Here is a 47,659-nt window from a genome sequence, read left to right as displayed (position 1 = left end):
GCAACCAAGGGAAACTCCGTCAAGCAATAGAAAAGGCGTTCTCTTCTCAGCGATCTAATGTGGTTGCTGACATCTCTCCCGAGCAAGGACACGGTCGTATAGAGTCTCGCCAATGCTATGTTTTTGACAGTACGAAACTTGAAGGTAACTTCTCTCGCTGGAAAGGCTTGCAGAGCATTGTTATGGTTGAAAACTTTCGTCTTGATAAAGACAAATCTGTCGCTCTAGAGTACCGTTATTACATCAGTTCTAAAAAGCTTAGTAGAGAGCAAGCTGCGATGGCAGTCAGAGAACATTGGGGTATAGAATCAATGCACTGGGTGCTTGATGTCACCATGAATGAAGACGCGTGCCAGATATACAAAGATCACGGTGCAGAGAATCTATCATGCCTACGTCATATGAGTTTGAACATGCTCCGAGAAGAACCAACCAAGCTAAGCATTGTTGGCAAGCAAAAGCGCTGCATGATGAATACATCGATGCTAGAGGCAGTATTAAGTGCTGGTTTTAATAATGTGGTGAAAATATAGACACTCATGCGGTCACCCTGATGTCTATATAACCTATCCAAATATTATTTATAGCCAATATCACGTCATTGAAAACTTTATCAACAAACCCTAAATTATCATATATTAATTTTACTTTTATTAATTTAGTCTTGACTTATTTAGTTATTGCCTATCTATTAATTCTCATCGTTATCATTTAACTTAGCCACACATCAACATCTCATAATTAACATAAATCCAGTGGAAAAATATAAATATCGATAAATATTAAATCGTGATCTTGGTTTGATATTTATTTAAATATCATTATGAAAACTGAATTTAAATTAGTTTAATTACTCTACTTTTTAATCTGTAGTGTGTAAGGTAATAACTATCCCCTCTTGCATTCTTGATTGAATGTAATATCAACGTCTCCCACATCCAAAAAGCAATAAAATACTTATATAACAACAACTAATGTCTCATCAACTTTATCAATCATAGGAAAGTGAGCTTTAAAAAACCGTCTAAAATAGTGACAAATCTAGCAACTAAATCATTGATAAAACAAATACATACATCGATACCAGGTTTCTAAGAACAATAATGATTATAAAAAACCGAACCATAATCACGTTATGCGCATTGATAAATGAATATTGATTCAAACAATAGTGCTTATAAAGTTCTTCACAAAAATATAATTATCATGATAGAAAATATTACAAACACAACGATTAACAAAATGAATGTATTTTAACTAGTGTTTATTAGCTCTTAGGAGATAAAGAAAATTCAGTACAAAACTAAAAAACATATACGTTATTGAATAAAAACAACCATTATTGAGGGGCTTAATATGCCAAATAAATCCACCATCATGATCAGGGTACTAACCCTGTTACCTTCACTGTTTGCTGGTCACGCTTTTTCTGATATTCAGTTGCTGGGTAGTGGAAGTGACATATCACAGTTAGTCGCAGAGCACTATCAGCAACCAGTGCGTGTCTATGACGGAAACCTATCAGAAAGAGATGCGCTGTACATCAATGTCGGCTCAGCATCTAGCCAAGACATTGACATCGCGAAGTTGCACGTCGTTAATGGAGAAATTGTCATTGTCGACCTTAGACTACTCACAAACGACGAAGACAAAATAGAGCAAAGCCAAAAAATAACCGGACTTGGAAGCGATGCACCTGTTGTTATCACTGGCATTTATCAAGGCGATAACATCATTAATTCAATCGTTGCCGATGTTCGAAATGAAAATGGTGACTCAATCATGAATTCATCTGCTGAACTGGAAAGCCTCAATCAATCGTTGGTTCACGCTCTTGAACGACTAAATTTTGGCGGTGAGTAATATGAAAACGTCTACCATGTTTACCCTTTCGCTACTCGCTGTTTCTGTCAATGCTTTCGCCGAAGATTATGTGCCGATCGTTGAAAAAGTTTATTATATTACTAGCTCGAAACTGACATGTAATCTATACCAGAGTGCTGACTTTGAGACTAAGCGAGACTGGTGTGATGCAGGCGCGTCAGTAGACATTCGTGTCAACGTAACACAGATGCGCTCAGTACAATCTTCTACGTCACAAGGTTTCACCGCTGATGCCAAAATCGTTCGTTTTACTGTCGGTGCCAACAAACCGGGCACAGGTTTTCATTTAGTTGACGATCTCCAACAAGGTCACAGTTGGTTCCAAAGCTGGGCTAACCGTCGTACTTATATAGGTCCTTTTGCCAGCAGCTATGACTTGTGGGTCAAGCCTGTCTCTGGTTATATACCCAAAAAGGTCAGCGACTTTCCCCAGAACGAAAACAAAAACTACCAGCATCGCGATACACACGGCTACTCAATTGGCATCAACGGCTCTGTTGGGGCGGAAATCGGTAAAGATGGTCCTAAAGCCAGTGCAGAAGTGAGTGGCTCATTTAGCTACAAAAATGAAAAAACATTAGTCTTTGATACCAAAGACTATCGCGTTAATAACCGCTCCTCATTAAGCGACTTTCAAGTTTCCTTTGAGCGTGAACTTGATGAGTGTGATGAATTGCGCCGCCAAGAATTAGGCTGTTATTTCACGTCAGCATACTGGGGTAGTGGCTGGGTATTTGATAAATCAAAATTCAACCCTATTTCATACGCTAACTTCAAGCCAAACTTCGATGTCGTCTACGAAGCACCTGTTTCTCAAGCAGATACAACGGATTTCGAAATCGGTGCTAAGTTTGTCGCCAAAGCTCGTTATGGAGAAGTATTACCCTCCGCATTTTTTTCAGTCTATGGGCCTAAGGCTTGGGCATCCAATGGATGGTCAATTCCTCGCAGAGTTCGCATAGATTGGAGTCACCCTTTGTTTGAAGCGGAAGCTCATGTCACTTTACAATCACTAAGTAACAATGACTTATGCCTGGGTGTGTACGGCAGCAAAACGGAGGAAGGCAGTCCAGTGAATGGTTGGAGTTGCCACGGTAACTGGGATCAGATCTGGGGTCTAGATAATAATGAACGTTATCGCAGTCGCATCGCACCGGATCGATGCCTAACCGTGTCCTCAAATAGAACGCTAACTGTGCAATCCTGTAGCTCAAACCTTGCTCAGAAATGGTTCTGGGAAGGCGATAAACTTATCAGCCGTTATGTAGATGGAACAACTCAACGTTACGTTCTAAATATTTTAGATGGCCGAAATGTTGGAGTCAGCCCAGAGGCGGAGGCCACTCAAGCAAGGTGGAAACCAACTCTGCAACAAATCAACCTGTAACTTTGGTCAATGCTATACGGAAGGCAAGACCTTCCGTTTTCATATCCAACGTCTTACCCGCTGTTTGTAATCCATATATTGCGCACCAAAAATGGCTTCAAGCGCCCGTTCTTCTGGGAAGATTTGAAAGCGGTTCATATAGAGGATAAAGCTAAAGCTAAAGACGATTGAAAGTAAGTTTTGTTGCCAGTAACCAAAGCCAAACAACAGCAAGAATAGACCGAGATACATCGGGTTGCGTGTATAAGCAAGAATACCATTTTCGACCATGGATGAAACGCCGTCTATTTTGACTGGATTGACCGTGGTTTGCGCACGACGAAACTGATATACCCCTGCAATACCAATCACACCTGAAGCGACAAAGCACAGTAAAAACACCATACCATTCAATGGCAAGTTAAAGTGGAACGCCAAAAACTCTCGACTGATAAGGTTCATCGCAACGATAAACAGAACAAACAGTGCCACTGGCGGTATTTTTGTTTCAAGCTTGTCCATTTAACGACCTTAGTTGCCATAGTATTACTAAAAAATAGCTCAACCGAATCGGTTGAGCTATTTAAATTAGAGTATTTGTAATAGTGCCTGAAGAGGGTGTTTAGTTTTAACCTCTTCAAAACGTTTCACTTGGCTGCGACACGAATACCCCGTGATTAAGCAGCGCTCTTTGTCCAAGGCTTCAAGTTTAGGCTTCCAACTGAGTCCGTAAATGTCTTTCGACATTTGCAGTTTATCGACTTCGTGACCAAATGTGCCCGCCATTCCACAACAACCAACCGCAACCGTATTCAATCGCGCACCAAAGTGGGTAAAAATACTACCCCACTCTTTCTCAGCATTGGGCATTTTGGTCTTTTCAGTGCAGTGGGCAAACAGATACCAAGGTTGCTCATCGGTGCACTCGCGCACCTCATACTCATGCAGTTTTGGCTCTAACCATTCATGTACCGTCAATACTTGAAAATCGCCGCGCTTGTCACCAAGCACCTCTTGATACTCATCGCGATAACAAAGCACTAATGCCGGATCTACCCCAACCAGCGGAATACCGATATCAGCAACCTGCTGAAGAAACGCCGCAGTATTGGCGGCACTCGAAGCAAATTGCTGCAAGAAACCTTTAATGTGTTGCGCCTTACCATTAGGCTTAAATGGCAACAATACCGGCGTTGTACCCAGTTTGGTGAGCAAAGCTGCAAAATCAGCGACTACCTGAGCATCATAGTAGCTAGTGAATGGGTCTTGTACAATCACCACATGATTGGCTTTGTCTTGCTTAGACAGTGCTGCCAGCTGCTGTAAGTCAAACGTTTTGAGCCCAGAGACCTGCTGTTTAAGCGTAGGAATCGACAACAACGGCGAGTCGACATAACCTACGGTTTTCGCTGTTAGGTCTTGCACCCATTGCTGCTTTAACGCTCCGTTAACCAGTTTTGGTGCTTTAGCAAGTACGGGCAACATGGTTTCAATATTGGCGACTAAATAGTCTTTAACTGGCCGTTGATATCGCGAGTAGTAAAGGTTGAGGAAGCGCGAGCGAAAACTGGGTACATCAACTTTAATCGGACATTGACTCGCACACGCTTTGCAGGCTAAACAACCATTCATCGCTTCATACACTTCGTGCGAGAAATCATACTCATGGCGTTTCTTGATAGTATTACGCACACGATCAATCATCGTTTTAATCGAACTACTGTTCTCAAGCGCCTGTTTTTCTAAATCAAGAACATCAATCCCTTGCTCCGTCAACTGGCGTAACCATTCACGCACTAACCCTGCTCGACCTTTCGGTGAGTGACGACGGTCAGCAGTCACTTTCATCGAAGGACACATTGGCGATGAGGTATCGTAGTTAAAGCACAAGCCGTTACCATTACATTCCATCGCCTGTTTGAAACTATCACGCACCTCAACATCAATCTGACGATCAAAGTAACCACGTTTGGTGTCTGTCACTTTAACCAAGTCTTCATTGCTATCGAGTGGTGTACAAATTTTTCCCGGGTTCATTTTATTGTGCGGATCGAAAGCGGCTTTGACCCGGCGCAGCTCAGTAAAGAGCTCTTGACCAAAAAATGCTGGGCCATATTCAGAACGATACCCTTTACCATGCTCACCCCACATCAAGCCGCCATATTTGGCAACTAACTTCACCACTTCATCAGAGATTTGGTGCATCAATGCTTCTTGTTGTGGATCGCACAAATCGAGAGCTGGACGAACATGCACTACCCCTGCATCCACGTGGCCAAACATACCGTAATTGAGTGACTTTTCATCAAGCAGTTGTCGAAATTCGGCAATAAAATCCGCTAAATTTTCTGGTGGCACACAAGTGTCTTCGGCGAACGCGACAGGTTTAGCACGCCCTTTCGCCGCGCCAAGTAAACCGACTGCTTTTTTGCGCATATTATAAATACGGCCAATGCTTGCCAATTCACTGCAAACTTGATAACCGATGATACCGGCCTGATTGTCAGCTAGCATCACATCAAGACGCTGGCATAAATCGCTGACTTGCTGATTCACCTCTTGCTCATCTTGGCCGGCAAATTCAACCATATTGATGCCTTGCATCTCTTTGCCAGGAACATCGGTTAACAGGTCACTTACGGTATACCAGACTATATCTTGTTTAGCCAGATTGAGTACTTTCGAATCAATCGTTTCCACTGACAAAGCTTGCGCTTCAACCATTAATGGCGCGTTGCGCAGCGCTGAATCAAAACTGTTGTATTTGATATTAACCAAAGTTCGCGCTTTAGGAATCGGCGTTAAGTTGAGCGTAGCTTCTGTGATGAAGGCTAACGACCCTTCAGCGCCGCAAAGCACGCGGGTCAAGTCAAAACGATCATTTTCACGATCCAGAGCATTTTTTAAGTCATAGCCTGTCAAAAAACGGTTCAATGGCGGAAACTTTTGCTCAATTTGAGCGCGCTTTTCACGACACACTTGCTCGGTGGTGTGGTAGGCATCAAAGGCATACTCGCCTTCAGTTGGCATACCCTGAGAAAGATCCGACTCTAAGCAAGAGCCATCGGCAAACACCGCTTGAAGAGACAACACATGATCAGAGGTTTTCCCGTACTTCAGTGACCCTTGCCCTGACGCATCGGTATTAATCATGCCACCCAGTGTCGCGCGGTTGCTGGTTGATAGGTCTGGCGAGAAAAAGTAGCCAAAAGGACGCACCGCATCATTAAGTTGGTCTTTTATGATGCCCGTTTGCACACGAACCCAACCTTGCTCTTGGTTGATTTCTAATACCTTATTCATGTGACGAGACAAATCAACCACGATACCTTTAGTCAAGGACTGTCCGTTAGTTCCGGTACCACCGCCACGTGCTGAAAAGGTCACACGCTCATAGTCAGACTGCGTCGAGAGCTTACCAATTAAAGCCACATCGCGGGTCGATTTCGGATGTACCACTGCTTGTGGAAGCTGTTGATAAACGCTATTGTCAGTGGCGACGGCCAGTCGGCTAGAATATTGGCTTTCAATATCACCACTAAAGCCGGCATTTTTGAGTTCTTTCAAAAAGGTAAGAACGATCGGATCAACATCCGATTGAGAATGTAGTCTTGGTAACATTTGCTTCCTGCCCCTACGACGCTGATCCTATCAGCACTGGGTTCGTGTGGTTGAAATTATTATTTGAATCAAGTCACTTTACAACATTTAAAAGGGTGATCAAAACAGAAATGTAATGTCAAAATGGCAATACTCGCATTTTTTTCCCACACTTATAACTATCCTTATTGTTTATAAGTGTCTATATGAGCGAATCACCAATGAAAAGAAATAAAGTCGTCACCACAGAAGATATTCTTTTAAAGTTATGCCAGTCTGTTTCTGGTGTGCTCACTTCGGCCACCAGTTCGAACGTAACTTACTCTGCCATGGTGCAGAAAATCACTAAAACCAGCCTGAAGCCGGATTTTGGTTGTTTCGTGTTGTTCGATGGCGGATTTTCGGGTCTTGTTGTCATTAACTTCACCTCAAAAGCCGCCTTAGAGGTATACACCAATTACATGCGTAATATGGGCATGCCTGAAGATGAACTTGCAGTCTCTCATACCTCAGACGAAGTTGCTGACGTGTTGGGCGAACTGATGAACCAACTGGTGGGTCACTTTACCAACCAAATACGCAAAGATCTTCATACACATATCACCCAAAACCAGCCTAAGATGCTGTCTTTAAATAAACAGGTCAACTTGTCAGTTGATACTAATTTAGACCGCCCGCAAGCACGTCGCGTAACCTTCTCCACTGAGAAAGGCAATATCTTCTACCTTGAGCTTGCCATGGACAAAACCGAATTCATTCAACTTGGAGAGTTTGATATCACCGAAGATGAGTGTCCTGATGATATCCTCGAACAAGCTCAGCAAAAGATGAAGCAAACACAAAAACCACCAGCGGCGAAACAAGATAACTCGGACGATCTTTTTGACGAGCTGGGTATTTAATCCTTAAAGTTCAACTATATCGATGCGATAAAGGCTAGCGTAACTTGCGTTAGCCTTTACTGTTTACTAAAAATACCGTTTCAAACACATATCCGATTTCCGTTTTTGCTCTGAAAGCGGTAAAATGTGCGACTTTGTCAATTTAGTGAGATTTGATGCGGTCGATGGATAAACAAAAAGCCCTCAAAAAAATTGCGAAATGTCTAGAACTCGGTAATTCAGCCAACGTTAACGAAGCGGCCAACGCGATTAAAATGGCCCATAGCTTAATGATTAAATATGGTCTGGATAAAGACGATATCGAGTTCATTAAGATGGGAAAAACCCAGTCGACTCACTTACTCCCTGCCAATGTGAGCTCTACCCTGCTGCGCATTATCCGTGGTATTAATACTAAATTTGGTGTTGAGGCCGTATTGCTCAACCACAAAGGGCTTAAACGCGTTGAATATATCGGTGAAGCAGATCGCGCCATCTTTGCCGCGTTTGCCTTTGACATTATTTACCGTGAAATGAACGAGCAAACTGGTCGATTCCGCAATAGTTTTGCAGGCACTGGTACGCCAACGACTGAAGTTACTCGCCGGGTTAATTCATTTCTCTCTGGTTGGGTCGAAGGGGCTATCGAAAAACTGCCGATTATTAGTCCTGACGACGAATCCGCCAAGAAAATCGACGATTATATCGATAAAGAATTTCAGAACATCGATCGTGAAACCTTCAAGCAACAGCTTAAAGAGGCGATGAAAAACCTCACTGACGATTATGAAGTTGGTTTTAAAAAGGGACGTACGGTTTCAGTTAATCGTCCTATCAACGGTGCACAAGCACCAAAAATGCTGAGATAGTACAACCTTTATTCATCAAACGTTAATCTATTGTCAATTACTCTATTCATCAATTGACAATAGATATAGCATCCGCTTTATTCAGGAAACATATTGATCAAACTCGGTATTGGTCAAACTAAAATGGTACATGGAGATGTTAACGTGAAAAAAATTACGCTTGCACTAGCAGTCACTATCGCCCTTTCTGGTTGTCAGGCAACACAACGCCAAAACGCGACAACAGGTGAGACAGAAACCAATTCTACCGCTCAAGGAGCTTTACTGGGTGCCATTGCAGGCGCGGCAGTCGGCCTTGTAACAGGTGATGATGCAAAAGAGCGTCGTCAACATGCCTTGATCGGTGCTGCGGGTGGTGCAGCTGTCGGTGGCGGTGTTGGCTACTACTTTGACCAACAAGAAGCGGCTCTGCGTAAAGAACTCCTCGACTCTGGCGTTCAAGTCGAGCGCGTCGGCGAAAACAAACTGCTGCTTCGGCTTGAGAACGGTATTGGCTTCCAAACTAACTCTTACCAACTAGACACTCGCATTCATAAAACATTGCGCGGTGTATCACGTATCTTGATCGAATATCCAGACACAAGCTTAGTGATTGATGGTCACACCGACAGCACAGGCAGCGATACGACCAACCAAATTCTATCTGAGCGCCGTGCTGAGTCGGTACGCTCATACCTAGTGTCACAAGGTGTCGCCGCAGGCCGTGCCGTTGCGCGTGGTAATGGCGAACGTTACCCACTTTGCAGCAATAGCACTACAGATGGTCGAGCGTGTAACCGTCGTGTCGAAATTCAAATTTTGCCGCTTAAATAGTTAAGTGTAAAAAAGATAATCTCTAAATGGCTTCTTCGGAAGCCATTTTTTTACACCTTATGCCTATTTTACTGGGCGAGTTGATATACTAAATAGATAATTTATCTTTTTAGCATCTGAGGTTACATTGCGACGACTTCCCTACCTGCTGTTAATCCTCTCATTATCGAGTGCTGCTCAAACCGTGGAGGAACTGCAGCAAAGTGCTCAAAACAACAATGTTCATGCACAACTAGAGCTGGCAGAGAAGTATGATCGTGGACAAGGTGTTGTACAATCCGATAGTGATGCTTTTTACTGGTATCAGCAAGCCGCGCGCAATGGCAGTCAAACAGCTGCATTAAACCTTAGCCAGTCTTATCTTGATGGTACTGGCACAACCCCTGATATTGAAAATGCGATTTTTTGGCTGACTAAAGCGGCGATGCTGGGCAGTGATCAAGCGCCAATGCTACTTGGTCAAGTTTATGAACAACTGACTCAACAGACCAATCACTTAGATTTCGCCGAGCTGTGGTATCAAGAAGCGGCAAAAAATAATCCTCAAGCTGAAGATGACTACGCGCGCGTACTTGAGCAGCAATTTAATGACCGCCGAGCACAACAAGTCGCTACTTTAGACCAATTGGAAGTAGCCTTCGACGCTGAGCAAATAGAGCTGAGCCCGACCGCCAAGTCGTTGTCACACAGCCAACAAAGCGAAAATACCACGTTATACGCGTTGCTCTCGCTACTGCTACTTGGTGCTATCGCCGTCGTCAGCTTGTTACGAAGCAACCACAAACTCAAACAAACCGTCAATGTGAGTGATAATGACCAGCAGCGCCAACAGCTAAAAATGGAACGCGATTTAAAACGAAAAGACGAAACTCTGACTCAACAAAAGCGTCAACTTGAAACCTTATATCGCCACATTAAGAAACTACAGGCTGCAGAGAGTTCAGCCACATCAACAGCGCCTAGCAAAGACAATCCGCTTCACATCGCATGCGCGGTATTTGGTTTTCATCCGGCACAGCTCCCCGACGAAAAACGGATAAAAGTGCGCTATAAACAGCTCAGCAAAATTTATCATCCTGACTTGAAAGGCAGTGAAGACGAGATGAAGCGTTTGAACCAAGCTTTAAAAATCATTCTCAAAAACGTTAATAAATAGTTACAAAGTCGCCCCCCCCCTGTGTTAACTTTCCGGCACAGTCGAAATTAAAAGGCGGCGCAATCGATCACCCTCCCATAACCGATAACAAACAATTAACTTAATAAGCGGTGGTATGGCATAATACGTCGCGTTATGAACACCTAATCAATAAAGGTGGGGAGAGTTCTATGTTTAAGATTGAAGGTATGTGCGACTGGTGTAAAAAACCTAGTATGCTGACCAAACACAATTATGTGGACGGTAAAAGTCACCACTCTTGCCAAGAGTGTAATGATCTCGCGACACTGGATGTGCGCCAATTTAACATTGCTGAGTTACAACAAAGAGAGCGCCAAATGAGCGCATCACGCTAACTCACACTGTTTATGAAATAAAGACCAACAAAGCCACCTCGAACCGGTGGCTTTTTGCTTTTTGACACAGGCTATCATTCATTGGCGTCAGGCTGTTGCTCTGGCACTGCTTTGGCAAAAGCAAGCAACTCATTAAGTGACGCGGTAATGCGACAAATGGTCGGATACGCTGTTAATTCGATATTAAAGCGCCTAGCATTGTAAACCTGAGGCACTAGGCAGACATCCACTAAAGAGACATCATCGCCAACACAATAACGCCCGTACGTGGTTTGCAGTCGTTTTTCAAGCGCTTCAAACCCCAACTCAATCCAATGTGAATACCATTGAGCCTTGTCGTGGTCAGATACCTCCAATGTCCCCGCTAAATACTGCAACACGCGTAAATTATTGAGAGGATGAATATCAACTGCAATATCTTGAGCCAACGCCTTAACCAGATAGCGGCGCGCGGGGTCAGTTGGCGTTAACAATACCTGAGGATAGGTCTCATCAAGATAATCGATGATTGCCAGTGATTGATTAAGCGATAGTTTGCCATCGACTAACACTGGCACCAATTGATTCGGGTTGAGCTGCTTAAACGCGCCGCTGTGTTGCTCGCCACCATTTTTAACTAAATGGACACTACGCTGATCGTAACTCAAACCTTTAAGGTTGAGCGCGATTCTGACACGGTAGGCAGCCGATGAGCGCCAATAGCCATAGAGAATCCGCTCACTCATACCTGACAACCTGTTGATCGATAGCGCCAAAAATGGAGTGCCCTTGGCGATCTTTCATTTCCATTTTAATCCGGTCTCCAAACTTCATAAACGCAGTCGAAGGTGAACCATCTCGGATGGTTTCTATCATCCGCACTTCGGCAATGCATGAATAACCAACGCCCCCTTCGGATATGGCCGTACCATACTCGGTACCCTGTTTGTTCGACACCGTTCCTGAGCCGATAATCGCCCCCGCGCAAAGCGGTCGCGTCTTCGCTGCATGAGCGATGAGCTGCGCAAAATCAAATGTCATATCGATACCAGCATTCGGGCAACCAAACGGCCGTTCATTGTAATAGCTCAGTAGCGGCAGGTGCACTTTCGCACCGTGCCAATCTTGCCCCAGTTCATCAGGTGTTACGGCAACTGGCGAGAATACCGACGAGGGTTTGGATTGAAAGAAGCCAAACCCTTTACCCAGTTCATTCGGAATAAGGCCACGCAGTGAAACATCGTTAACGAGCATAAGTAAACGAATAGATTTTGCCGCCTCTTGCACCGATACTCCCATAGCAACATCATCGGTAATCACCGCGACTTCAGCTTCGAAATCGATCCCCCACTCTTCACTCGCCACGGGTATATCATCGTAAGGCCCTATAAAAGCGTCCGAGCCACCTTGATACATCAGTGGATCTTGCCAAAAACTTGGCGGCATCTCAGCACCACGTGCTTTACGTACTAACTCGACATGATTAACATAAGCCGAACCATCAGCCCACTGGTAAGCACGCGGCAGTGGCGACTCACACGACGAAGGGGTAAACGCCATTTCATGGAGCAATTCACCATTGTTAAGCGCGACATAGATTTCACTCAATTGCGCTTCAACATGTTGCCAATGATCCAAGGCGTATTGCATGGTTTGCGCGATGTCCGGCACCGCGACACACTTGGTTAAATCTTTACTGACGACGACCAACAAGCCATCGCGACTATTATTTTTTAGGGTGGCTAACTTCATACTCATTCCCTTGGTTATTTTGCTTGCCAGCTATACACATAGTGTTTGTTTTCAACTTGTTCGGCTTGCTCGCTAAACTGAAGAGCATGGCGAGTGTCGATCATCACCGCCACTTCATCAGTGAACTTTTTCTTGTATTCCTGACCAGCTTTGAACGCTTTGGGGTGCGGCCCATGCGTGAAGCCAGCAGGATGGAAGGTCACCATTCCGGCTTCAATATTGTCACGGCTAAAGAAGTCTCCTGCGTGGTAAAACAGCACTTCATCGTAATCATCGTTGTTATGATAAAACGGGACTTTTAACGCGCCCGGATCACTTTCAATTGGCCGTGGGACAAATGTGCAGATCACAAAGCCTTGACCAACGAAAGTAGTATGCGCCGATGGTGGTAAATGATAGCGATGCGACATCAGCGGCCTAATATCACGCCAGTTCACACGCACAACCGACAAATCACCATGCCAACCAATCGCATCCAGAGGATTGAAAGGGTACGTCACCACACTGACTTGCTCATGACGTTTGATGTGAACTTGGGTCGATTGTTCACTGTATTGATCTTTAAACGCTTGATCGATTGAGGGCACATCAAGCACGGCAGGATCGAAAATGGCGTGATTGCCGACCATGCCTTTTTCGGGCAAGGTGTACGCCGCATCGGTGTTCTCGATCATCAGTACGAACATTGGCTGTTGAGGCTCAAGACGCCAGTTGGTCGAACGTGGAATCATCACATAGTCCCCTTCAACCACCTCTAGGTGACCATAATCGCAATAAAGATCGGCTTTACCTTGATGGATAAACAGCAGTTCATCACCATCGGCATTACGTACCAAGTGCTCCATCGCCGTTTCGATCTTCCACACACGCACTTTACAGTTTGCGTTATGCAGCAAGTGAGGAACCGCCCACGGCGAACTCTGCACTGACTGCTCGACCTGATTAAAGTTAAACGCGCGCGGTTTTAATTCGCCCTGCCATTCACTCCACCCTGTTGGCGCATGTTGATGATGGAAGTGGGACGCCGGGCCAAAAAAGCCGCTGCGCCCTGCTTCTCGTTCATAAATCGCTTGTTGCGGGAAGTCAGCATGCGCCTGCTTGGAGCACACTCCCTCCCGATGAGGGAATGTAATCCACTTATGCATTATCGAGCACTCCACGGCGAATTTGATCTTCTTCAATAGATTCAAATAGCGCTTTAAAATTGCCTTCACCGAAACCTTCATTGCCTTTGCGCTGAATGATTTCAAAGAACACCGGACCAATCACGGTTTGAGTGAAGATCTGCAATAAAATGCCATCTTTCATCGGGGCGCCATCAATTAATATTTGCAGATCACGTAATTTATCAACCTCTTCTTGATGACCTTCGACGCGACTGTTGATCTTCTCGTAATAGGTATCCGGTGTTGGCATAAAATCCATGCCACGCTCTCGCAAAGTTTGCACTGTGTTGTAGATATCATTAGTGCTCAATGCGATATGTTGTATGCCTTCACCATTGTATTCACGAATGAACTCTTCAATTTGTGACTTATCATCCGAAGACTCGTTGATTGGGATGCGTATTTTCCCGCATGGCGCTGTCATTGCGCGGCTAACAAGGCCAGTAAGTTTCCCTTCGATGTCGAAGTAACGAATTTCTTTAAAGTTTCCGATACGTTCATAAAATCCAGACCATACACTCATGTTACCCTGACGAACGTTATGGGTAAGATGATCAATCTCAAGCAAGCCAACATCCATGCTGGCTAAACGCTGTTGCGCATCTGGGTAGAAACGAAAATCAACCTCATAGATGCTGCCGTCTTGATAGCGGTCGACAAAGTAGAGCAAGCTTTCACCGATGCCGTAAATGGCAGGAATGCTCAATTCCATTGGACCCACTTCGGTCACATACGGTTCGCCGCCATGCGCTATCGCATGATGCATCGCAGCAGCCGAGTCAGCGACACGAAATGCCATACCACATACTGATGGACCGTGAATTTTAGCAAACTCATGCGCTTGACTGTGTGGTTGTGCATTGACAATAAAGTTCACATCCCCCTGACGATATAACCACGCCTCTTTAGAACGATGTTTAGCAACTTCAGCGAACCCCAGAGAGCCAAATAACTGTTTAAGATCTTGGATTCCTTTCTCATCAGAGGCCGTATATTCGACAAACTCAAATCCATCGGTACCTAATGGGTTATACACTTCGTTCATTTTTATTCCCTTATGATTGAAATCACTGCCGTGTCTACTCGTCATAATTTGGCTCAAACGGGTAAAAAAATGAACCTCTCACGTTTAATTTATCGTTAAATAAATGTTATTTAAAAATGTAAACCACAAACAACAATCGAACAAATATCTTTTATTATCAATATTATAGACAAAATAAAACGAGTAACGTTTTTTTTACAATCACATCAATTAGATTGCTTACGCCGTTTTATTTACTTTAGCTCAAATTAAATCCTGGCCATTTCGTCACTTTTCTTGATTGAAGGCGCGGTCATTACCCAATCAATGGACCAATGAAGCCCTAACAAAGCAGCTAGATGAACTTGGCTTTGACGCCCACCAACTGCCTTTGCCTGAAGACGCTTGACTATCTACGCACGTTTGAAGGTGGGCCATTTGCCACGGGCGAGCTTAAGATAAGAGTGCATAAGCGATCAAACCTACCGCCTTTACATAGGTGATATAGGCTATCAATTGCATTCATTCAGATACTTTAAACAGTGACATGATCTACCTTGAACAACGCTGCATAACTATAAACAACAGTCGCGTCATTTGTGACAGTGTCTTGCTGAAAAACAGAGCTCTGTGTTGCTAAAAAAAACGCCTCAAAAGTGAGACGTTTTTTATTTAGATAAGGTTGCTTTTACTCAACGATTCCGTTCACAAACCGAGCTCTTGCGAAAGTGCGTCGATCTGTTTTAAATCGAGTTGGTGGACACGGATCATCTGTTCTACTTGGCTCAAGCGTGAAGATGCTTCGTCTTGCTTGTCACATGAATCTGATTTGGCATCCCAAGATGTACCCTCTAGAAAAAGGTCACATTCTTTTTTTAGTTTGTTAATTTTCGGAGCCAAGGATTCACGCTCTTGCTCTAAGGCTTCAAGCTCTTGTTTCACCTTTAGCTCTTGTTGAAACAATTCTCGTGAACGCTCCAGTAAAGTAACCTGCATATCTGCTTGTCGGTTCAAACGAGTATTCTGTGAATTTACCGAAGTCAGCTGCTGTTTTTGTTGATTCACTTTTTCGTCAAGTGACAGATTTTGTTTTTCAAGCTCAGTCAACTGCTGCTGCAGATTATCAACCTCGACTTTGTGTTTCTGTTGTTGATCGATGAGCGCTTGCTGCAGCTTTTGCTCAACCTCGTTATCGACTTGAGCCACTTTCTGTTCCACTTCGGCAACCAGCTGTTGCTTATCTTTCACGAGAGACTGGTATTGCTCTTCAAGCGTTAAGTAGGTCGATTGCCACTTTTGAGCCGTTAAGGTAGAGCCGAGTAGCCCCCCCAGAGCAAGACCAAGAACACCAGCAATGACGATATAAAGCAGCGTTTTGTTATCGCGCTCCTCTATTACTACAACATTTTCATCGTCTTGGTTGTCTGTCTGTTGGTTCACTTAAACACTCCTGAGGGTTAACGTATCAGTTCGGTGATCATCAATGTTGCGGCATAAATTAAAAAGCCTGATATTAATGTAATCACGACATATTTTTGTAATTTTTCGCTGGTGCGATACCGGATTAACACAAATGCTATTGCAGCTAGAAATACTATTGCAAGCAACCTGGTCATAAACCCTCCTTAGCTCGGCTCACTGTTTCTACTTTATACCATTTTTACGCAAAAATAGTCAGGGTAGCGTAGTTTTACCCTTGATGATTATTAAATTAATTGGGTAAAAGGTTACATACCGTCCGGTTGATGTTATCTGCGGCTAAAAAACCAGCGCATCAGACCAAGCTGCTAGCATTTTGTTTGGCTGTTATAACAATATCATGTATAAATAGCGGCTAAATCATAGTGAGGCCAAGTCATGAAACCATTTAAAACAGACAATAAAAAACGTCGTATTCAAAAGAAACTCTTCGTAGGCGAATTTGCTATGTTGGGCTTTGAAATTAGCTGCGAAACAAACATCAACGACTTTGAGCGTTACGATGTATTTGTCGATGATTTCATTGATTATATCGATAGCCTAAACCTTTGCTTCGGCGGCGGCGGTCTAGAAGTGTTTGAAGGCTTTTTATGCGCGAAAGAGCGTTATGCCGATGCCACTGAAGAACAAAAAGCGCAAGTCATTGCATGGCTAGAGGCTCGCTCAGAAGTAAAAGCAGCAAACGCCAGCGAACTGATTGACGCCAATTACTTCTAACCAGTTGTGGCAACGTTACCCCTAGAATAGCGCCTAAATGGCGCTATTTTTGATCATCAAAAATCATGACCGAGTTCAAATTTTTTGTTGAAAACATAATAAAAAGTGATAAAGTTCTCTGGTCAATACGCAGCAGCGCTATTGACCATCTTTTGCTCAAATTCCGAGCAATTGTTCCGATGAAGACAGCAGGAGAGTGGTTATTAACCAAATGTTAACATTTGACCAGAATAACCTACCGAAGAAGTAAATCTTTCAGGTGCTACCTAGGTAGCGAGGACTGTTGTTGGAGGAACCTCTGGAGAGAACCGTTTAATCGGTCGCCGAAGGAGCAAGCTTTACGCCCGTAAAGTGAAACTCTCAGGCAAAAGGACAGAGGAGTGGAAAGATCTAATCCGCTAGTTGGCTTCGCCTGTCTATCGCTTTTCAGAGATCCCGATCTCTGCACTTTCCCTCTTCTCCTTAAATTTAGTTTTATCAATTAAGGGGAAATCATGGATAACCTATACACTTTACTTATTACCATCGACAATTTTGTCTGGGGCCCACCGCTACTGATTTTATTAGTCGGAACCGGTGCTTACTTCACTTTTCGCTTAGGCTTACTTCAGTTTAGGCACCTTCCTACCGCCCTTAAGATGGTCTTTAGTAAAGACGATTCTAATAAACAAGGGGACGTATCAAGCTTTGCTGCGCTCTGTACTGCTCTATCAGCAACCATAGGAACGGGAAATATCGTCGGTGTGGCAACGGCCATAAAACTCGGTGGCCCTGGCGCGCTATTTTGGATGTGGCTAGCGGCTTTGTTTGGCATGGCAACTAAATATGCTGAGTGCTTGCTGGCAGTAAAATACCGCAAAGTAGACGACAAAGGTCAGATGATCGGTGGCCCGATGTACTACCTCCAGTATGGTGTTGGTTCTAAAGCACTGGCGGTGATGTTTGCGGTCTTTGCCTTGGGGGTTGCCTGCTTTGGTATTGGTACTTTCCCACAAGTTAACGCTATCCTTGATGCAAGCGAGATTTCATTTGGACTATCACGTGAGATCTCAGCGACGGTTCTTACTCTTCTCGTGGCATTTGTCACCTTAGGTGGTATCAAATCCATCGCAAAGGTGGCAGGCAAAGTTGTCCCGACCATGGCACTGTTTTACGTACTGGCCTGTTTAAGTATCATCATCATGAATGCCGATAAACTGTTTGATGCGGTTGAGTTAGTGCTAGTTTCAGCCTTCACTTCGACAGCGGCAACCGGCGGTTTCTTAGGGGCAAGCATTATGCTCGCGATTCAATCGGGTATTGCGCGCGGCGTATTCTCCAATGAATCAGGTCTAGGTAGCGCGCCAATGGCAGCCGCCGCAGCAAAAACAGACTCATGTGTTAAGCAAGGCCTTATTTCAATGACGGGGACTTTCTTTGATACCATTATCATATGTACTATGACTGGTCTCGCTCTGATCCTAACAGGTGCCTGGCAGAGTGAATTTGCAGGTGCGGCAATGACAACGCATGCTTTTGCTGTGGGCTTAAATTCTGGCACCATTGGGCCAATGCTAGTTTCCATCGGGTTAATGTTCTTTGCGTTCACAACGATATTAGGCTGGAACTACTATGGTGAGCGTTGTGTCGTGTACTTATTCGGCACTAAAGCCGTGTTACCTTACAAATTGATTTATGTTTGCTTAGTTGCGTCTGGCGCATTCCTTCACTTAGATATGATTTGGGTTATTGCCGATATTGTCAACGGTTTAATGGCGATTCCAAACTTGATCGGTTTGATTGCCCTTCGTCATGTTGTAATAGAGGAAACCAAATGCTTCTTTTCATCGCTGGCATCATCAAAGAAGATTGAGCCACTGAAAGCGTAAGATCCATATTGAACTCCATCACTCTCTCATACGCTATAGTTCGTATTACGATGCTTCATTAAGCAAAGCAGCATGGCAGTTTATTCGATAGCGAATCTTTGATCTTTCACTGCCCTTAGTCCAACTTGGCATAGGGCAGTTGTCTATAATAAACTGACGCATATATTTAAATTTTATCTCTTATCTCTTATCTCTTATCTCTTATCTCTTATCTCTTATCAGAACAGAATCTAATCCGGCCTCAATCATCACTCCTAGTTAATCACAGTCGTTGTAATTATTGGGTAAACATTAAAACTATGCATAATTATGGTTGACTACAACAATTGTTATCCATGAAACTAAACACATTTTTTGAATATAGTTATAATTAGATCAATGTCACATGATTACATATAATCCTATTAAGTGTGTGCTTTCCAATAGGCAGACCTCTATTCTCGTTGGCTATAGAGAATCTCGTATACTTACCTTATTGATCAGTCATTCTCCTAGCCTGATCAAAAAACAAACGCTTCTGTCACACGCATGGGAAAATGAAATAATTGGCGAGGCATCGTTAAGTAAAAGTATCAGTATTATCAGACAAGCACTTTCCCAACTAGGAGTAAAAGAGTCACCGATTGTCACAGTGCCCAAAGTCGGCTATCGGCTGATTGAAGGAACGATTTTTTTCGAACCGTCTGGTGACGTTCCAACTTCTTTCAAGGCCCCACCGAATGCTCACTCAACATGTATTTTCGCCCACCCTCGCTTCCTCTCACTCCGACATTACAAAGATTTCGTTTGCTACTTGATTACATTCAGTCTACTAACTGGGACAATTCTTTTAGGTCTCAGCAAGTTTTATCAACACCTTGATGATAAAGAAGCAGCCAATCGACTAGTATCCTATGCCATTGGCTCACTTGAAGTTTACATGGAGCCCAATCTACCAATTTCAAAAAAGCTAAGAGCATTTTTGCAAGAAAACCAATGCCAGTGTGTTGTTTATATTGAAGAAAATGAACAATACTCCGAGTTATCTTGGCTAAATAAAAAAACGAAAAAATCTATCAACGTGTTTTACACCCAAGAAAAATTTGCACAAGCGTCTCGTATCATCAAACAATTCATCAGTGAACCATTATGAAGTCTTATCTTGCTATTGCCGTTTCTAGCGTACTTTTCGCTACCACCTGGTTTTGGCCACATAGTTCAAAAACACAAGATGTACAGTACCACCACCGTGTGATAGACATGATTACTAGCGAAGATATATTACGCAGTGACAGACTTACGCGTGTCAAAAATAATAGGATTACTCAGCTTAGTTCTTTGCAAGATGAATCTCTCGCCAATCCCATCATGCTTAGCTTCAAAGGAGTTTCACAGCCTCACTCCAATTCAAGCTTTCTTGTAACAGGTAAGGTCAACTTACTTTCTGTTCAAGAACTCGAGCCAGCACTCAATGACAAAATGCTCTCGCCTTACCTAGTCTTCAATGATGAACCAAAGCAATTCAACATCAAGATATTATATTCAAACCATGCTTTTATGATATTAAAGAACTCCAACAATGGTAGGACAATGCTATATGCCAAACGGTAGACTGTAGATTAGTCATATACCTTTTTAACTGGAGGTTTAGATTTCATTATGATTCCTACATCAACATATAATAATCATTTCATATAACTCTCGTTAATTTTGTCAAAATAAAATCTTTAACAAAATCCTTAATAAACCAACGCCTTTTATATATAAAACACTTCCGAGAAATATAGATAGAAATAATATAAATTTTTATAAAAAAATTTGAAAATACCCACCTCCAATAAAGAAAATAACAAAAAACCATTGAACTTATCTGAATTCTTACCAATCAAATAATTAACCTCTTGATTTTTAAATAAAAAAACTAATTTATTTTATTAGAGTTTATTATTTACACTAATTTACAATCTTATTCTTTACGTTTAGCCTGATTATAATCCAATCAAAAAGAGCAATATTTAGTCGAATCACTGCAACAATAATCAACAAACTAATTCCAAGCTAAACAGAAAAAAGGAACTTCTATGCTCAATTTAAAACCGTATTTATTACTCACTCTATTTCTATTCACAAGCTCGACTTTGGCTGGTATCAGTAGTGACCATAAACCCACTATTGATTTATCAGCGGATCACAACGAAAGTAACGGTGTCCCGATGCCCTTTTTTGCTAACGGGAGAATGCAGTCTAGGCTGAACGTTACTGTTAGTTTTACTGATGAGGACGGCAATGACTTAAGCGTTAGCGATGACGAAGTAAAAAGCGCGCTCTCGTTTTACATAAAGACTACCAATGACGAACTAACCAAAGACCAAGACTGCTCCGGCACTCTAAATTGTTGGGGTTTCACCTTTAATGAAAATGATTACGTTCACCAAATGGGCGCTAGTTATTCATACGCTCAGAGCCTACCAACTTCACACCTCTCATCTAACCCGCAGAACCTGATCACGGCATGGATATACGGCACAGAAGTAGCCCAATTCAGAGCCGTGTGCGCTCGAATCACATTTGACGACAACACAACTTATGACACCTGTGCAAATCCACGCGATGAGAATGCTATCTATCAGGCGGTCCAACCAGTTGTATACACAGCGAATGACTTCGCTGAACTAGGTGAAGGCGAAAAAGTTTGGGAAGAAGAAGACTACGATGAATTCTACTTTGAGTATGCCGAAGTTCGTAATTTCTATATTACCCCTAATGACCCCTCTTTAAAACTGGTTAAGGTTTCTGTAGATAATGGGCATGAGTCAAACCAAGATAATGAATTCTTAAATGACACGTGGCTTGGTTGTTTTGCTGATTGTCCAGAGGGGTTTAAGTCTGTCAAAGGCTTCCTATTTATACCAGGCCAAGAGCGAACCGTAACTCACGATTATGTGTGGAACAACGCCGCACAAGAAGGCCGCACTGCAGAGTGGAGAGTCAACCAAAAGCTTCGCTCGGTCACCCTTAGCAAGCTTCTCTATTCAACTCAGAATACTTCTCAAAACGACACTCAAAGTGAGTATCGCTTTACCGCATTTGATCAATATGGCAATAAAGCCCCGTTAAAACTGACTTATCCAGAAAGCGAGTTTACTGGCGGTGGTCAACGTTGGGATTACACCCAATGGAACCTCGTTAGCCAATAACGATTGCTAACCACTCTAGTTTTAGCCCAGAAAATCTGGGCTAACTTCTTCTTTTAAAGGATAAAACATGTCTGACTGGACTTCAAATGCATTTAACTTCGACAGTTATTGCTCAGGTGGCGTCGATCAAAGAACGCTAAGCTATTCTTATCAAATTTTACTCGGCTCGTTACTTGGTAACTGGTTAAAAGGGCCGAACTTAGATATTTCGATTCAGTTTTCACCCTACAGTAGAGAGAATCTCGGCTTTGGCCAAGGCTGGACGTTGAATCTTCCTCGCTATGATATCGAGAAAAAACAGCTGCACCTTGCCAATGGGCAATCGTATCGCGCAGAATTGGCTCCAAATGATCAGCTCAACATTCGTTATAAAAAATTATTAGACTTCACGGTTTCAACAAACTCTAATGGTTACCAAATTACCTATCGCAATGGTCGTAAAGACATTTTAGATAGAGAGGGCTATATCAATAAAATCATCCAAAACGATGGTCATGCGCTGAATTTCAAGTGGCTTGATATCGGCGATGGTAAACGCCTAACTAAAGTGTGGGACGATAGAGGCTCTCAAACTTCACCATTACTAGAAATTGAATACCAAAGCACTTCCAGAGTCACTATCTCTACCAATGTGGGAATGATTCATCAAGCCGATTTCTGGCTAACCTTATCTAATGAAAAATTGGTTCAGTTCCACCTGGCTGAAGGCGTTGGCAGTTATGACTTTGTTTATAAATCAATCGGCAACTTTAATCTGATCGAAACAGTCACTCATCCATGTGGATTGCAAGAGCGGATCACCTATGTCGCCGAGGGAATTCGAGTTGAGGCTTACACCTACTTACCTGCGGTGACGCAACATGAGGTACTTACGCGTAACTCACCTATTATCTCCACTCAATATGCCTGCGTCGGAGAAGGTGACCACAACTTTATGGGCTATGGTGTATTGGGGGGAGATTTAGCAGAAGGCCTCGATAATCTATTAGAGAGAGGGCGTACATACACTTACCAAGTTAGCAAAATAGAGAATGGTGGGATAGAAACTAAACAAACCTACAACCAGTTCCATTTACTGATTGAAGAAGAACGCATTGTTAACGGTAAAACAACCTATTGTAAAAAGCTCGGATATCCTGCGCTCGATAACACATCATTTGACGATCAACCTGCTCAATACGCATTAATCAATACAGAACAACAGACATGGCAAATGGATAATGACAGCCATACACAGATTCGAGTCTGGGACTATGACAGGTATGGAAATATGCTGTTATTTACTGACGAAAACAACATCACCGAACAGTATCAATATTATGCGCCCGACGGTGAAATCGGTTGCCCTGCCTCTCCGTCTGGTATGGCCAACTTTGTAAAATCGAGAACACTAACTAATGGCACGGACGACACACGCCAAATTTCTTACCAATACACCACGATTACGGGAGCAAACCAATATGATAATGTCGTATTAAGCGTCGAAGATGCCCACCAGCGCTATCAAAGTCATTATCACTATCATACTGAAAGTAGCCAAATACACTCGTTGGGCCGACTGGCTTCAATCCAAAATGACATTCTTCATCAAACCGATCGCTACTCTACCACTACCAGCTATCAATATGTATTGAACAGTGAAACAATTGAAGAGCATCAACAATTAGTCTGTCACGACAACAGCCAAACTAACTTAGTCATTGGCCACTACCTCGACATTGGCGAACTATCACATCACATCGACGCAGATGGCATTCGCAGTTCAATTCAATATGATTCTTTACGCCGTATCACTCAAGAAAGCATTGAAGGCAGTGCTTCACGTTTTTATCAATACACGATTAACACTGGTGATGCGCGTCAGATAATGAGCCTGACAGATTGTAAGGGTAATCAATGCGAACAAAGCTGGGATGGCCAAGGGCGGGAGCTCAATGCCAAGATAGATAACACGTTAGTCTGGCAGAAAGAGTACGATGAGCTAGGTCGACTTAAAAGCAAAAGTACCTTCGATACCCTTCCTGATGTCAATGACCGCAAAATATCCGTAATACAGACCGAAAGCTATCAATATGATGATTGGGGACAACTAAAGGCCACCATACTTGCTAACGGATGTCGTCAGATTGCATTTAACAACCTCGCCACTCGACAAAAAACACAAGGCATTGAAGGGCTAGAAGTCACGGTCAGTACCTTGAATAACTGGGGGCTAGAAGAGCGCAAACAACAAGGTAGCCAAAGCTGGCTCTATCAATACGACAATTGGGGGCGATTGGTACAAGAAACGAACCCTCTCAATCAATCTACTCACTACTCATATGACCACTTTGATCGCGTCATTAACGTCACGCAAGCTAATCAAGTGTCGCAACAAATTACATATGCTGCGCACACTGAACAATCACAAGTGACAAAGGTCAAAATTGGCGAACAACTTGTCGGTTCGCGCGATGTGGATGGCCTAGGGCGCCCCCTCTCGCTTTACCGTGGTTCAAGCCCCCAACCCTCTCTAGAATGGACATATAGTGACGGCAGCAATATACCAGAGTCTGAATCAAGCCTATCATCACCATTGAGAACCTTTACCAGAGATACTCAGTTAGGCGAACTAAGTAGCAAAGCCTGTGGTGGTCAAAGCGCCGAATATCGCTATGATAAAATCTCAGGATTGCCTAGCGAAAGCTTTGATAACAGTGGCAGTCAAAGCAGTATTACTTATAACCTAACGGGCTTACCAGAAACAGAGATCAACAATAACAACGTTCGACAATACACCTACTCTCCAGGCGGCGTAATTTCATCTATCCAAACAGACGACGAACACCGTCAGTATGGTTACGACGAGCTCGGTCGATTAGTTAAACTCAGTACTGCTGCTGCTACGCTCTCTTATCAATATGATCAGTTTGACCGTATCATCATCGAGCAACTGGTCTCAGCTGGCCACACTCAAATCACCGAAATTGATTGGGATAACCACAGCAGAGAAATCAATCGGGCTGTCGCGTTAAATAATCACTATATTTTTGAGCAATCACAAACTTACAACGCTCTTGGCTTGCTCGCCTCTCGTAACAAAACATGCGCAACCTTCGGTGAGGTCACCGAAAACTACACCTACGATGAGCTAAACCAACTGACCAAAGTAACCTTCCTAGGTAATGGCCCGATGAGTGATTGGAGTCAGCCTCTCACTTGCATTGAATGGGATTATGACTCGTTAGGTAATATGCAAACTCAGCGTTGCCAAACCGCTGAAGCACAAGATCTCGCCACTTTTTACTATGAGTCTGATGATCCTTGTCAGTTAACCCGGATCAGCCACACACATCCCACGCTCCCCCCATCAATTGACATCCATTACGATGCGAATGGCAATATGATTCAAGACGCAGAGGGACGGCTGCTTGAGTATGACAACTTTGATCGTTTGGCAAGCGTCAACGCAAATGGCATTGATTGGGACTACGCGTACGACAGTAATGACCGCCTCGTGCATCAGCAATCGAGTGATGAATCTCGCGATTTTGAATACCTGTGGAACGACCTTTGCTCAATGAAACACAATGGGCACGTCACAAACTTCGTCTATCATGATGGCTTACCTAAATGGTCACAGCAAGGTGACGCTATCTCTATGTTAGCTACCGATCAAAATGGCTCAGTAGTCGCAGACAACGCACCAGGGCAAACTGGCGCGGTATACCGCTACACTCCTTTCGGACAACGCGATCAAGCGGAGAATGACAATGAAGCATAACGAATCGATGTTAATTACTCCGTTAAACCGACGAGAGTTCTTAGTCAAGATAGGCCAAACGGCAGCAGTGGTTGGCGGTGTCTCTTTACTTCCTACCTCAGTTCGATTGGCGATGGCACAGTCAATGACCCGTTCACCTTATGGATTAGGGTTTAATGGCGAATGGCTCGATCCTGTTCTTGAAGGCTATCACTTAGGGCAAGGTTATCGTATCTATCAACCGAAACTGATGCGTTTCAACGCGCCCGATAGCTTAGCGCCTTTTAACCAAGGTGGACATAACGCTTACGTTTACTGCCATAACGATCCTATTAACTTTACCGACCCTAGTGGTCATCTCAATATCAGTAAAATACTGTTCGGCGTTTTTGGCGTTGTTACGAGCATTATCGGTATCGCTTTAGCAGCGCCAACTGGTGGTTCGAGTCTAGTATTGGCTGCCGGCATTATTGGTGGCCTTGCTGGCTTGACAGGTGGTGCTCTTCAAATTGCATCGGGAGTCATCGATGACGGCGACATATCACGCACATTAGATATTATCACGATTCCTTTCGATATTATTGGCATCGTTAGCGGCGGGTACTCAGCGTACAAATCGGTACAAAATCTTCGTTGGATTAAAGCAGGGGGCGCATTAGACGACGTCACTCAACCAGGCCTTGGCTCGCGGCTGTGGAATAAAATCCGTCCCTCTGGAGACTACAACTTAGAATGGGCGCGCAAAACTAATCCTGCAATGCGACTGGGGAACTCTGAAGGCCAAGTTATTGCAACAAAAATGATTCAGGGAGGAAAAACCATGACCTATACCCCTGCACCTATTCACGGCGGCTACACTAAAATTCTTCTTGGCCAGGTAAAAGTCAGGGCTCGGGGTTATACCATCTACCAAGGAATCATGACAGCGCGATCGATTGGTAGCCTTGGCTGGACGCTTGTGAAAACAATTCCTGGACGATTGGATGATGAAAAATCTTCGACTGGCAATAGCGTGATGGAAGGAAGAAGCGCCAACTCCGCGGCCAAGAAAACACAGATGTATGCATTGGAAGAAACACGTCAACGAATCAAGTATGGCAATGATATTCAACGTGTGATTCGCCAACTCCCTCTTTCATAGCCAAACTAAACAGCCAGAGCGAAAACTCTGGCTGTTTGGAATCAATGTTTAATACAGAATGTTATTCCTCAATCAGCAACTTCACGCCTAAACCCACCAACACAACACCCGTGGTCGCTTCCATGCGCTTCATAAAGGTTGAACTTTGCAATAAGTTTTTGGCCGAGTTAAGCACCCCAGCTAAACCGCACTGCCACACCATCGCAATGACAAAATGAATACTGGCCATTAAACATGACTGTAAAAAAGCTGAGCCTTCTGGATTGATGAACTGTGGTAAAAATGCAAGATAAAACACGGCCGTTTTTGGATTAAGTACATTCGACAGAAAACCTTCGCGCAGTGAACGCGTTAAGTTCAATTGACGTTGCTGGGCTTGCGTATTAACCGTACCCAACTCGCCCTGCCAAACACTCTTGAGTGTTGTTGCGCCAAGCCAAATCAAGTACGCCGCACCAACCATTTTAACTGCATTAAATAGTTCAGCCGATTGCGCTAAGATGGCCGAAATACCAATCGCAGAAAAAGTGGCATGGACAAATAACCCCAAGCAAATGCCCAAACTGGTTGTTGAACCATCGGCAAAACCACCGCGCGATGAATTGCGTAATACCAACGCAGTATCTAACCCCGGCGTTAGCGTTAAAATGGTAATGGCGATCAAAAACGCTTCAAAATTTTCTATCACAACAGCTTACTTCCCTGATTTGTTTTCACTCTTTATTGTCATACTTAGCTTAACGGGTCAATCATTTAATTACCGACACTATTATCTAACCTATTAATAAAGAGGATTAATATCGCGATTAAGCGACTTGGTGTTACCTTAATAGGTTGATAGACTCAAGGTTTTATACTGTCATGGAAGGCGAACGATGAGCGCATTCAATCAATTAAAAGCACATGCACAAAAAATCTCTCACTTTAATCACCTAGCGGCAATTTGTGGCTGGGACCAAGCCGCAGTGATGCCAGCAGGCGGAAACCAAGCGCGCAGTGAAGCGATGGCAGAGCTGTCAGTGCACCTTCACTCACTGCAAACACAACCTCAGCTCGAAGAGTGGTTTGCGCAAGCTGACCATGAGAACCTTGATGGCACTGAACAAGCCACCCTGCGAGAGCTCAAACGCCAGTGGCAACAAGCTAACTTGCTCCCCGAGTCACTCGTGCAAGCAAAATCTCTGGCGGGTTCAAAATGTGAACACGCGTGGCGCACCCAACGCGGTGACAACGATTGGCAAGGCTTTGAAAAAAACTGGGCAGAGGTGGTTAAATTATCGCAAGAAGAAGCTCAAATCCGCGCCGAGGCCAATGGGCTAACCCCTTACGACGCCATGCTTGATATCTATGAACCTGGTACCAGTTCAGCGTCTCTCGACAACATTTTTGCTGAAGTAAAAACTTGGTTGCCGGAATTGATTGACCAAGTGATCGATAAACAAGCCTCAGAGCCATTCATGACACCGCAAGGAACATTCAACAGCGAGAAACAAAAAGCCCTTGGACTAGAAGTCATGAAACTTCTTCAGTTCGATTTTAATCATGGTCGATTGGATGAGAGTGTTCACCCTTTTTGTGGCGGCGTGCCTACCGATGTGCGTATCACCACGCGTTACGACCAAAGTGAGTTTGTTCAGTCATTAATGGGCATCGTTCATGAAACTGGACATGCACGCTATGAACAAGGGCTACCAAAGTTGTTGGCGGGCCTGCCATCAGGTGAAGCTCGTTCGATGGGGATCCACGAATCACAGTCACTATTTTTTGAGATGCAAGTTGGCCGCAGCGAACCTTTTATCGCCCATCTATCCCAACTGGCAAGCAAACACTTTACCGATCATGACTCGGCGCTGTTTTCTCAGCAAAACTTCCAAAAGCTTTATACTCGAGTAAAGAAAGATTTCATCCGTGTCGATGCAGATGAGCTCACCTACCCAGCCCATGTCATTTTACGCTACGAAATCGAGCGTGATTTGATCAATGGTCATATCAAGCACACTGACGTGCCTGAATTATGGGACCAGAAAATGCGACAATACCTTGGCTTGTCAACCGAAGGCAACTTCAAAAATGGCTGCATGCAAGACATTCATTGGACTGATGGCGCGTTTGGTTACTTCCCAAGTTACACCTTGGGCGCGATGTATGCGGCGCAATTTATGGCTGCAATGAAACAAAGCGTCGATGTGGATGGGGCTATTCAAAGTGGCGACTTAACCCCAATCTTCACTTGGTTGTCGGACAACATTTGGTGCAAAGGAAGTTTACTAACTACCGACGAATTGGTGAAATCGGCAACTGGGGAAACACTTAATGCGCAGCATTTTCAGGATCATTTGAAAAATCGCTACTTGTAATCAACACTAGCGAAAAGTGACGACGTTCTTGTCAGACAAAAAAGGTCACATAAATATGTGACCTTCTGATAACGTTTGGAGCGCAAAAGTAACGATTTGCGCTCTTGGTACTGATGAGATTACGCCAACAGCTCAACCAACGCTTTACCTACGCCGTGAGCACTGGCTGGGTTTTGACCAGTAATAACTCGCTCATCGACAATGACAAGCTCTTGCCAAGGCTGAACCTTAGTGTATTGAGCCGCGCTGCGTGCCAGAGACTCTTCCAACAGGAAAGGTATATCGCTGATGGTACCGAAATCCACTTCTTCTTCGCGGGTGAATCCTGTCACTGACTTTGACGCAAGTAGCTTGTCGCCAGTGCTCAACGTAATCGGTAACAGAGCGCTTGGGCCATGGCATACCGACGCAATCACACCGCCATTTTCATAATGATTGGCCGAAATTTGCGCAAACTCTTCATTAGTCGCAAGATCAGACAACAAACCGAAACCACCAGGATAGAAAATAGCATCGTACCCTTCACCATTCACTTGAGAAACCGGAATAGTATTATTGATGCGGTTTAGGAAGCCTTCATCTGCAAGAATATCGGCATTGACCGTGTCCCCTTCCATATCGGTTCCATACAATGGCGCTTTGCCACCTTGGATCGAAGCGATGTCATAGTCGTAACCTGCGGTAATCAGTTCATTCAGAACATGGGTCAGTTCAGGAGCGAAGGTGCCGTTCGCTTGGTCAGTGTTACCGAGCGTTGCATGGTTGGTCACAACTATAAGTATTTTCTTCATGATTTATTCCTTTGGTCGGGTGTTATTTGACTCTAACCATACTAATTAAAAACCAAACGAGTGATAATACCTTTCATTAGCAAAACATTATCTCTATATAGCAAAGATAAAAATATGGACAGTTTTGAAGGTATCAATGAATTTGTTGCTGTTGCCGAGGCTCATGGCTTCTCCGCGGCAGCAAAGCAGCTTGGCTGCAGTACAAGTCACGTGAGTCGACAAGTGACAAGATTAGAAGAAAGAGTAGGTACGCAATTGCTGGCTCGCTCAACCCGCATGGTCAACCTCACTGAAGCCGGGCATCATTACTACCAACAGTGTAAAGAGTTGATCATGGCGCTAAAACAAGCCAATGAACAGCTAACTTCCCAGCAGACTCAGCTCAGTGGCATCTTACGCGTCAGTGCCGCTGGTGCGTTTGCCGAGAATCATGTTGCCCCTGCACTCATGACGTTTGCCAAAGATCACCCAAACTTAACCATAGAAATGAGTTTTAACACTCGAATGGTTAACTTCATCGAAGACGGTTTTGATTTCGCCATTCGCTATGGTCAACTCAACGATTCTGGTTTGATCGCAAGAAAATTAATCGAACGCCCTATGGCCGCAGTTGCATGCCAACACTATCTCGATCAATTTGGTACGCCAACTCATCCAGAACACCTAAAACATCACAGCTGTATTATCGCTAATAATGATCTTTGGGTGTTTGACAAAGACCAAAAACCGCTTAGTGGTGTGAAAGTATATGGTAGGTGGCGCAGCAACAACGCCAATGCGGTTGTACAAGCGTGTAAAGAAGGCTTAGGCGTCGCTTACATGCCCAAAAGCACTTTTGTCGAGGAGCTCAAAACGGGGGAGCTAGTTCCGGTACTTGAACCCTACTGGGGGAAAGGGTCTAGCAGTTGGATCGTGTATCAAAATCGAAGGTTTCTACCACAAAGAGCAAAACTCGCGATTGAGTTCTTATTGAATTACTTCGCCAATTGGCAAGAGTAAATGAGCTTATCGAACATACTAAACTTATCCCCCCTAGAGTGCGCTTTTTACTGACAAAAGGTTTGCATATAGAGTGCTTCAACCTTCGCGCGCGCCCATGGAGTGCGGCGTAAAAACTTCAATGAAGACTTAACGGATGGATTGTTATAAAAGCAATTCACCTTTATTTCTGCATCCAGTCCTTTCCAACCGTAGTGCTCTTGTAAGCGCACTAGTATTTGTTCTAATTTGAGTCCGTGCAAAGGGTTATTGGGTTGCTGCTGGCTCATATGAGTCTCTTCTTAACGTCACCGAGTTATTGATAATCGGCAGTGTAACAGAACCAAGAGAGTGAATTTATAGTTTTGTTTGCACCGATTAAAGAAAATGGCTCAGCCAAACGTCAAGTACTAGGGTCTGTTGACCTTTCGAGCTGATTTTTGCAGCACGTTGTGGGAAATTTATACAAGGCACCAGCTATGACGTGTGGTTACTCTACATAAAAAGCTGATATGATTTCTGCCCGACGATGCGTTGAGCTAGGCTCCATTAAAAAAACAAAAAACCGGAGGCTAGCGTAATGCCTCGGCATTTTCGACAATTACAGCGCCCTTTTGCTCTAGTTCGGCGACAACGGCTTGAGTATTGTCAGCAAACACTGCTCGAGTCGATGCAAGGTTAAGCACGACGTTAAAATCCGCATCAAGCAACTGTTCAACCGATTTTTTAACACAGAAATCAAGCGCAAGCCCACCAACAATGACGGTCTCAATCTGGTGTGCGCGCAAAAACTCAATCCCACCTGTCGAAAGTGTATCAGCCTGATCATGGTAAAACGCGCCGTAAGGATGGGCGTCAGGATCAATGCCTTTATTGAGTTGAAAGTCATAGTCACGAATCGCAGGTAGACCCGGAAGTAGCTCAACGCCAGGCGTACCGACCACGCAATGAGGGTTCCACTTAATATCGACTTCTGGCAGACCAACAGGTTGCAACATTTGATCAGGCGATGTGGCCTCCCAAGCCGCGCCCGGCGGGTGCATATCCCGTGAAACTAATTTTAGACTGGCCATAGTGTGGTTGCGTTTTAGTTGTTCAACGATCTCTAACGCACCTGCTACTGGCAGTTCATTGGGACACAACTCACTAAACCCTTTCTGTGGGTCAACATCAATAGAAGCGGTTTTGCTTCGGTCAAGAACTAAGGTTGGTATTGGCATTATCTACTCCTTTGCTGTTAACGCAGACAAGTCTGAAAGTAACTCACCCGTTTTTCGGCCAAACGGTAAACCTGTGCCGGCTTTCCCCCTTTGCCTTTGTTGGTTGAAGCAAGTTTGTTTGCACTGACAATCACGCCGGTTTCAATCAGGCGACGCTTGACGGTCATGCGATTGACTTCAACGCCAAATTTTGCGTAAGCCGCAATAATATCGGAGACGAGAAACTCTGGCTCAAGCGCAAAAAGCGCCACCGAAGTATATTCAATTGCCGCCCTGAGCTTTGTCCATGCCAATTTAATTAACTCTGCATGGTCGAAGGCAAGCTCAACCTGATCACAAAGTATCTGTTTAAGTTCAAACCAACGCAGCTGTTGTTGGCACAGACCACAGTTGTCGATTTGATCGATGTTGGCGCGATTGAGTAAGGCATAGTGAGCGATGGACACACTCCAACCGTCTGGATCGCGTTTGGGGTTGCCGTCAACCATTGGTTCACTGATGTAATTAGGATAGGTGTGAATTTTTTGACGACAAATCCGTCTGCGTGCGGCATCAAAATCTTGGTCGGCGGGTTGTCCACCTTGGTTCACAAAATCGTGCTCGAACACAAACCCACCCGGGATCGACCACATACCACAATGCGGTCTTTGCGGGTTGCTGCGCTTAATCAGCAAAACTTCCAGACCTTGCTCTGCGAGTCGAAGACAAATCATGTCGATCGTGACGATCATTTATTGCTCTCTTCTTGCTAACGTGTGACCTACTTTATCATTGCCTTAGCCAAGGTCAAATAGAAAGTAACTATTTGTGATTAACCTTATTATTAAGCTAGGATTCATTGTTTTATATACTATGATCAATAGAGTTAATAGTAAGCATAAAGCTTAAACGAAGCATTTTTTTGCACATCCAGTTAGTAACATAGTTTGACAAACCAAATGGCATTACTTAAAGTTTGATCTATTGATTGCCTGTAAATGTAATAGGACTGGCTTGATGACTGCCGTGCTTTTTAATGACCGTATTATCCAAAGCGCACTTGATCTGGATGTGTATAAGATCAATATGATGTTTGGCGCGTTTAAGCTTTATCCGCGTACGCAGGTTCGTTACGAGCTAATCGTGAGGTCAGACGAATGCTTGGCGGTATTAGCCGAACACGTCGAGGCTGAGATTACCCAGCTTGAAGAATATCGTTTTAGTGACCATGACATTCGCTACTTAAACCAACAAGCCGATTATCTTGATGCGGATTTCTTGAATTACTTAGCTGAGTTTCGCTTTAAACCTCGTGAGCAAGTGACCGTAACCACCACAGATAGTGGCCAGTTACGTGTTTCTATCCAAGGCCTTTGGCATCAAACCATTCTTTACGAAACCATGGTGATGAGCATCATTTCTGAGGTGCGCAGTCGCCGCTTTTGGGCTGATATTTCATCTTCTCATTTTGCCAATGTGCTTGAACGTAAAATCACTCATTTAACAGCACAGTTAGCTCAGCGTGGAATCGACCATTTTCAGTTTTCTGAAATGGGTAGCCGACGCCGATTCAGTGCTCAGGTGCAGCGTGAAGTGGTCAACTACCTACGCCATAATGTGCCCGACCTACTCTCTGGCACCAGTAACTATCACCTAGCGCGAGAGTTTAACTTAACGCCGATTGGTACTGTGGCGCACGAATGGTTTATGGCCCACCAGCAACTGGTTGATATTCGCGACTCACAAAAGGCCGCGCTTGATCATTGGCAAACTCTATTTGATGGCAAACTAGGTATCGCCTTGACCGACACCATCGGTATTGAAGCCTTTCTAAAAGATTTTACTTTTGAACGAGCCGCGCCTTATGCTGGCGTACGTCACGATTCAGGCTGCCCATTCACTTGGGGTGACAAAATCATCGCCCATTATCAATCGCTCGGTATTGATCCAACCTCTAAAGTACTCATTTTTACTGATGGCCTTAATTTTGACCGAGCGCTAGATATTGCAGAATACTTTGCAGGTAAAGCGAAGGTAAGCTTCGGTATCGGAACCTTTCTTGCCAATGACATGGGCGACTGGACGGTTAATGGCGTGACGTATCAACCGCTCTCTATGGTAGTGAAAATGACACGCTGCAGTGGTGGCCCGGTGGCAAAAATAAGTGATGAGCCAGAAAAAGCGATGTGTGAAGACGAAGCGTTTCTGACCCAGCTCAAACAGCAGTTTGGTTTGCTACCCAGTTTCGACATCGCGAGCTAGCAGCCACCTCTCAACTAGAACTCAACATCCAGAGTACTCCACGCAAACTTGTCGCTCAGCCGTTTTAGTAAAACTCATCAATCGCGCCACAGCCTCAAAGACTTTTAAGCTGTTGTGTGAGTAAGATAGATTTGAATAAGGCCTCACATCAATCTCCTATCACTTGAACTCATGCCAATGTGGCATAAATGTCACTTGAACACCAGAGAGAGAAACCTTACCTTTATGTGATAATGATCACGAGGCAAACTATGAAGAAAATTCTCTCACTCGCCGTTCCGTTAATTATCTCGCAGATGATCTCAATGGCGTTAGTTCTAACCGACGTTTGGATGATGTCACGCCTGAGTGTGTCTGCTCTTGCCGCAGGTGGCTTGGGTGCCTCTATCTACTCTTTTGTTTTTATCATTGCGGGTAGCAGCGTCGGCTGCGTCGCTAACTTAGTCGCCATCGCCTATGGTCAGCGTGTAGCGCGCCCCGAGTTCGGCAATCAACAAATTCGCCTTGCGATTAAAGGCGCCGTTTTACTGTCTTTTATCCTGAGTGTGATTCTAAGCCTCTGCTTTGCGTTTGTGCCACAGTTGCTGGCTGCGACACAACAACCGAGCGAACTGGTTGCACCTGCGATGGAGTATGTCAACGCTTTGAAATGGGCCATGTTGCCTTCTCTATTGCTGTTAGTATTGCGAGGATTGACCAGCGCTTTTGGCAATGTTCGCTCCATCATGGTGATGTCACTTCTGACGGTCACGCTTAATGTTCCGATTAGCTACGTACTCGCATTTAGCCTAGATTTAGGTCTGGCTGGGCTTGGCGCTGGCACCGCATTGGCAGCGTTGATCGTCACCATGGGTTACGGCGCATGGGTGTTTAAACGTCCGGAATATCTCTCTTTTGCCCCTTGGCACAACCGCGAGGAGTATTCTTGGTCTTTGTTGACGCCACTGCTCGCGATGGGACTGCCTATTGCAATGGCAGCGCTACTTGAACATGGTTTGATTTATGGCGGCACATTGATGGCGGGTACGATCAGTATCGCTGCGCTCGCGCTGCATCAGATTTTACTGCAATGTTTAAGCTTTACTTGGAATATTAATTTCGGTTTCTCACAAGCGGCGGCTATTTTGGTCGGGCAAGATTTTGGGGCCGAAAACTATCAGGGAATTAAGCAAACCGCACTTCGCAGCTTCGCTATTACCACACTGCTGAGTGTTGTTCTTGCTGGTGGTTTCATCTTATGGCCAGAGGTGATCGCAAACTTTTTCAACCTCGATAGTGAACTCAGTGCACTGCTCAATCTCGTTTTGTGGGTTGTTGCTCTCTCGTTTATTGTTGATGCTTGGCAGTTGCTAGCGATTAACCTATTACGTGGGATGAGGATTGTAATAAGACCAACACTATTAACCGCCATCGGTTATTGGCTGTTTGGTTTGCCTGCCGCTTGGTTACTGATGCCCGGCTACCAACTCACGGGCATCTGGGCAGGAATTGGGATTGGTCTCGGCGTTACGGGAGTCTTGCTGTTAATACAGTTATTAATAGCTATCCGTAAGCAGCGCAGTGGCAATTTGGTTAGTGTGGCATCACACTGACTGCACGCGACGTCTAAAATGGACTTTTGCCGGCAGAACCCGTGTTTCCGATCGACGATCCGGCGCTTGAATTAACGCTCTGCTCGTCTCAAACAGTGTCTGGGCAATAAGCTGACAGTCCTGCTCGACCGAGTGAATGTGGAAAGGTAGACAATCTAAAATGTCATAGTTGTCAAAGGTTGCAAGGCGAATGTCCGCTTGCAGCATGTTGTGCTCCGTGAGATAACGCAATACCCCTTCAAGCAAAGAATAAGACGCAGTGAAAATCGCTTGGGGCGGTCTAGCTAATTCTTGGAACGCCTGATCCAGCATTTGATAGCCCGATTGCGGCTGATAATCTTGGCTAAAGACATGAGCCGCTTTAAACTCTAAACCCGCGCCTTTCAATCCAGCTTGGTAACCAGTGAAGCGATCAATACTCGGTGACAACTCAAATTGCCCACCAATATAAATACACTCGTCGACGCCCTGAACAAGCTGTTCCACCACCTGTTGAGTTGCAGCGGCAGCGTCGGTTGTCACACTGGATAATGTCGTTCCTTTTATCACTCGGTCAAACAGAATGACTGGTGTATTTTGCCCTATTTGCTCTAAATAGCTTGGTTCGGTCATCGAACTGGCAACCAATAGTAGGTCGACTTGTCTCGCGATTAAGCTCTGGATCGCCGCCATTTCCGTCTCAAGATCGTCATCCGATGAAGCAATTAACAGTTGATATCCCGCCGCACGACAATAAGTCTCAAGGTGTTTCGCAATGGTCGCAAAACCCATGTTAGTCAAATCTGGGATAACTAAACCTGCGGTGTAGGTTTGTTTAGACTTCAACGCCCGAGCGTAACTACTGGGCGAGTAGTTATTCGCCTTCGCAATAGCTTGCACTTTATTGACGGTCTGTTCATTAATGCGATGTTTTTGGGCATGACCGTTGAGCACAAAACTAACCGTAGACTTGGAAACACCTGCAAGCTCTGCGATATCTGCTAGCTTAACCTTTTTTATTGTCATTCTTTTCCTGCGTTAACCGCTCGTTATTTGAGTAATGATGGCGTTGCTCTTCTGCCTTATTCTACTGCCATTAGGCAAGAATTCTAATGCTTTAAAAACTCAATAGCGCGTCCGCTGCAAACCACATCAAAAAGATCGCTTTGGATCACAACTTGTCGCTCACTCAGAGATTATAGCGTCGATTTAGTAGCTAGCTAAACCGTTTTAGCTCTATAATTAGCGCATCGTCATTAAACATTAGAGGCAACCACATGAACAAAGTTTGGGTTACTGGCGACGCAGTCGTCGACTTAATTCCACAGTCACCATCAACTTATTTAAAATGTCCGGGGGGTGCGCCAGCAAATGTTGCGGTCGCAGTCGCAAGGCTCAATGGGCAGAGCGCCTTTTTTGGTCGTGTGGGGCAAGACCCACTTGGGCGCTTCATGCAACAAACTCTGCGTGAAGAAAACGTCGATACACAGTTTATGTTACTCGACGACGCGCAGCGCACTTCGACAGTGATCGTTGATTTAGATGATAGAGGTGAACGCAGTTTTACTTTCATGGTTAAACCCAGCGCTGATCAATTTTTGCTTGAACAAGATATTCCACCTTTTAAAACTGGTCAGTGGCTACATGTCTGTTCAATCGCACTGGCTAATGAGCCGAGCCGTAGCACGACACTCGAAGCCATGCGTCGCATCAAATCAGTGGGCGGTTATGTCAGCTTTGACCCAAATCTGCGTGAAGAAGTCTGGGCTGAGCCACAGCTATTAAAGTCAGTTGTGCATCAAGCGATTAAACTGGCTGATGTGGTTAAGTTTTCTGACGATGAACTGATGTACCTTACTGATACTCAATCATTAAACGCTGGCCTTTCGGCTATCAAGCAGTACCGCAACACCTTAGTGCTTGTCACTCAAGGAGCCAAAGGCGCATGGGTTGTGTACAACAACACTCAGCGCCTGATCGCTGGCCAACCTGTCAAGCCGGTTGATACCACTGGTGCAGGCGATGCCTTTGTTGGCGGCTTGCTGGCGCAATTGTCTCAATACGACGACTGGAAAAACGACGTAACAATCGAATTGGCCGTTCAATGGGCTAACGGCTGCGGTGCGTTAGCGACCACACAAAAAGGCGCAATGACAGCACTGCCAACTCAAGCTGAACTTAAGGCTTATATTTAACCACTCAGATAGCAAAAGCCCCACAAATAATCTGGGGCTCATTGACGCCGAGTTGGTGGCAAAGGTGTGCTATTTCTTGCCATTGTGAAGCTTTAATTGACTAAGTTTGAGTCAATTAAAGCGGTCTTTTGCCATCAGCCCCTTTCCCTCTTAAAGTCACACCACTGGCAAAAAAAATGGCTCAGTGGATTTATTGATGGCTCGGATTTGAGCAACTCTTGGTACACCTATCAATGCAATCCCTGTTGAAGATGGTTCAACAAATACTCTCGAGGTCATGACCGCTTCTCCCCCATTGACAAACACTTCTATTGATGATGTATCGGCCAAGATACGCAGTTGAATACGATCGCTGGTCAAAGGCAATTCACGTAATTTGTCACCCGTTCTGTTTAACGTTTGTGAGCGATCTAAAACTAAAAGCCGCTGTTTGACTTGTGCTTCTAGGGTAAGCTGTTGATTTTCTCCGGCAAACAGACAAAGTTTATCACCCCACTCTAGCTCAATGGTCATATCAAATGCGTTGTTCGCTAATCGGTGACGTTTCTCGCTGAGCAAAATCGTTTGGGCTGGTTGGTATAACTGCTCTATCTCCTTTGCAGGCCATTGAATAAGCTTACCTCGCGTTAAGGTTAGCTCCCGCATCGCGGTAAGTTGGTGTAACCAACCACTTTCTACTGACGGCTGGTCGATTTCATCTGGTAACCCCATCCAGGCACACATTATCCGTCGTCCATCTGGCGTCAATAACGTCTGAGGAGCATAAAAGTCAAAACCATGATCGAGATGCTCAAACTCCGTCAGGCTAAAGTGAGTATCATTATCCCACTTAGCCTTAGCAATGCCATTGTGATGAGGAACATGATGGTGCTTTGAAGGAGAGTCAATACCTTGAGGACCAATGACAACCATGGTTTGCCCGCCCAGTTCGAACATATCTGGGCACTCCCACATATAGCCAAACGCCCCAAATTCATCGCCATATAGGCCATCAAACTGCCATTGATGTAAATCATCTGAGCGATATACGGCCAGACGACCATTGAGTTCAGAGGTTTGAGCACCGAGTAGCATCATCCACTGGTCATGGTTTCGTAGCACTTTTGGATCGCGAATGTGCGCCGTTACTCCTAAAGGAGGACCATCAATCACCGGACCAAGTTTGGTAAACTGACGACCATCGGTTGATGTCGCTAAACATTGAGTGGTGTGTCGCTCTCTCTGCTGACCAATACGTACATTGCCAGTATAAAATAGCATCAGTTCACCATTATGACTCAGCGCATGACCGGAAAAAACACCATGAGAGTCAAACCAATCTGATGGTGTCAACGCCACTGACTGCCAATGCCAATTAACTAAATCTAAACTGGTTAAGTGCACCCAATGTTTATCTTTGTGCTCGCATGCGTATGGATACCATTGGTAGAAAAGATGGTACTCACCATTATGGTAGATAAAACCATTCGGATCATTTAGGAGGCCTTGCGGTGGAGAAACATGCCAGTTAGGTCGGTACGGGCACGTCTGCGCTGGTAAACAAGGAGCCATATGCTCTCGCTGTTGAGATTCAATAAGACGCCCGATCGATAACAGTTCATCAGCCCCAACGGTATTGGGCCGAATAAAAGTGACCTGATCCTCACCTAGTACATTCTCAAGTAATACAATCAATTCACTATCGCTGACTAAGCGGTGATCTCGCACTGTAAAAATCAACGTGTCTTGCGGCGCTAATACGCGCTGAATATTGCTTATACCACCACAGATAGAAATATATCGTTCAACAGACATTACCACTCACCTAAAAAGTTGGGAACGTTTGCAAAATACTCTATCTGTTTTACAACTACAAGCTAAAACCGCATCCTGCTCTTTAATCTCGCGATAAAACCAACAAAAAAAACTGACACAGTGGTCAGGGTTTCACTCAACTTGAAAGGAGTACTCAGCAAGTCTCGCGGTTAATATTTTGGAAGGTAAGAACGACTTTACTCATCACAGCAGGAGTACCATCAATGAGGTCCAACAGTATCTTAGCCGCACTTTCTCCCGCTTTATCAAAGGCATAGTTAAATGTAGAAAGCCCTGGCGAGTTGATATAACCGAGTTCATCATTACCCACTCCCAACACTTTAACGCCTTGTCCAACATCAATATTCGCATCTTTGAGGGCTTTGATCGCCCCGACCGCGATTCTATCTGTGGCACAAAACACACCGTCTACTTGCGGGTAATCTTCAAGTAGACGCCTCATGTTGGAATAACCCGACTCGATACTGAATTCACCATGACAATGGAATAGTAGATCGCACTCCCCTTCCATTTCTAACGCCTGTATAAGACCTTCAGAGCGAAGCTTATCGACGGCTAAATCTTCGTCGTTGACACCAATAAAGCCAATCTGACGACATCCAGCCGCCAACAAACGATTACCCGCTTCAAAACCGACTCTTAAGTCATCATGTACAATACTGGGGATGTTAAACAACGACCCATCTTGGCCAACCAAGACGACTGGGGCTTGAGATTGATTAATGGCTTTGACTAATGCTCTGTCAATATGCGTCGCATATAAGACAATTCCTTCAACACGCTTTTGATTAAACAGTTGAATATATTGGATTTCTTTTTCATCTGATTGCTGAGTACTGGCGAGGAGCACTTGTTTGTTAGCGTGCTCAAAGATTCGACTTAGGCCATCGACACCTTGCGCTGTTGCGTGCGACGAAACTCGTGGAACGATGACTCCAACCAAATTGGTTTTTTGTGATTTAAGATCCTTGGCAACTTGGTTGAGCACATAGCCCACTTCCTCTACCGCCTTCATCACTTTGACTTTGGTCGCCTTTTTAACCCCATATTCATCGTTGATAACGCGAGAAACGGTTGATTTTGACACGCCTGCCAATTTAGCCACATCGTGTAAACTAGCCATAGTAGACTCATGATAAGTGATTGGGATTGTTTGCAAAAATAGCATATCCCTCAACAAAATCCACTTAGCTCAAACGGTTTAGCAAAAAAGATTAGCCGATCCATCTCACATAATTTCCCACTATTCTTTGACTGAATAGCAAGGTTGGCTAAAAATCAACCTTGCAAACGTTCCCAATAAAATAAGAGCGTTAATCGTCTAACATAATGAAACCTAACAACTGGGGTTTGGAATGAACTATCCAATAATTGCAAAAGAGCTGCTAGCGCTGCTTGGAGGTAAAGATAACCTTCAAGCGCTTGCCCACTGTGCGACACGTTTACGTCTAGCGCTTAAAGATGACAGTATTGTCGATGAAGATGCGATCGGCGATCTAGACGGTGTTAAAGGCCAATTTAAAGTGGCAGGTCAATATCAGATTATTTTTGGTTCTGGCATCGTCAATCAAGTTTATGCCGAAATGGCAAAGCTGACTGGCATGAGTGACATGTCGACTAACGATGTCGCAAGCGCTGGAGCACAAAAACAAAACATAGTCCAACGCGCGGTGAAAGGTCTGTCTGATATTTTCGTCCCTATCATCCCTGCGATCGTTGCCGGTGGTCTGTTAATGGGTATCTTTAACCTATTAACCGCGCAAGGCTTATTTATTGACGGTCAATCGCTCATCGAGGCAAATCCCGGCCTAGCCGACCTCGCAAGTATGATTAACACTTTTGCAAACGCACCTTTTGTCTACTTGCCTGTACTACTGGCGTTCTCAGCCAGTAAAAAATTTGGTGGTAATCCGTTCCTAGGAGCAGCACTGGGTATGTTAATGGTTCATCCAGACTTACTTAATGGCTGGGGATTTGGTGGCGCAAGCGTTGCGGGCACTATTCCAACCTGGAACATTTTCGGTTTTGAGATCCAGAAAGTCGGTTATCAAGGATCAGTTCTGCCAGTACTCGTGTCTGCTTTCATCTTAGCGAAAGTCGAAAATGGTCTGCGTAGGTTTATCCCTTCAGTGCTCGATAACCTGCTTACCCCAATGTTGGCAATTTTTATCGCAGGCTTTCTCACTTTTACGCTAGTAGGCCCTATTACTCGTGATATCGGTTTCCTACTTGGCGACGGCTTGAGCTGGTTGTATGACTCAGCAGGCTTTGTTGGTGGTGCGCTGTTTGGCTTTATCTACGCCCCTTTCGTGATCACTGGCATGCACCATAGTTTTATTGCTATCGAAACACAGCTATTGGCTGATATCGCTGTCACGGGCGGGACGTTTATCTTCCCGATTGCAGCGATGTCGAACGTTGCTCAAGGTGCTGCTGCTCTCGCGGTTGCTTTTACCACCAAAGACACTAAGCTAAAAGGGATTGCAATGCCTTCCGGAATCACTGCCCTACTTGGTATCACTGAACCTGCAATGTTCGGAGTTAACTTAAAACTTCGTTATCCATTTATTGCCGCTATCATTGGCGCGGCTTCAGCGAGTGCATTTATCACCCTGTTTAATGTTAAAGCCCAAGCGCTCGGCGCAGCAGGTCTACCTGGTGTGATTTCCATCACGCCAGACAAAATTGCCTATTATGTCGCTGGCATGGCGATTTCATTCGCTGTCGCGTTTGGCCTAACCCTAGTATTAGGTGCTCGTGAACGAGTGAAAGCGAGTAAAGCGGCGACTGCATAACGGCACAGAAAAACTCCCCCGTCGAAACATCGTTTTGACTCCTGCCTCACCTTTTGGGTGGGGCTTTTTTACCTTCTCCAGGTAAAGTCTCAAAATCAAGCCAGAAACCCATTAACAAGGAAAAATAAACAAAAAAACCCGCTAAAGAGCGGGTCACTGGTACAACTAAAACCAATAAATTGACAAGAATATAATTAAACCCCGATTTAAGGAAAGTAAACCTAATACGATCAATTAACTAAAAACTATGGATTATTAGTTTAAAAACATTTAGATTCTCGGGGTACAAAAGAAACTTACACATCACATTAAAATAAATCAAAGAAATTTATTTTAATGAAACACAACCATGAATCATGTCACGTTTAATTGGCTATTAGATGATAGATAAGATAATAAAACTTATAACTGAAAGTAAGCATGACACAGGTGGTATCAAACTCCTTTCTCAGGAAATGGGCATAAAGTACAGCACCCTTTACAGTCTGTATTCTGGCAAGAACAATAACCCCACCATTGAAACTGTTGGAAAGATTTGTGATTACTACAACATCACCTTTTCAGATCTCTCCGATGCAACAGAAGTCAAGCATCGTTTTGACACCCTGAACGCAGAAATCATCGCACTTTCTCAACGTCATGATATTGATATATTTGTTACAAATAATGGCTTAATTGATAGTTTACCCAAATGTAGCCAGTTGATTTTTGAAAAATTTGTCTCACCTCTAAAAAACAAAAATCACTATATTTGCACCACAGAATCAGATGACATTGCATTAAGAAAAGCGATTAAAGAAGACGATAAGGTCATACTAATATCTTCAAATAGAATTATTCACAGCAATGACAAACCAATAATGCAACTTAAGAATGTTAAAATTTAAGTTATTTAAAATTAGAAAGAAAGAATCTCAACTTTATTCTATCGATGGATTGGTTGGCTTTATTGATAAAGAAATGTTTAGGCACGCCCACATCGATAAACACGACATCAAGCTTCATCAAGGTAAGTATTTCATCTCAGACAAACGCATTCATACAATAAATATTAAGGAAAAGACCATAGAAATGGAAGTTTCCGATATTCTTGTTACGGTAACGATGAAAAGTCTACTTCGTCCTGCGATCAGGCAGAAGCTAAAAATCAGTAACGAAAACTTTGTCGCTATTTACCGTCAAATGGAGCAATAAATAATGAACGTACTAGAAAAAGCGACCATGCTTGCAACTCTTGGGCTGTTCTGCTTTCTAACCGCATCGAATATGGCCTCTGCCAAAGCGGTCGAGTTCTTTGGTATCCATCTTACGGCTGGTTTTTTTACTTATCCTTTCGTTTATCTGTTCTCTTCTGTGATTATGGCGACGCGTCCACCTGACGTCTATTTCAAGTGCATTACTTTTGCCTATTTCGCTTATCTGTCGTTCATCAGCCTTATGTACATTGCGGCAACCTTACCGGGTGTCAACGCGGAATCGAATTACAACCAGAGCTTTGATCTCGTCTACAACCTTAGTAACTACCGAGTTTACTTGGCATCACTTTGCGCCTACTTCGTCTCTATGCTCTCGTTTGGCGTGCTATTTAATTCTCTCAAAATTGACAGTGTTGCCACCAAAATCACTCTGGCTACGTTTTTTGTCGCGCTGGCCGATGTGAATCTGTTTCTCTTGTTGGCTTTCTGGGGGGTTAAAGATAGCAATCTACTCTTCGATATTATGTTTTGGGCCAGCATAAAAAAATTGGTTGCACAGCTTATATTGCTTGGACCAACCATTTTAGTCATTAATCTGATCAGGAACCGAAATGAGTACTGTGTTTCAAATTAGCGATTGTCATTTAAGTGATAAGTCTAGTTTTTATAACCTTAACAAAGCACTAATTCACGCAAATGCGGATGAGAGTTGTGACACGATATTGCTGACTGGCGATATCTGTTGTAATCCGAAGCCAGGTGATTACAACAAGCTGCTGATTTTTATTGCCCGTCAAATCGAGAACAAACAAGTGTTCGCAATCGCTGGTAACCACGATGACCTTGCTTTAATGAAAACAGAGCTCAAAGGATCGTTGATTCGCGTCGTCGATAAATGCCGAATTGCCGGGCGCAACTTTATTTTCCTCGATTCCAGTCATAAAAACATCGACTCAAGACACCCGCTTGGCTCAGGCAGGGTCGACAACCGCGGTATCGCCCATCTAAAAAAACAGGTCCGTAAAATGACGCAACCTATTGTTGTTGTTCATCATCCGGTCATCCGTGTTGGCTCCGAATGGATGCAAGCCATCTGTTTGGAGAACGACCACAAAATATTCAATATTCTTAAACGTTCAGGTGTCACAGACGTGATTTGTGGTCACGGTCATGACTACATTACCTGTACCAAAGAGGGGGTAACGCAATATATGGCACCAGCGACCTCTTATGGGTTTGATCATTCAATTGCACAATACAACAGAAATGATCATATCGGCATGAACAAAATTACGCTTTCAAAACAAACAATAACTGTAAATAAGGTTGTACTATGAGGTTAAACTTGGTTCTTGATATTTCAAAAGCCGTCATCGCGATGTATGTGGGTTTGTTCTGCGTACTGGTTAGCTATAACAATATAATTGACTACAATACCAACTTCCAATTTGTAGAACATGTTCTAGCAATGGATCAAATGAAGTCATTCTTCACCGGTGACAACTTGTACGGACGTGCGATCACCTCTCCAACGCTTCACTCTATGTTTTACCATTTGATTATCGCCCTTGAGTTTTTAGCCGGTGCTTTGTGTGTAATCGGTGCCGTTATTATGTTTTTCAGACGTGAAAGCGTAGGATTTTCCAAAGGTCAGGCTTTTTATGTGTTGGGAGCGACTGTCGCACTGGGGGTTTGGTACTTCGGTTTCGGCGTGATCGGGGCTGAATGGTTTTCTATGTGGGCCAATTCGTGGAACGGTCAAATGAAGGCCTATACTTTTGCTATCTTCATCATATTGACTTTGATTTACGTCTTAATACCTAGGCCAAACAACGACTAAAAACAGTATGTTGCAATAAAAAACCTGCCAATTTGGCAGTTTTTTTTTAGACTAAAGCAGTGCGTTTATCGCGTGACCTAAATCGCGCAATGCAGCGCTAAACTTCTCAGACACCTGAGCAACAATAGCGTCGACTGCACCTGCGATGTCACGGCGATTTGATGGAAACTTAGAAAGCTGTACGGCTTCTCGATCACCTTTAAGGTGCGGCGTTCACTAGCATTACTGGCATTTGGGGTGGTGAAGCTCATCGAATCATCTACTATTAATTAATACATAATCAAAGAGTTAATGATGGACCCACTAACGCAAGGTGTACTGGGCGCCTCCCTCTCTCTATCGGCGAGCAAAAAGCAGCACTTACTCGCCGCAGGTTTTTTGGGGCTAGTCGCTGGAATAGCACCCGATCTGGATGTATTGATTCGGTCTGAAAGTGATCCTTTACTCTTCTTAGAGTTCCACCGACAGTTTACCCATTCACTCTTTTTTATCCCTTTTGGCAGTTTCTTATGTGCTCTGGTCTTATACCCGCTATTTGGCAAAAAGCTCCAGCTATCATTTCAAAAAAGCTGGCTTTATAGCGCACTTGGTTATAGTACTCATGCATTGTTAGATGCTTGTACCTCTTATGGTACCCAGCTGTTTTGGCCTTTAACCAATGAGCGTTACGCCTGGAATGTTGTGTCCGTTATTGATCCAGCCTTCACCCTCCCGATATTGATATTGCTCGTCTTCGCAATGCTCAAACGAAACGCTTGGCTAGCACGTATTGCCGTTATTTGGGCGTTAACTTATCCCACGCTTGGCATGATTCAAAGAGACAAAGCTGAAGCGGTAGGATGGCAACTCGCGAAAGAACGACAACACATACCAATTCGATTAGAAACCAAGCCGACTTTCGCGAATATTTTGGTTTGGAAGGTCATTTACGAAACGGAGGAGGAGTACCATGTTGATGCCATTCGAGTGGCTGGTTCAGTTAAAACCTATCCCGGAGAGACCATCGCAAAGCTAAACCTAGGCCGGGATTTTCCGTGGCTCGACCTTAATTCACAACAAGGCAAAGACATTGAACGTTTCAGTCAGTTTTCAAACGGCTTTCTAGCGAGAGCCCCCGACGACGAGCTCAATATTATAGATGTACGATATTCAATGGTACCAAATCAGTTCAATGCATTATGGAGCGTCAAGCTGTCACCATCAGCGAGTGCCTACGACCATGTCGAATACGTAACACACCGTGACAATAGTTCAGAATCGAGACAGATCTTTTCCGACATGCTGTTTGATTTTTAGCCAAGCTTGCTGTCTAAGCTCCAACCGTGAATGAAGATCAGCGCCGTACCCCCACTCCCACTTTTGCCATACGCGATTTGCTAACCATCGTGAGATATCGCGACACCGTACTTAACTGTTGAATCATGGGCCATGGCATTCAAGCTACCAAGCGCCATGAGTACCAAGAGTGTGATGTTTATAATTAAACGTTTCATAGTGTTTCTCTACTTACTTTGGAGGGAATACAGCCAGCGCCCCTCTCAATCAATGTAGTCACTATAAAGCGTGAAGCTGTAGATGGGTCAATAGTAATTTAGATAAAGAACTCTTATATTGTATGGTTATACCAACTCATTTCTGCCCCAAAACGTGCTGAACTCAATAGAAGTAAATTCCCTCTAAACGAACGTTTG

42 protein-coding genes, 1 pseudogene and 2 riboswitches are annotated in these 47,659 nt (G+C 44.1%); of the genes and pseudogenes, 27 read left to right on the top strand and 16 right to left on the bottom strand.

Annotated features, from left to right (window positions below):
• The 3 genes from CDZ87_RS13235 to CDZ87_RS13225 all read left to right on the top strand — a co-directional run.
• A partial coding sequence (locus CDZ87_RS13235; RefSeq protein WP_157806473.1) for an ISAs1 family transposase occupies positions 1-533 on the top strand: 533 nt, incomplete at its 5' end.
• 823 nt (positions 534-1,356) lie between these two features.
• On the top strand, positions 1,357-1,863 hold the full coding sequence (locus CDZ87_RS13230; protein ID WP_100753971.1) for a cytolysin secretion protein: 507 nt from the start codon (positions 1,357-1,359) through the stop codon (positions 1,861-1,863).
• Position 1,864: 1 nt separating this feature from the next.
• Positions 1,865-3,271, top strand: a complete 1,407-nt coding sequence (locus CDZ87_RS13225) for a leukocidin family pore-forming toxin (protein ID WP_100753970.1) — start codon at positions 1,865-1,867, stop codon at positions 3,269-3,271.
• A gap of 39 nt (positions 3,272-3,310) precedes the next feature.
• Here CDZ87_RS13225 and CDZ87_RS13220 read toward each other — a convergent pair whose 3' ends face one another.
• Together CDZ87_RS13220 and ydiJ are read right to left on the bottom strand one after the other, a co-directional pair.
• Positions 3,311-3,772 carry a methyltransferase family protein gene (locus tag CDZ87_RS13220; RefSeq protein ID WP_100753969.1) on the bottom strand — a complete coding sequence of 154 codons (462 nt, stop codon included), beginning with the start codon at positions 3,770-3,772 and terminating at the stop codon, positions 3,311-3,313.
• Positions 3,773-3,838: 66 nt separating this feature from the next.
• Positions 3,839-6,871, bottom strand: a complete 3,033-nt coding sequence (ydiJ, locus tag CDZ87_RS13215; RefSeq protein WP_100753968.1) for a D-2-hydroxyglutarate dehydrogenase YdiJ — start codon at positions 6,869-6,871, stop codon at positions 3,839-3,841.
• A 200-nt stretch (positions 6,872-7,071) separates the two neighbouring features.
• Between ydiJ and CDZ87_RS13210 the strand changes: the two genes are divergently transcribed.
• From CDZ87_RS13210 to CDZ87_RS13190, 5 genes are all read left to right on the top strand, one after another.
• On the top strand, positions 7,072-7,752 hold the full coding sequence (locus CDZ87_RS13210) for a DUF3334 family protein (protein WP_100753967.1): 681 nt from the start codon (positions 7,072-7,074) through the stop codon (positions 7,750-7,752).
• A 164-nt stretch (positions 7,753-7,916) separates the two neighbouring features.
• The gene (locus tag CDZ87_RS13205; protein WP_100753966.1) at positions 7,917-8,600 is read left to right on the top strand and encodes a DUF2786 domain-containing protein; all 684 of its coding nucleotides are present in this window, start codon (positions 7,917-7,919) and stop codon (positions 8,598-8,600) included.
• Between the two features lie 144 nt (positions 8,601-8,744).
• Positions 8,745-9,413 (top strand): YiaD family glycine zipper/OmpA-like lipoprotein, encoded by a 669-nt coding sequence (locus CDZ87_RS13200; RefSeq protein ID WP_172953586.1) that lies wholly within the window; start codon positions 8,745-8,747, stop codon positions 9,411-9,413.
• A 127-nt stretch (positions 9,414-9,540) separates the two neighbouring features.
• Positions 9,541-10,569, top strand: coding sequence for a J domain-containing protein (locus CDZ87_RS13195; protein ID WP_100753965.1), 1,029 nt, complete (start codon positions 9,541-9,543; stop codon positions 10,567-10,569).
• A gap of 170 nt (positions 10,570-10,739) precedes the next feature.
• Complete coding sequence (locus CDZ87_RS13190) at positions 10,740-10,925, top strand: hypothetical protein (RefSeq protein ID WP_100753964.1); 186 nt, start codon at positions 10,740-10,742, stop codon at positions 10,923-10,925.
• Positions 10,926-10,999: 74 nt separating this feature from the next.
• Here CDZ87_RS13190 and maiA read toward each other — a convergent pair whose 3' ends face one another.
• From maiA to CDZ87_RS13165, 5 genes are all read right to left on the bottom strand, one after another.
• The gene (gene maiA, locus CDZ87_RS13185; RefSeq protein ID WP_100753963.1) at positions 11,000-11,650 is read right to left on the bottom strand and encodes a maleylacetoacetate isomerase; all 651 of its coding nucleotides are present in this window, start codon (positions 11,648-11,650) and stop codon (positions 11,000-11,002) included.
• The gene (locus CDZ87_RS13180; RefSeq protein ID WP_100753962.1) at positions 11,643-12,656 is read right to left on the bottom strand and encodes a fumarylacetoacetate hydrolase family protein; all 1,014 of its coding nucleotides are present in this window, start codon (positions 12,654-12,656) and stop codon (positions 11,643-11,645) included. The genes maiA and CDZ87_RS13180 overlap by 8 nt, the downstream gene beginning before the upstream one ends.
• Positions 12,657-12,670: 14 nt before the next feature.
• Complete coding sequence (locus CDZ87_RS13175) at positions 12,671-13,801, bottom strand: homogentisate 1,2-dioxygenase (RefSeq protein WP_100753961.1); 1,131 nt, start codon at positions 13,799-13,801, stop codon at positions 12,671-12,673.
• Complete coding sequence (gene hppD, locus CDZ87_RS13170; protein ID WP_100753960.1) at positions 13,794-14,867, bottom strand: 4-hydroxyphenylpyruvate dioxygenase; 1,074 nt, start codon at positions 14,865-14,867, stop codon at positions 13,794-13,796. The genes CDZ87_RS13175 and hppD overlap by 8 nt, the downstream gene beginning before the upstream one ends.
• Positions 14,868-15,551: 684 nt before the next feature.
• A complete protein-coding gene (locus CDZ87_RS13165) occupies positions 15,552-16,286 on the bottom strand; it encodes a chromosome partitioning protein ParA (protein WP_100753959.1) in 735 nt (244 codons plus the stop codon).
• 417 nt (positions 16,287-16,703) lie between these two features.
• On the opposite strand from CDZ87_RS13165, the gene CDZ87_RS13160 reads away from it, so the two are divergent.
• From CDZ87_RS13160 to CDZ87_RS13130, 7 genes are all read left to right on the top strand, one after another.
• On the top strand, positions 16,704-17,042 hold the full coding sequence (locus CDZ87_RS13160; RefSeq protein ID WP_100753958.1) for a YggL 50S ribosome-binding family protein: 339 nt from the start codon (positions 16,704-16,706) through the stop codon (positions 17,040-17,042).
• A gap of 179 nt (positions 17,043-17,221) precedes the next feature.
• Positions 17,222-17,335, top strand: a riboswitch (glycine riboswitch).
• Positions 17,336-17,337: 2 nt separating this feature from the next.
• A riboswitch (glycine riboswitch) is annotated at positions 17,338-17,421 on the top strand.
• A 115-nt stretch (positions 17,422-17,536) separates the two neighbouring features.
• The gene (locus tag CDZ87_RS13155) at positions 17,537-18,910 is read left to right on the top strand and encodes an alanine/glycine:cation symporter family protein (protein WP_100753957.1); all 1,374 of its coding nucleotides are present in this window, start codon (positions 17,537-17,539) and stop codon (positions 18,908-18,910) included.
• A 385-nt stretch (positions 18,911-19,295) separates the two neighbouring features.
• A complete protein-coding gene (locus CDZ87_RS13150; protein ID WP_100753956.1) occupies positions 19,296-20,042 on the top strand; it encodes a winged helix-turn-helix domain-containing protein in 747 nt (248 codons plus the stop codon).
• Positions 20,039-20,500: a hypothetical protein gene (locus CDZ87_RS13145; RefSeq protein ID WP_100753955.1), complete on the top strand. Its 462-nt coding sequence runs from the start codon at positions 20,039-20,041 to the stop codon at positions 20,498-20,500. The genes CDZ87_RS13150 and CDZ87_RS13145 overlap by 4 nt, the downstream gene beginning before the upstream one ends.
• 470 nt (positions 20,501-20,970) lie before the next feature.
• The gene (locus CDZ87_RS13140) at positions 20,971-22,086 is read left to right on the top strand and encodes a hypothetical protein (RefSeq protein ID WP_100753954.1); all 1,116 of its coding nucleotides are present in this window, start codon (positions 20,971-20,973) and stop codon (positions 22,084-22,086) included.
• A 67-nt stretch (positions 22,087-22,153) separates the two neighbouring features.
• Positions 22,154-25,849: an RHS repeat domain-containing protein gene (locus CDZ87_RS13135; protein WP_100753953.1), complete on the top strand. Its 3,696-nt coding sequence runs from the start codon at positions 22,154-22,156 to the stop codon at positions 25,847-25,849.
• Positions 25,839-26,969: an RHS repeat-associated core domain-containing protein gene (locus CDZ87_RS13130; RefSeq protein WP_100753952.1), complete on the top strand. Its 1,131-nt coding sequence runs from the start codon at positions 25,839-25,841 to the stop codon at positions 26,967-26,969. Before CDZ87_RS13135 ends, CDZ87_RS13130 begins: the two co-directional genes overlap by 11 nt.
• Before the next feature lie 61 nt (positions 26,970-27,030).
• Here the strand turns inward: CDZ87_RS13130 and CDZ87_RS13125 are convergent, their stop codons facing one another.
• A complete protein-coding gene (locus CDZ87_RS13125; protein ID WP_100753951.1) occupies positions 27,031-27,657 on the bottom strand; it encodes a LysE family translocator in 627 nt (208 codons plus the stop codon).
• 187 nt (positions 27,658-27,844) lie between these two features.
• Here CDZ87_RS13125 and CDZ87_RS13120 point away from each other — a divergent pair, with 187 nt between their 5' ends.
• Positions 27,845-29,326, top strand: coding sequence for a carboxypeptidase M32 (locus CDZ87_RS13120; protein ID WP_100753950.1), 1,482 nt, complete (start codon positions 27,845-27,847; stop codon positions 29,324-29,326).
• Between the two features lie 119 nt (positions 29,327-29,445).
• On the opposite strand, the gene CDZ87_RS13115 is transcribed toward CDZ87_RS13120, so the two are convergent.
• Positions 29,446-30,117 (bottom strand): type 1 glutamine amidotransferase domain-containing protein, encoded by a 672-nt coding sequence (locus tag CDZ87_RS13115; protein WP_100753949.1) that lies wholly within the window; start codon positions 30,115-30,117, stop codon positions 29,446-29,448.
• 114 nt (positions 30,118-30,231) lie between these two features.
• Between CDZ87_RS13115 and CDZ87_RS13110 the strand changes: the two genes are divergently transcribed.
• Complete coding sequence (locus CDZ87_RS13110; protein WP_100753948.1) at positions 30,232-31,116, top strand: LysR family transcriptional regulator; 885 nt, start codon at positions 30,232-30,234, stop codon at positions 31,114-31,116.
• A 47-nt stretch (positions 31,117-31,163) separates the two neighbouring features.
• Here CDZ87_RS13110 and CDZ87_RS13105 read toward each other — a convergent pair whose 3' ends face one another.
• The 3 genes from CDZ87_RS13105 to CDZ87_RS13095 form a co-directional block, all read right to left on the bottom strand.
• Positions 31,164-31,385 carry a VF530 family protein gene (locus tag CDZ87_RS13105; RefSeq protein WP_100753947.1) on the bottom strand — a complete coding sequence of 74 codons (222 nt, stop codon included), beginning with the start codon at positions 31,383-31,385 and terminating at the stop codon, positions 31,164-31,166.
• Between the two features lie 282 nt (positions 31,386-31,667).
• Entirely contained in the window at positions 31,668-32,315 is a 648-nt protein-coding gene (locus tag CDZ87_RS13100) for an isochorismatase family protein (protein ID WP_100753946.1), read from the bottom strand.
• A gap of 17 nt (positions 32,316-32,332) precedes the next feature.
• A complete protein-coding gene (locus CDZ87_RS13095) occupies positions 32,333-33,046 on the bottom strand; it encodes an NUDIX hydrolase (protein ID WP_100753945.1) in 714 nt (237 codons plus the stop codon).
• Between the two features lie 265 nt (positions 33,047-33,311).
• Between CDZ87_RS13095 and pncB the strand changes: the two genes are divergently transcribed.
• Both pncB and CDZ87_RS13085 read left to right on the top strand, forming a co-directional pair.
• The gene (pncB, locus tag CDZ87_RS13090; RefSeq protein ID WP_100753944.1) at positions 33,312-34,556 is read left to right on the top strand and encodes a nicotinate phosphoribosyltransferase; all 1,245 of its coding nucleotides are present in this window, start codon (positions 33,312-33,314) and stop codon (positions 34,554-34,556) included.
• Positions 34,557-34,807: 251 nt separating this feature from the next.
• Positions 34,808-36,148, top strand: a complete 1,341-nt coding sequence (locus CDZ87_RS13085; RefSeq protein ID WP_100753943.1) for an MATE family efflux transporter — start codon at positions 34,808-34,810, stop codon at positions 36,146-36,148.
• Here the strand turns inward: CDZ87_RS13085 and CDZ87_RS13080 are convergent.
• Complete coding sequence (locus CDZ87_RS13080; RefSeq protein ID WP_100753942.1) at positions 36,140-37,153, bottom strand: substrate-binding domain-containing protein; 1,014 nt, start codon at positions 37,151-37,153, stop codon at positions 36,140-36,142. The two genes, CDZ87_RS13085 and CDZ87_RS13080, sit on opposite strands and share 9 nt — an antisense overlap.
• Positions 37,154-37,404: 251 nt before the next feature.
• On the opposite strand from CDZ87_RS13080, the gene CDZ87_RS13075 reads away from it, so the two are divergent.
• Complete coding sequence (locus CDZ87_RS13075) at positions 37,405-38,322, top strand: aminoimidazole riboside kinase (RefSeq protein WP_100753941.1); 918 nt, start codon at positions 37,405-37,407, stop codon at positions 38,320-38,322.
• Positions 38,323-38,478: 156 nt separating this feature from the next.
• On the opposite strand, the gene CDZ87_RS13070 is transcribed toward CDZ87_RS13075, so the two are convergent.
• Together CDZ87_RS13070 and CDZ87_RS13065 are read right to left on the bottom strand one after the other, a co-directional pair.
• Positions 38,479-40,116 carry a glycoside hydrolase family 32 protein gene (locus CDZ87_RS13070; RefSeq protein WP_100753940.1) on the bottom strand — a complete coding sequence of 546 codons (1,638 nt, stop codon included), beginning with the start codon at positions 40,114-40,116 and terminating at the stop codon, positions 38,479-38,481.
• 154 nt (positions 40,117-40,270) lie between these two features.
• Complete coding sequence (locus tag CDZ87_RS13065) at positions 40,271-41,260, bottom strand: LacI family DNA-binding transcriptional regulator (RefSeq protein WP_100753939.1); 990 nt, start codon at positions 41,258-41,260, stop codon at positions 40,271-40,273.
• A gap of 232 nt (positions 41,261-41,492) precedes the next feature.
• On the opposite strand from CDZ87_RS13065, the gene CDZ87_RS13060 reads away from it, so the two are divergent.
• From CDZ87_RS13060 to CDZ87_RS13030, 7 genes are all read left to right on the top strand, one after another.
• Complete coding sequence (locus tag CDZ87_RS13060; RefSeq protein ID WP_100753938.1) at positions 41,493-42,932, top strand: sucrose-specific PTS transporter subunit IIBC; 1,440 nt, start codon at positions 41,493-41,495, stop codon at positions 42,930-42,932.
• 380 nt (positions 42,933-43,312) lie between these two features.
• Positions 43,313-43,819, top strand: a complete 507-nt coding sequence (locus CDZ87_RS13055; RefSeq protein WP_100753937.1) for a helix-turn-helix domain-containing protein — start codon at positions 43,313-43,315, stop codon at positions 43,817-43,819.
• A gap of 73 nt (positions 43,820-43,892) precedes the next feature.
• Positions 43,893-44,126 carry a hypothetical protein gene (locus CDZ87_RS13050; RefSeq protein ID WP_157806472.1) on the top strand — a complete coding sequence of 78 codons (234 nt, stop codon included), beginning with the start codon at positions 43,893-43,895 and terminating at the stop codon, positions 44,124-44,126.
• A gap of 3 nt (positions 44,127-44,129) precedes the next feature.
• The gene (locus CDZ87_RS13045; RefSeq protein WP_100753935.1) at positions 44,130-44,762 is read left to right on the top strand and encodes a queuosine precursor transporter; all 633 of its coding nucleotides are present in this window, start codon (positions 44,130-44,132) and stop codon (positions 44,760-44,762) included.
• Positions 44,740-45,465, top strand: a complete 726-nt coding sequence (locus CDZ87_RS13040; RefSeq protein WP_100753934.1) for a metallophosphoesterase family protein — start codon at positions 44,740-44,742, stop codon at positions 45,463-45,465. Before CDZ87_RS13045 ends, CDZ87_RS13040 begins: the two co-directional genes overlap by 23 nt.
• Positions 45,462-45,968, top strand: coding sequence for a DUF2165 family protein (locus CDZ87_RS13035; protein WP_100753933.1), 507 nt, complete (start codon positions 45,462-45,464; stop codon positions 45,966-45,968). Before CDZ87_RS13040 ends, CDZ87_RS13035 begins: the two co-directional genes overlap by 4 nt.
• 294 nt (positions 45,969-46,262) lie before the next feature.
• Positions 46,263-47,264, top strand: a complete 1,002-nt coding sequence (locus CDZ87_RS13030) for a metal-dependent hydrolase (RefSeq protein ID WP_100753932.1) — start codon at positions 46,263-46,265, stop codon at positions 47,262-47,264.
• A 2-nt stretch (positions 47,265-47,266) separates the two neighbouring features.
• Here the strand turns inward: CDZ87_RS13030 and CDZ87_RS13025 are convergent.
• Positions 47,267-47,461, bottom strand: a pseudogene (locus CDZ87_RS13025) (alpha/beta fold hydrolase); the annotation flags it as partial.
• Positions 47,462-47,659 lie beyond the last annotated feature (198 nt).

It is taken from the genome of Vibrio salilacus (assembly GCF_002811245.1).
GTDB classification, from domain to species: domain Bacteria; phylum Pseudomonadota; class Gammaproteobacteria; order Enterobacterales; family Vibrionaceae; genus Vibrio; species Vibrio salilacus.
This window is presented reverse-complemented; position numbering and strand designations above follow the sequence as displayed.

What these genes read in the sequence shown, in the direction of transcription:
- ydiJ (WP_100753968.1), bottom strand. Translation starts at nt 6,871, where the DNA reads ATGTTACCAAGACTACATTCTCAATCGGATGTTGATCCGATCGTTCTT.
- hppD (WP_100753960.1), bottom strand. Translation starts at nt 14,867, where the DNA reads ATGAACGAAGTGTATAACCCATTAGGTACCGATGGATTTGAGTTTGTC.
- CDZ87_RS13095 (WP_100753945.1), bottom strand. Translation starts at nt 33,046, where the DNA reads ATGATCGTCACGATCGACATGATTTGTCTTCGACTCGCAGAGCAAGGT.
- CDZ87_RS13205 (WP_100753966.1), top strand. Translation starts at nt 7,917, where the DNA reads ATGGATAAACAAAAAGCCCTCAAAAAAATTGCGAAATGTCTAGAACTC.
- CDZ87_RS13130 (WP_100753952.1), top strand. Translation starts at nt 25,839, where the DNA reads ATGAAGCATAACGAATCGATGTTAATTACTCCGTTAAACCGACGAGAG.
- CDZ87_RS13140 (WP_100753954.1), top strand. Translation starts at nt 20,971, where the DNA reads ATGCTCAATTTAAAACCGTATTTATTACTCACTCTATTTCTATTCACA.
- CDZ87_RS13065 (WP_100753939.1), bottom strand. Translation starts at nt 41,260, where the DNA reads ATGGCTAGTTTACACGATGTGGCTAAATTGGCAGGCGTGTCAAAATCA.
- CDZ87_RS13060 (WP_100753938.1), top strand. Translation starts at nt 41,493, where the DNA reads ATGAACTATCCAATAATTGCAAAAGAGCTGCTAGCGCTGCTTGGAGGT.
- CDZ87_RS13035 (WP_100753933.1), top strand. Translation starts at nt 45,462, where the DNA reads ATGAGGTTAAACTTGGTTCTTGATATTTCAAAAGCCGTCATCGCGATG.
- CDZ87_RS13210 (WP_100753967.1), top strand. Translation starts at nt 7,072, where the DNA reads ATGAAAAGAAATAAAGTCGTCACCACAGAAGATATTCTTTTAAAGTTA.
- CDZ87_RS13110 (WP_100753948.1), top strand. Translation starts at nt 30,232, where the DNA reads ATGGACAGTTTTGAAGGTATCAATGAATTTGTTGCTGTTGCCGAGGCT.
- CDZ87_RS13155 (WP_100753957.1), top strand. Translation starts at nt 17,537, where the DNA reads ATGGATAACCTATACACTTTACTTATTACCATCGACAATTTTGTCTGG.
- CDZ87_RS13040 (WP_100753934.1), top strand. Translation starts at nt 44,740, where the DNA reads ATGAGTACTGTGTTTCAAATTAGCGATTGTCATTTAAGTGATAAGTCT.
- CDZ87_RS13175 (WP_100753961.1), bottom strand. Translation starts at nt 13,801, where the DNA reads ATGCATAAGTGGATTACATTCCCTCATCGGGAGGGAGTGTGCTCCAAG.
- CDZ87_RS13160 (WP_100753958.1), top strand. Translation starts at nt 16,704, where the DNA reads ATGAAACCATTTAAAACAGACAATAAAAAACGTCGTATTCAAAAGAAA.
- CDZ87_RS13085 (WP_100753943.1), top strand. Translation starts at nt 34,808, where the DNA reads ATGAAGAAAATTCTCTCACTCGCCGTTCCGTTAATTATCTCGCAGATG.
- CDZ87_RS13180 (WP_100753962.1), bottom strand. Translation starts at nt 12,656, where the DNA reads ATGAAGTTAGCCACCCTAAAAAATAATAGTCGCGATGGCTTGTTGGTC.
- pncB (WP_100753944.1), top strand. Translation starts at nt 33,312, where the DNA reads ATGACTGCCGTGCTTTTTAATGACCGTATTATCCAAAGCGCACTTGAT.
- CDZ87_RS13145 (WP_100753955.1), top strand. Translation starts at nt 20,039, where the DNA reads ATGAAGTCTTATCTTGCTATTGCCGTTTCTAGCGTACTTTTCGCTACC.
- CDZ87_RS13070 (WP_100753940.1), bottom strand. Translation starts at nt 40,116, where the DNA reads ATGTCTGTTGAACGATATATTTCTATCTGTGGTGGTATAAGCAATATT.
- CDZ87_RS13225 (WP_100753970.1), top strand. Translation starts at nt 1,865, where the DNA reads ATGAAAACGTCTACCATGTTTACCCTTTCGCTACTCGCTGTTTCTGTC.
- CDZ87_RS13050 (WP_157806472.1), top strand. Translation starts at nt 43,893, where the DNA reads ATGTTTAGGCACGCCCACATCGATAAACACGACATCAAGCTTCATCAA.
- CDZ87_RS13075 (WP_100753941.1), top strand. Translation starts at nt 37,405, where the DNA reads ATGAACAAAGTTTGGGTTACTGGCGACGCAGTCGTCGACTTAATTCCA.
- CDZ87_RS13030 (WP_100753932.1), top strand. Translation starts at nt 46,263, where the DNA reads ATGGACCCACTAACGCAAGGTGTACTGGGCGCCTCCCTCTCTCTATCG.
- CDZ87_RS13115 (WP_100753949.1), bottom strand. Translation starts at nt 30,117, where the DNA reads ATGAAGAAAATACTTATAGTTGTGACCAACCATGCAACGCTCGGTAAC.
- CDZ87_RS13220 (WP_100753969.1), bottom strand. Translation starts at nt 3,772, where the DNA reads ATGGACAAGCTTGAAACAAAAATACCGCCAGTGGCACTGTTTGTTCTG.
- CDZ87_RS13100 (WP_100753946.1), bottom strand. Translation starts at nt 32,315, where the DNA reads ATGCCAATACCAACCTTAGTTCTTGACCGAAGCAAAACCGCTTCTATT.
- CDZ87_RS13230 (WP_100753971.1), top strand. Translation starts at nt 1,357, where the DNA reads ATGCCAAATAAATCCACCATCATGATCAGGGTACTAACCCTGTTACCT.
- CDZ87_RS13055 (WP_100753937.1), top strand. Translation starts at nt 43,313, where the DNA reads ATGATAGATAAGATAATAAAACTTATAACTGAAAGTAAGCATGACACA.
- CDZ87_RS13150 (WP_100753956.1), top strand. Translation starts at nt 19,296, where the DNA reads ATGATTACATATAATCCTATTAAGTGTGTGCTTTCCAATAGGCAGACC.
- maiA (WP_100753963.1), bottom strand. Translation starts at nt 11,650, where the DNA reads ATGAGTGAGCGGATTCTCTATGGCTATTGGCGCTCATCGGCTGCCTAC.
- CDZ87_RS13045 (WP_100753935.1), top strand. Translation starts at nt 44,130, where the DNA reads ATGAACGTACTAGAAAAAGCGACCATGCTTGCAACTCTTGGGCTGTTC.
- CDZ87_RS13080 (WP_100753942.1), bottom strand. Translation starts at nt 37,153, where the DNA reads ATGACAATAAAAAAGGTTAAGCTAGCAGATATCGCAGAGCTTGCAGGT.
- CDZ87_RS13190 (WP_100753964.1), top strand. Translation starts at nt 10,740, where the DNA reads ATGTTTAAGATTGAAGGTATGTGCGACTGGTGTAAAAAACCTAGTATG.
- CDZ87_RS13120 (WP_100753950.1), top strand. Translation starts at nt 27,845, where the DNA reads ATGAGCGCATTCAATCAATTAAAAGCACATGCACAAAAAATCTCTCAC.
- CDZ87_RS13135 (WP_100753953.1), top strand. Translation starts at nt 22,154, where the DNA reads ATGTCTGACTGGACTTCAAATGCATTTAACTTCGACAGTTATTGCTCA.
- CDZ87_RS13105 (WP_100753947.1), bottom strand. Translation starts at nt 31,385, where the DNA reads ATGAGCCAGCAGCAACCCAATAACCCTTTGCACGGACTCAAATTAGAA.